Raw genomic sequence first — 55,925 nt, forward strand, 5'->3', positions numbered from 1 at the left:
TTGGGCGCCCGGCGGGGTGTCGCAGCGAATCTGCCAGTCGCCATGGACGGAGCGCACCGCGCCCTGCGCATGGGCGAGGCCCGGGAACGCCAGGACGACGACAGCAGCCAGCAAGGCAGCCAGCCTCGTGAGGCCGCTAGCCTGCCTTGTCGCCGGCCTTGCCATGCATCTCGAAAACCCCATCGGGTCGGTCCCTCTGCTCGCCTGGGTCGCTCGCACCTGGCGGACTGATACGGGAATGACGGCGTCTTGAAGGCGATTCGCAAGCAAATTCGACGCCGCCACGGCCGCCGTCGCCCGCACGAATCAGGTTCCGGTGCGGCTGTCTGCCAGTGCCTAACGCGGGCAATTCCGCTGTCAAGCCGCAGCATCCCGGGAAACGGTATTTTTGTCTGATGTTACTAGGAAATATCTTGCGGGCGATCGCTGACAGACCGGGCTTAAGACTGCATTGCGATAGATCAAGAATTATGGTTTGAGAGGCTTGATTTCGGCGTTCTAGCGATCCGGCCCCAATTCCTCTTAGAGGTATTCTTGCGCGGCGGTTTGTCAGACGAGCGGATCGAATAATGCGTTTCCCGAAAATTAGGGGAATGCACTTGGGGTGATTTCGTTAGGGGAGCGCGAACGGCATGAAGTTGTCGATGGGCCCGGTGGGCCGGCACTTGCTGGGATTGGCCGTGGCGGGTCTGACGCTGGCGACGAGCGGCGCGGCATTCGCCGAACTCGGGCAACCGGCGCCGTGGGAGTGGACGCTTCAGCGGTCCGCTTCCCCGGTGATGGACAATATTGTCTGGTTCCACAATTTCCTGTTCGTGCTGATCACTGTGATCACGCTGTTCGTTCTGGCGCTGCTCGTGATCGTAGTCGTCAAGTTCAACTCGAAGGCCAATCCGGTGCCGTCGCGGACCACGCACAACACGCTGATCGAGGTGGCGTGGACACTCGTTCCGGTGCTGATTCTGGTTGGTATCTCGGTGCCGTCGTTCCGCCTGCTGTTCCTGGAACTCGACGTGCCGAAGGCGGATATCACCATCAAGGCGACCGGCAAGCAGTGGTACTGGTCCTACGCCTATCCTGATAACGGCAAGTTCGAGTTCGACTCGCTGTTGGCCCAGGACAAGCAGCCCCGGCTGCTCGGTGTCGACAACGAGATGGTGGTGCCGGTCAACAAGGTGATTCGTGTCCAGGTCACCGGCGCCGACGTCATCCACGCCTTCGCGATGCCGGCTTTCGGCGTCAAGATCGACGCCATTCCGGGACGGCTGAACGAGACCTGGTTCAAGGCCACCAAGACCGGCATGTTCTACGGCCAGTGCTCGGAGCTGTGCGGCAAGGACCACGCCTTCATGCCGATCGCGATTCGCGTCGTCGAAGACCAGGAGTTCGCCTCCTGGGTTGAAACGGCGAAGAAGAAATATGCGAGCGGCGGCACCAGCACCTACGCCTCCACGGCCGGCCCGACGCAGTAAGCGCCGGGCGAGGGGCTCGAGGGGACTGAAAGCGACATAAAGGCGGGACCTCCAAAGGGTCCGATCGGGACGCAAGGCAGGATTTGAAAATGGCAACGAGCGCAGCGGCACACGGCGATCACGCGCAAGACCACGGACATGACGAGCACGCCCATCCGACTGGATGGCGGCGCTACGTCTATTCGACCAACCACAAGGACATCGGCACGATGTACCTGATCTTCGCGGTCATCGCCGGCATCATCGGCGCCGCGATGTCGATCGCGATCCGTGCCGAGCTGATGTATCCGGGCGTGCAGATCTTCCACGAGACGCACACCTACAATGTGTTCGTGACCTCTCACGGCCTGATCATGATCTTCTTCATGGTCATGCCCGCGATGATCGGCGGCTTCGGCAACTGGTTCGTGCCGCTGATGATCGGCGCGCCCGACATGGCGTTCCCGCGCATGAACAACATCTCGTTCTGGCTGCTGCCGGCCTCGTTCGCGCTGCTGCTGATGTCGACCTTCGTCGAGGGCGAGCCGGGTGCCAACGGCGTCGGCGCGGGCTGGACGATGTATGCGCCGCTGTCGACCTCGGGCCATCCGGGGCCGGCAGTGGATTTCGCGATCCTGTCGATCCATCTTGCCGGTGCCTCCTCGATCCTCGGTGCCATCAACTTCATCACCACCATCTTCAACATGCGCGCGCCGGGCATGACCCTGCACAAGATGCCGCTGTTCGTGTGGTCGATTCTGGTGACGGTGTTCCTGCTGCTGCTGTCGCTGCCGGTGCTCGCCGGTGCCATCACCATGCTGCTTACCGACCGCAATTTCGGCACGACGTTCTTCAACCCCGAAGGCGGCGGCGACCCCGTGCTGTTCCAGCATCTGTTCTGGTTCTTCGGCCACCCCGAAGTGTACATCCTGATCCTGCCGGCTTTCGGCATGGTCAGCCAGATCGTCTCGACCTTCTCGCGCAAGCCCGTGTTCGGCTATCTCGGCATGGCCTACGCCATGGTCGCGATCGGCGGCATCGGCTTCGTGGTGTGGGCGCACCACATGTACACGGTCGGCATGTCCTCGGCGACGCAGGCCTATTTCGTCGCTGCCACGATGGTCATCGCGGTTCCGACCGGCGTGAAGATCTTCTCGTGGATCGCCACGATGTGGGGCGGCTCGATCGAGTTCCGCGCCCCGATGATCTGGGCGGTGGGATTCATCTTCCTGTTCACCGTCGGCGGCGTCACCGGCGTCGTGCTGGCGAATGCCGGCGTCGACCGCGTGCTGCAGGAGACCTACTACGTCGTCGCGCATTTCCACTACGTGCTGTCGCTCGGCGCCGTGTTCGGGATCTTTGCCGGCTGGTACTACTGGTTCCCGAAGATGTCGGGCTACATGTACAACGAGACGCTGGCCAAGGCTCACTTCTGGGTCACCTTCATCGGCGTCAACCTGGTGTTCTTCCCGCAGCACTTCCTCGGCCTGTCGGGCATGCCGCGCCGCTACGTCGACTATCCCGACGCGTTCGCGGGCTGGAATCTGGTCTCGTCGCTCGGTTCCTACATCTCCGGCTTCGGTGTGCTGATCTTCCTCTATTGCGTGATCGACGCCTTCGCGAAAAAGGTGCCGGCTGGCGACAATCCATGGGGTGCCGGTGCGACCACGCTGGAATGGACGCTGCCCTCGCCGCCGCCGTTCCACCAGTTCGAAGTGCTGCCCCGCGTGCAGTAATCAATCTCCCGCGGCGCCCGTGACGGGCGCCGCGGCTCTACAACAAAGCGAGTCAAACTAAGTGTCCGTCCTCGACCACAACGCCGTCGACATCAATCCCCGCATCTCCGAAGCGGAGGTTGGCGACTACATCGCGCTCTTGAAGCCGCGCGTGATGTCGCTGGTGATCTTCACCGCGCTGGTCGGAATGGCGCTGGCGCCCGGGCATTTCCACCCGGTGCTGGCCTTCACCTCGCTGCTCTGCATCGCCGTCGGTGCCGGCGCCTCCGGCGCGCTCAACATGGCGCTGGAAGGCGACATCGACGCCAAGATGTCGCGCACGGCGAACCGGCCGATTCCGCGCGGCCGTATCACCCGTCCTGAGGCGATGACCTTCGGCATGACGCTCGCCTTCTTCTCGGTGATGACGCTCGGCATCCTGGTCAACTGGATCGCGGGCGCGCTGCTCGCCTTCACCATCTTCTTCTACGTCGTGATCTACACGATCGGCCTGAAGCGCCGGACCGCGCAGAACATCGTGATCGGCGGTGCCGCCGGCGCGCTGCCGCCGGTGGTGGCCTGGGCCGCGGTCACAGGCACGGTCGACGTCGAGCCGCTGCTGCTGTTCGCCATCATCTTCTTCTGGACGCCGCCGCACTTCTGGGCGCTGGCGCTGTTCCGCTCCGACGATTACGCGCGTGCCGGCATCCCGATGCTGCCCAATGTCGCCGGCCCCGACGCGACGCGGCTTCAGATCCTGCTCTACACCATCGTGCTGATCGCGGCCGCCGCTGCGCCGTGGGCGCTCGGCTATTTTGACGCCATTTACGGCATCGTCTCGCTGATCCTCGGCGCCGGCATGCTGGCGTTCGCCATCAACGTCTATATCCGCCGCGAGCGCAGCCAATCGTTGCGGGCGACGCGAAAGCTGTTTGCGTTCTCCATCCTTTATCTGTTCGCGCTGTTCGCGACTTTGCTGGCCGAGGTCGTGTTTCGGGCGCTTGCTCCGATGGTAGGGGGCGCATGATCGCAGGAATGGCCGACAAACCTGAAATCGATGGAATCGTCCTCACCGAGGCGCAGAAGAAGAGCCGTCGACAGCGCTCGATCGCGATCGCGCTCGCGCTCGGCGTGCTCGTGGTGCTGTTCTTCGCCGTGACCATGGTCAAGGGACCGGCCGTGCTCATCCGGCCGATGTAGGAAACATGGATCAGAAGCCGACCATATCGCCGGATCAGAGCCGGACGGCCACCAAGAGGCGTCGGCCTTTCATGGGTGTCGGCCGCGACGTGCTGGTCGCCTCGATCTGCGGCGGCGTGGTCGCGCTGATGGTCGGCGCCTCCTACGCGGCGGTGCCGTTCTACAATTGGTTCTGCCGTGCCACCGGCTTCAACGGCACGACCCAGGTCGCGACCTCGGCGCCGGCGAGCGGTCCGATCGCACGGAAGATCGCGGTGCGCTTCGATTCCAACGTCGCGCCCGGCCTGCCCTGGAAGTTCGAGCCGGAGCAGAGCGAGATCGAGGTCAATATCGGTCAGGTCGTGACAGTCTTTTACACGGTGACCAACCAGGCCGCGCGGACCACCGCAGGCCAGGCCGCCTACAATGTCGCGCCGCTGACGGTCGGATCCTATTTCCAGAAGATCAACTGCTTCTGCTTCACCGAGCAGACCATGGCGCCCGGCGAGAAGCGCGAGATGCCGGTCGTGTTCTACGTCGACCCGTCGATCGCGGACGACCACGACAACGACGGGCTGAACACGATCACGCTGTCCTACACGTTCTATCCGGTGCGCGATCCGGTGGTGAAGCCGGTCGCCTCTGGCGAGGGCGACAAACGCAAGGGAAATCTCTGATCGCCGGGCTCACGCTCAGGGGATTGGACACAAGGGGATAAGTGCCGGACAGGCACGGGATTGAGGAGCGAGACCGCAAATGGCAACGGCGCACACCAAGCATCACGACTACCATCTGGTCGATCCCTCGCCGTGGCCGGTCGTCGGCTCGATCTCGGCTTTCATCATGGCGGTCGGTGCGATCGCCTGGATGCACCACATGTTCTCGGCGGCGCCGATCATCTTCGGCGTCGGCACCGTCGGCGTGCTCTACACCATGGCGAGCTGGTGGGGCGACGTGATCAAGGAAGCCCAGTACAAGGGTGACCACACCCGCGTGGTGCAGCTGCATCATCGCTACGGAATGATCCTGTTCATCGCCTCCGAGGTGATGTTCTTCGTCGCCTGGTTCTGGGCCTATTTCAACGCAGCGCTGTTCCCGGCCGACGCCGTCCACGCCACCCGCGATGCGATATTCGGCTGCGGTCTCGGTACCGCGGCCGGCGCCTGCGCTGTGCCGGGCACCTGGCCGCCGCACGGCATCGAGACCTTCGATCCCTGGCATCTGCCGCTCCTGAACACGCTGATCCTGCTCACCTCCGGCACCACGGTGACCTGGGCCCATCACGCGCTGCTCGAGAACGACCGCCAGGGCCTGAAATACGGCCTGATCATCACCGTCGTGCTCGGCGCGCTCTTCACCTGCGTGCAGGCCTATGAGTACGGCCACGCGGCGTTCTCGTTCGCCGGCAACGTCTACGGCGCGACCTTCTTCATGGCGACCGGCTTCCACGGTTTCCACGTGCTGATCGGCACCATCTTCCTGCTGGTCTGCCTGTTCCGCGCCTATGCCGGCCACTTCACGCCGACGCAGCATCTCGGCTTCGAGTTTGCCGCCTGGTACTGGCACTTCGTCGACGTGGTCTGGCTGTTCCTGTTCCTCTGCATCTATGTGTGGGGACACGGCGCCGAGTCCATGGCCCACGGCGCGCACTGAGCAACCTTGGATTGGTCAGAAAGGGCGGCCGCAGGGCCGCCCTTTCGCTTTCGACGCGCCGGAGGTTTCGGCAGAACTGTGATAGACTCCTTCATCATGAACGAAGCCTCCAATACGTCCGAGCCACAAGCCACTGTCCTGCAAAGCGCGCTACGCGGGCTTGCCTGCAAATGCCCGCGCTGCGGCCAGGGCAAGCTCTATGCAGGCTTCCTGACGCTTGCGCCCGCCTGCGACCGTTGCGGCCTCGACTACGCCTTCATCGATTCCGGCGACGGTCCTGCGATCTTCATCATCATGCTGGCCGGCGCGATCGTGGTCGGTTGCGCGCTCGTCGTCGAGGTCAAGTATCAGCCGCCGTATTGGCTGCACGCGGTGCTGTGGCTGCCGCTGATCCTCGCGACCACGCTGCTGCCGTTGCGCGCGATGAAGTCGCTGCTGATCGCGCTGCAATTCCACCACAAGGCGGCGCCGGGCCAGCTGGTCGACCGCGCGAAATGAACGAGACCGCGCGCAAGCCTCGCGTGGCCGGCTTCGCGCTGTTCACGCTTTTCCTGGCCGCGGTCTGCGTCGCGCTCGGCCTCTGGCAATTGCAGCGCCGCCTCGCCAAGCACGAGCTGATCACAGCGCTCACCGAGCGTCTTGCGGAGGCACCGGTCGCGCTGCCGCCGCCAGCACGATGGACCGCGCTAAGTCCCGCGCGCGATGAATTCCGCCGTGTCAGCTTTACCGCGACGTATGCGCCGTTGCCCGATGCGATGGTCTATTCGCCCGGGTCCGCCGTGCGCAAGGATGCCGCAAGCCCCGGTACCTGGGCGTTCCTGCCGTCGCGGCTGCCAAGCGGCGAAACCGTCGTGATCGATGCCGGCTTCGTCGAAAACACCATGCAGGATCGCAGCGTCGAGGATCGTGCGGTCAAGAAGCTCGTCACGGGGCAGGTGGTCTCGTTCACCGGCTATCTTCGCTTTCCCGAGGCACCTGGCTGGCTGACCCCGGCGGAGAACCGCGACAAGCGGCTCTGGTTCGTGCGCGATCATGTGGCGATCGCGAGCACGCTGGGCTGGGGCGCGGTTGCGCCATTCTATATCGACCTCGAGCAGCCCGCACCCGAGAACGGCATTCCGCGGCCGGGGCCCCTCGACGTCCATCTCAAGGACGATCACCTGCAATACGCCATCACCTGGTTCACGCTCGCAGGCGCCGTGCTGATCGCCTTCGCCGTGTGGGCTAAAGGGCGGCGGCAGAGCTGAACTCCGCAGATAGCTCGAGGGAACCCGGTATCGCCCGGGGTTTACCATTCAGCGCACATTCACGAGTGTAGTCCTAAGCAACCAGTGATTTTCCGCGGCAGACAGGATTGCGGCGTGAGCGATTTCGACCAGATGGGAATTGTCGTCGACTGGGTGGATGCCTGCAGGAAGGGCGATCTCGCGACGCTGCTCGACCTCTATGCGGACGACGGCCAGGTCGAATGCACGTGTAACGGCACGCAGCGCTATCGCGGCCGCACCGAGCTCGAAGCCTATTGGCAGCCGCGGCTCAGCGCTTTCTCGTCGGCAGGTTTCGGGCTGGAGGAAATCCATCCCGCGCCCCACGGCGTCGATCTCGAATATTCCGTCGCCGGCGCGCTGCGCATCCGCGCCTCGTTTTGCTTCAGCCCGGACGGCAAGATACGCACCACGCTGTGCGAGCCGGCGCGACAGAACACGCACCTTGGCTGTGCGTGCTAATCGGTGACCGGTGCCTCGCCTGCCGGTTCGGCGGGAAGGCGGCAGCGCACATAGGTTCGTTCATCCGCGCGCAGCAGTGACAGCGATCCGCTGAGCGCGCGCACGCGCTCATGCATGCCGGTCAGGCCACGGCCGAACAAATCGCCTTCGGGAAAGCCGCCGCCGTCGTCGGAAATCTCGATGACGACCGTCTCGCCGGCGAAGGTCGCCTGCACATGGGCATTGCTGGCGCCGGCATGGCGCAGCACGTTGGTCAGCGCCTCCTGAATCACGCGATAGACGGTCTGAGCCAGCGGCCCGTCGATCCCGTTGAGATCCGGATCAATCGTGTCCGTCAGGCCGACATACGGGGCTTGCTTGCGAAAGTTGCGGAGCAGCGTCTGCACGCTGGTCTCCAGACCCAATTCCTCGATGTAGAGCGGTCGCAAGCGGTCGAGGATGCGGCGATTGGTCTGCTGGAGTGCCTCGACCGATTGCAACACCTCTTCCGCCGAATTGCCGAGATGTCCCGCCGTAGGCGAGGCCTCGACCAATGCGATCGTGCCGACGCGAATGCTGAACAGCAACGGGCCGAGTTCGTCGTGCAGTTCGCGCGCGAGATCGCGCCGCTCGTCGTCCTGGAGCGACACCAGGCGGTGCAGCAGGTCGCGATTGTCCTGGCTCAATTGCGCCAGCGTTGCGGCCAGCGCATTGGCCTCCTCGCAGCTTTGCCGGATTTCCGGCGGTCCTCCGACCGGGATCGGCGTTGCGTAGTCGCCGCGCCGTATCCGCGTGAGGCCTTCGCCGAGGTATTGCAGCGGGCGCAGGGCCGATCCGGCGAAAACATAGGCAATTGTGCCGGTGAGCACCCATCAGCACGGCGACGAGGGTGGTCAGCGCGAGAAAGCCGATCCACTTCTCGAACAGGTCGGCCGACAGGTCCGGCAGGAAGAGGAGATCGCCGACACGCTGGCCGCCGATCATCACCGGAGTTGCCGTGTCCATATCCGGAATGGTGAGCAGGTCGACAAACCATTGCGGCGCGCCATGCGGCTTGCGCAGACCGTCCTTCACTGAAGACGCGGGACCGGCGTCCACAGCACGGAATTGGATATCAGAGGAGATGTCCAGAGAATGGACAAAGGCGTCGAGGGTCTGCCGCGGAGTGTTCGAGGTGCGCAGGGTGTTGTTGAGCGCGGCGGCAACCGTCTGGGTCAAACGCCACCCCGGCTCGTTCTCGTCGGCCAGTTGCCCGGTCGCGAAGGTTTGAAGCAGCACGCCGCCCATGATCAGCGCGGCGAGGAAGCCCATGCCGAGCGGCAGGAACAGTTGGGTTCTGAACGAGAGGCGTTGCCACATTAGGTCAATTCTAACGCGCATCGGCCGGATTTGCTCTTTCCATTTGTTCCCGGGGGTCTATGAGTCGAAAAGCAAGAGAGCTGCGATGCAAGATTCCACCAAGCCGGCAACCCGAGTCCTGATCGTTGACGACCATCCCGTGGTGCTGTCCGGTTGCCGCACCCTGTTCGCCTCCGACCATTCGATCCGGATCGAAGAGGCGGCCGACGCCAAATCCGGGCATCGCGCCTATGTCAGCAAGCGGCCCGACGTCACCGTGATCGACATCAGCCTGCCGGATGTCTCCGGCTTCGAACTGATGCGGCGCATTCGCAAGGACGATCCGGACGCCAAGATCATCATGTTCAGCATGAATGACGATCCGGCCTTCGTGGTGCGGGCGGTCGAGCTTGGGGCGCAGGGCTATGTCTCCAAGGGCGACGATCCCCGGATCCTGCTCAAGGCGGTGCGCAAGGTGGTCGCCGGCGACAATTTCATCTCGCCGCAGCTCGCGGAAGCCGTGACGTTTTCCGGCGCGGCGATCAAGGCCAACCCGGCCTCGCAGATGACGCCGCGGGAGCTCGAGATTCTTCGCCTGCTGGGGCGAGGCGACAAGATCGTGGAGGTCGCCGAGGCGCTCGGCATTTCTTACAAGACCGTGGCCAACACCACGTCCCTGCTCAAGCAGAAACTCGGTGCCAAGAACCATTCCGATCTGATCCGGATCGCGGTGGAAATCGGGATGAGCTGACGCCCAGAGCGCCGAACCGGCTGCTCCAGGATGCTGCCGGTTCGGCGGGGCGGAGCGGTCTCGGCGCTGAGCCGGGCAATGCATGGATAGCGCCGATACCATCCGCCGACACAATGGACCGAGCCGGCAGTTCGTTCCGGAACTGTCCGGTCATTCGGGAAATAATGGCAATGTGCGCCAAGAAATCGCTCGCGAGCATTTGTCGACGCCGAGGCATTGCCGGGAAAAATAGGAACATCTTCTCTCACGCGCCGTTTTGGCTCTTGACGATGTCGTGACAGGCGACGAAAGCTTGCGCGAATAGTTTTAGCGGGTCAGCGACCCCAAGAGGCAAACTGGTCTGCACACATCAACGACAGACCTTCCAGGAGAGGGCTGCGGCATTGCCGCAGCCCTTTTTATTGGGCAGCCCTTTTTCGTTGGATCGGCAGGGACGCGAAGCGGTTTCCCGATGCCGCAAAACACTTTATGGTGGCCCAAGCCTCTGGCTGTTAACAAGTAGTTTCGTAAAATCAAAGGCTTGCGGATCGAGCTCAGGCTCGGCCGGCCTTTGGAGGGCAGTTTGACTCGTTATATCTCGACCCGGGGCGAGGCCCCCGAACTCGGCTTCTGCGACGTGATGCTGACCGGGCTTGCCCGCGACGGCGGCCTGTATGTGCCGGCCGTCTGGCCGCAACTCTCGACTGAGGCCATCGCCGGCTTCTTCGGTCGTCCCTATTGGGAGGTCGCGGTCGAGGTGATCCGTCCCTTCGTTGGCGGCGAGATATCGGATGCCGAACTCGGCCGCATGGCGAACGAGGCCTACGCCACCTTCCGCCATCCCGCGGTGGTGCCGCTGCGCCAGATGGCGGCGCACCAGTTCGTGCTGGAGCTGTTCCACGGTCCGACGCTCGCCTTCAAGGACGTGGCGATGCAGCTGATCTCGCGGCTGATGGACCATGTGCTTGCCAAGCGCGGCCAGCGCACCACCATCGTGGTCGCGACCTCCGGCGACACCGGCGGTGCTGCGGTCGACGCGTTCGCGGGGCTCGAGAATGTCGATCTCATCGTGCTGTTTCCGCACGGCCGCATTTCCGAGGTGCAGCGGCGGATGATGACCTCGACAGGTGCGGCCAATGTCCACGCGCTCGCCATCGATGGCAATTTCGACGATTGCCAGGCGCTCGTGAAGGGGATGTTCAACAACCATCGCTTCCGCGATGCGACCTCGCTGTCCGGCGTCAATTCCATCAATTGGGCGCGCATCGTCTCCCAGGTGGTCTACTATTTCACCTCCGCCGTTGCCGTCGGCGCACCGGCGCGCGTGGTGGACTTCGTCGTGCCGACCGGCAATTTCGGCGACATCTTTGCCGGCTATGTCGCCAAGCGCATGGGTCTTCCGGTGCGGACGCTAGGCATCGCCGCCAACGTCAACGACATCCTGGCGCGCACGCTGAAGACCGGGATCTACGAGGTGCGCGAGGTGCACGCTACGGCGTCGCCGTCGATGGACATCCAGATCTCCTCGAATTTCGAGCGGCTGCTGTTCGAGGCTGGCGGGCGCGATGCCGCCGGCGTGCGCCGGCTGATGGATTCGCTGAAACAGTCGGGGCGCTTCGTGCTGCCCGATGCGACGCTGGCCGCGATCCGCGAGGAATTCGACGCGGGCCGCGCCGACGAGACCGAGACCGCGGCCGCGATCCGCGCCGCCTGGCGCGAGGCGGGCGAGTTGGTCGATCCCCACACCGCGGTCGCGCTCGCGGTCGCCGATCGCGACACCACCGACACGACGGTTCCCAGCATCGTGCTGTCCACCGCCCATCCGGCCAAATTCCCCGACGCGGTCGAGGCGGCCTGCGGCCAGCGGCCGCAACTGCCGGCCTGGCTCGACGGTCTGATGACCAAATCCGAACACATGAAGGTGATGAAGAACGACCAGGCCGAGGTCGAGCGGTTCGTGCTGTCGGTCAGCCGCGCCGCGAAACAGGGAGTTGCCGGATGAGCGTCGAGATTTCCAAGCTTGCGTCCGGCCTGACCGTCGTCACCGACAAGATGCCGCATCTCGAAACGGCGGCGCTCGGCGTCTGGGCCGGCGTCGGCGGGCGCGACGAGAAGCCCAACGAGCACGGCATCTCGCATCTTCTCGAACACATGGCGTTCAAGGGCACGACGAAACGCTCCTCGCGCGAGATCGTGGAGGAGATCGAGGCGGTCGGCGGCGACCTCAATGCCGGCACCTCGACCGAGACCACGTCCTATTACGCGCGGGTGCTGAAGGCCGACGTGCCGCTCGCACTCGACGTGCTCGCCGACATCCTCGCCAATCCCGCCTTCGAGCCCGACGAGCTCGAGCGCGAGAAGAACGTCATCGTGCAGGAGATCGGCGCGGCGCAGGACACGCCCGACGACGTCGTGTTCGAGCATCTCAACGAGCTCTGCTATCCCGACCAGCCGATGGGCCGTTCGCTACTCGGCACCGCGAAGACCTTGCGTGCCTTCAGCCGCGACTCGCTGCGCGACTATCTGTCGACGCATTATCGCGGGCCCGACATGGTGGTGGCGGCGGCCGGCGCGGTCGATCACAAGCAGGTGGTCGCCGAAGTCGAGCACCGCTTTGCCAGTTTTGAGGGGACGCCGGGTCCCAAGCCGCAATCCGCACAGTTCGGCAAGGGCGGCACCAAGGTGGTGCATCGCGAGCTCGAGCAGGCGCATCTGACGCTGGCGCTGGAAGGCGTGCCGCAGGGCGATCTGTCGTTGTTCTCGCTCCAGGTCTTCACCAACATCCTCGGCGGCGGGATGTCGTCGCGGCTGTTCCAGGAGGTCCGCGAGAAGCGCGGCCTCTGTTACTCGATCTACTCGTTCCACGCGCCCTATACCGACACCGGATTCTTCGGCCTCTACACCGGCACCGATCCGGCCGATGCGCCCGAGATGATGGAAGTCGTGGTCGACATCATGAACGATTCGGTGGAGACCCTGACCGAGGTCGAGATCGCGCGGGCCAAGGCGCAGATGAAGGCGGGCCTGCTGATGGCGCTGGAGAGCTGCTCGTCGCGCGCCGAGCAGCTCGCCCGGCATGTGCTGGCCTATGGCCGGCCCCAGACGGCCGAGGAGCTGGTGGCCCGGATCGACGCCGTCAGCGTCGAATCGACCCGGGATGCGGCGCGTGCGCTGCTTTCGCGCAGCCGCCCTGCGGTTGTCGCATTGGGCAGCGGCAGGGGTCTGGACACGGCGGTGTCTTTTGCGGAAGGATTGACCCGGGCACGCGCCAAAGCGCGGCTGCATTAGGAGCCGCGCACGGGCTGATCTGCCCCGGGAAGCATCACCATGGCCCTCTTTCGCCTGCCATCCAGTGGACCTGCCGCGCTCGCGCCGCGCGGCAACGGCCTGTTGCTACGCGCGCCGCAGATGTCGGACTTCCTGCAGTGGGCGCATTTGCGCGAGTCCAGCCGCGATTATCTGACGCCCTGGGAGCCGATCTGGCCGTCGGACGATCTCACCCGCTCCGGCTTCCGTCGCCGCCTGCGTCGCTATTCCGAGGACATCGCCGCGGACCGTTCCTATCCCTTTCTGATCTTCCGCGAGCTCGACGGCGCCATGCTCGGCGGCATCACGCTCGCCAATGTCCGGCGCGGCATCGTCCAGGCCGGCACCATCGGCTATTGGGTCGGGAAGCCCAACGCCCAGCGCGGCTACATGACCGCCGCGCTGCGGGTGCTGCTTCCGACGCTGTTCGGCGAACTCAATCTGCACCGGGTCGAGGCCGCCTGCATTCCGACCAATGCGCCGTCGATCCGGGTGCTGGAAAAGTGCGGCTTCTCCCGCGAGGGGCTGGCGCGCCGCTATCTCTGCATCAACGGGGTCTGGCAGGACCATCTGCTGTTCGGCCTGCTGCACGAGGATTTCCGCGGCTGAGCCCGTTCATTCATGTGGCCAAAGTCTCCTTGTTTGCTGCCCTGTTGTGCTTGCCTTGGGTTCGCCGATTTTGACGATATAACGGCGCAAGGCCGGCCGGCGATCGGCCTGGATGTTGTCGTGGAGTATGGGCGTTGATGGTGCAGAAGTTTCGGTCGTCGCGGAATACGTTGCGGCGGGGGACAGCGGCCGCGTTGGCGTTGTCGGTTGCGCTCGTCTCCGTCTCGCCGGTCGCGGCGCAATCGCTGACCGATCGATTCAAGGGCCTGTTCGGCGGCAAGTCCGACGAGCCGGCACAGCCCAAGCCGGCGCCTGCGCCAGGCCAGCCGGCGGCCGATGACGACGTCGATTGTCCGCAGGTTACGGTGCGCGCGGGGGCCTCGACCTACGCGGTTGGCGCCACCGGCAAGCCGGCCGTCGGCAATGAGATCCGCTTCCAGGCTACGATCACCAAGATGGCGCGTGAATGTACCCGGAACGGTGCCGATATCACGGCCCGGATCGGCATTCAGGGCCGCGTCATCGCCGGTCCCGCCGGTGCGCCTGCGACCGTCGAGGTGCCCTTGCGCATCGCCGTGGTGCAGGGCGGCGTCGGCGAGAAGGTGATGGCCTCGAAGGCCTACCGAACCACCGTCGAGATGTCGGAGGGCGGCAGCGTGCCCTTCACGTTCGTCGCCGAGGATCTGGCCTATCCGATGCCTTCGGCCAAGGCCGCCGATTCCTACATCTTCTATGTCGGCTTCGACCCGCAAGCGCTCTCGCCCGAGCCGAGGGCGCGGGGGAAGAAGAAGTAACCACGAAAAGATTGTTGTCACGCCCCGCGAAGGCCGGGCATCCAGTACGCCGCGGCTTCTCGATTGATCAGGACAGTCTCTGGAATACTGGATCGCCCGCCTTCGCAGGCGATGACATCAGGTTTGCCGATGCAGTGCCCGACAAACAAAAAAGCCGGCACTCATCGCGCCGGCTTTCTGATTGGTGAAGCGAGACCCCTCAGTTCAGCTTCTGCCGAACCTCGGTGATGCCCTTGGCGAGCAGATCGTCGGCGACGTTGCCCTTGACCGACTGCGACAGGATCGTGGAGGCGGCCTGGACAGCGGCTTCCGCGGCTGCGGCGCGGACATCGGCCACCGCCTGGGCCTCGGCGAGCGCGATCTTGCCTTCCGCGGTCTTGGTTCTGCGGGCGACGAAGTCTTCCATCTTTGCCTTGGCCTCGGTCGCGATGCGCTCGGCTTCGGACTTGGCGTTGGCGATGATGTCGGCAGCCTCGCGCTCGGCCGTCGCGGTGCGCGCCTTGTAGTCGGCGAGCACCTTGGCCGCCTCCTGCTTGAGGCGCGTCGCGTCGTCGAGCTCGGCCTTGATGCGGGCTGCGCGATGATCGAGCGTCGTCAGCAGGGTCTTGTGGATGCCGAGATAGGCAAACACGAGCATCAGGATGACGAAGGCGACGGCGACCCAAAATTCAGGTTCGAAGAACATATCGACTAACCCTTCAAGGACGCATCGACCGCGGCATTGACCGACGCGGCGTCGGGAACGACACCGGTAAGCTGCTGCACGATCTGGCCGGCCGCATCGGCTGCGATGCCGCGGACGTTGCTCATGGCGGCGGTGCGGGTCGAGGCGATGGTCTTCTCCGCCCCGGCGAGCCTGGCCGCCAGCTGTTCTTCCAGCGTCTTGCGCTCGGCTTCCGCCTGCGCATTCGCCTTCTCGCGGGATTCGTTGCCGATCGCCTGTGCTCGCGTGCGCGCCGAGGCGAGCTCGCTTTCATAGGCCTTCAGCGCGGCGTCGGACTGGTCCTTCAGCTTCTGCGCTTCGGCGAGGTCACCCTCGATCTTGTTCTGACGCGCCTCGATCGCACCGCCGATACGCGGCAGAGCGAGCTTGGACACGATCACGTAAAGCAGGACGAAGAAGATCGCGAGCGACACCAGCTGTGAAGCGAAGCTGCTGCTCTCGAACGGCGGGAAGCCGCCACCGTGGTGACTACCGTCAGCCTCGGTGTGGGCGCCCGCCGCCGGACCTTTTGCGCCGCCATGACTTTCAGCCATGGAGTACTCCTGTTGCAGTCATGCGCGCCGCTTCGGTTGAAGCGGCGCGAAACACGTCCTCAGAGCGGAACGAACAGCAGCAGCAGCGCGATCAGCAGCGAGAAAATGCCGAGCGCTTCGGTCACGGCGAAGCCGAAGATCAAATTGCCGAACTGGCCCTGAGCAGCCGAAGGGTTGCGAACGGCTGCGGCGAGGTAGTTGCCGAAGATCACGCCGACGCCGACGCCCGCGCCGCCCATGCCGATGCATGCGATGCCCGCGCCGATAAGTTTTGCTGCTGCCGGATCCATTTTAGACTCCTTGGAAGAAAGATTGGGTTGTGGGTGGAAATTCCCCGGACCGCTCAGTGTCCCGGATGAATGGCGTCGTTGAGGTAGATGCAGGTCAGGATCGCAAACACATAGGCCTGCAGGAACGCGACCAGAATCTCGAGAGCGTACAGCGCGACCGTGAGCGCCAGCGGCAGCACGCCGCCGACCCAGCCGACGGCGCCGAGCGAGAAGCCGAGCATGGCGACGAAGCCCGCGAACACCTTCAGCGCGATGTGGCCGGCCAGCATGTTGGCGAAGAGACGGACACTGTGGGAGACCGGCCGCAGGAAGAACGACAGGATCTCGATGAACATGACCAGCGGCAGGATGTAGATAGGGACGCCCTGGGGAACGAAAATCTTGAAGAATTTCAGGCCGTTCTTGTAGAGGCCGTAGATCAGGACGGTGAAGAACACCAGCAGCGCGAGCGCTCCCGTCACGATCAGATGGCTCGCAATCGTGAAGGTATAGGGGATGATACCCACGAGGTTCGAGACGCAGAGGAACATGAACAGCGAGAAGATCAGCGGGAAGAACTTCATGCCTTCCGCGCCGGCCGTCGAACGGATGGTCGAGGCGACGAACTCGTAGGAGATTTCGGCGACCGACTGAAGGCGCCCGGGAACCAGTTGCGTGCCGCTGGCAAGCATCAGGATCGAGATGATCGCGACCGCCACCAGCATGTAGAGCGACGAATTGGTGAAGGCGATCGTGTGATTGCCGATATGGCCCAGGGTGAAGAGAGGCTCGATGTTGAACTGGTGGATCGGGTCGATTTTCATCAGCGCAGCATCTCTTGGTCTGCCGGGCAATGCCGGCGGGTCTCGGTCTGCCGGTCGGGCCGGCCCGTACCGGCGAAGCCGGCACGATCATTCCTCTCCTGGTGTGGACCGCTTAAGAACCACCGCGTCTGTTTTGACCCGCGCCTGCCGTTCTCACCACGTTCACCACGCCGGCCACGAAGCCCAGCAGCAGGAACACGATAAATCCGAAAGGCGATGTCGACAGCAAGCGGTCGAAACCCCAGCCAATCCCCGCTCCGACAACGACCCCGGCGACCAACTCGGAGGATAACCGGAAACCAAGCGCCATCGCCGAGGCTCTGGCCGCCCTGTCCTCACCGTCACCTGCGGGTTGCTCGGTCTTGACGTGGCGGCCGCGAAATTCGGACAACCGCTGATCAAGATTTCCGAGCCGTTCGGAAAGCGCAGCTTCCTCGGGCGATCTATCGCGATCTCCATTCTCGCCGTGTCCCGTGCCCTGTGTCATGCAACGAAGACCCGAAACGCCGCGGCTGAATGGAAATTACGCCCGCCACCCTCAAAAGCCGCGCGGACCATACTGATGGGCCATAATCAAGTCAAGCCAAGTCACGATTGTGTCCATTCCTGTTATGTATCTGATTTATTTTACAATATTGGCGCGCGCGGCAGCGCTGCACACAGCGTGACGCCGCACCGCAGCAGCTCTCCGCATGATCGGCGGATGCCGTCGCCATTTCGCCCCGCTGCCGGGATCAAAGAGGGCACTGCCCTCGTTGATATCAGGGGCGCGTTTTGGGCGGCGGATCGCCTCGCGGGGGTGTAGAATTTGCGAGAGTGCCACCTTTCGCGTCGTGGCGGAGAGCGCGATGAGACCAGCGAATTCATCCACAACATCATGGCTTGCGGCCGCGACGTTCGCCGCGGTGATGACCATCAGCGGCGGCTGCCTCGCCGCGCAATCGGCGCCCGACAGTGAAAACGGCCGCTACAGCATGACCCCCATCCCCGACGGCGTGCTGCGGCTCGACACCCGCACCGGCACGGTATCGACCTGTACCAGGAGCGGCGCCGGTTGGGCCTGCTACGCGGTGCCCGACGAGCGGACCGCGCTCGACGCCGAGATCGGCCGGCTCCAGGCTGAAGTCGAGACGCTGAAGGGACGGCTCGCGGCGGGGCCGACCGTATCAGGCAAGATCGACGAGGCGCTGCCGAAATCCGATCCGTTCAAGAAGGCGGAGCCGAAGGCCGCCGAGGGTGACCGCAGGATCGAGATCCCGCTGCCGAGCGACCAGGACGTCGACCGCGTGATGTCGTTCCTGGAAAAGGCCTGGCGCCGGCTGATCGACATGGCCAACCGCGTGCAGAAGGACGTGTCGGGGAAGATTTGAGAGTTTGAATGGCATCTGAGAAACGCTTCGCACGCTCTGCGCCGTCGACTGTGCAAGTCACCGCCATCGCATCGTCGCTGCTGACCGTGCAGACGCCGGGCCGCGGCTTCACCGATCTCACCGGCGAAGCTGCGAAATTCGTCGCCGAGGCGGGCCCGCGAGACGGCGCGTTGACATTGTTCATCCGTCACACCTCGGCGTCGCTGACGATCCAGGAGAACGCCGATCCCTCCGTGCTCGTCGATCTCACCACCGCGCTGTCCCAGCTCGCGCCGGAGAACGCCGGATGGACGCATGATACCGAGGGACCCGACGACATGCCGGCGCACGTGAAGACCATGCTGACGCAGACTTCGCTTCAGGTCCCGGTCCTGAACGGCAAGCTCATGCTCGGTACCTGGCAGGCGATCTATCTGATCGAGCACCGCAAGCGCCCGCACCGGCGCGAAATCGTGCTGCAATTCATCGGCGGCAATCAGTAGAGCCCAAAAGAAAACCGGCCGCGGAGCGATCCGCGGCCGGTTGGTGTTGATTTGGATCTGCCGCCGATCAGGTCGCCTTGATGTCGACGTCCTTGGTCTCGGGCAGGAAGAACAAGCCGATCACGACGGTAATCGATGCGAAGATGACCGGATACCAGAGGCCCGCATAGATATCGCCCGTCGAGGCCACGATGGCGAAGGCGGTCGCCGGCAAGAGGCCACCGAACCAGCCGTTGCCGATATGGTAGGGTAGCGACATCGAGGTGTAGCGGATGCGGGTCGGGAACAGTTCGACCAGCATCGCGGCGATCGGGCCGTACACCATGGTGACGAAGAGCACCAGGACGAACAGCAGTCCGACAACCGCGGCTACCTGCGGACGGAAGATGTCGAACGGATGCGCCATCTTCACGATGCCCGTATCGCCGGCCTTCGGATACCCGGCTGCCTGCGCGGCGGCGAGGAGCGCCGGATTACCGTCCTTGGCGTTGGCGTAGGCAACTTCCTTGCCGTTGACCATCACCTTCACGCCGGAGCCGGCCGCACCTGGCGTGGTCGTGTACTTGACCGACGACTGCGACAGGTAGGCACGTGCGGTGTCGCAAGGCGAAGTGAAGACGCGGGTGCCGACCGGGTTGAACAGGTCGCCGCAACCTGCGGGATCCGCCACCACCTCGACCTTGACCGACTCGATCGCCTTTTCCAGCGCAGGATTGGCGTTGGTGGTGATCATCTTGAAGATCGGGAAGAAAGTGAGCGCCGCGATCAGACAGCCGCCGAGGATGATCGGCTTGCGGCCGATCTTGTCGGAGAGCATGCCGAACACGATGAAGAAGCCGGTGCCGAGCAGCAGCGACCAGGCGATGAGCAGGTTGGCGGTGTAGCCGTCGACCTTGAGGATCGATTGCAGGAAGAACAGCGCGTAGAACTGGCCGGTGTACCAGACCACGCCTTGGCCCATCACGCCGCCAAGCAGCGCCAGCAGCACGAGCTTGCCGTTCTGCCAGTTGCCGAAGGCTTCCGTCAGCGGGGCCTTCGAGCTCTTCCCCTCGTCCTTCATCTTCTGGAAGATCGGGGATTCGTTGAGACGAAGCCGGATCCAGACCGAGACGCCAAGCAGCAGCACAGAGACCAGGAACGGAATGCGCCAGCCCCACGCCGCGAACTCGGGTTCGCCGAGCGCGGAGCGCGTGAACAGGATCACCAGCAGCGACAGGAACAGGCCGAGCGTCGCCGTGGTCTGGATGAAGGAGGTGTAGTAGCCGCGCTTGCCGTTCGGAGCATGCTCCGCGACGTAGGTTGCCGCACCGCCATATTCACCGCCGAGCGCCAGGCCCTGGGCGAGGCGCAGCGCGATCAGGATGATCGGGGCCGCGATGCCGATGGTCGCCGCGTTGGGCAGCAGGCCGACGATGAAGGTCGACAGACCCATGATCAGGATGGTGACGAGGAATGTGTATTTGCGGCCGACGATGTCGCCGATACGGCCGAACACGATCGCGCCGAACGGGCGCACCAGGAAGCCTGCCGCGAAGGCCAGCAGCGCGAAGATGTCGCGGGTTGCCGGGGGATAGGCCGAGAAGAACTGCGCGCCGATGATGCCGGCCAGCGACCCGTAAAGATAGAAGTCGTACCACTCGAAGACGGTACCGAGCGAGGAGGCGAGAATGACGAACCGTTCGTCTTTCGTCATCCCACCCTCGCGTGCTTGAGACACAGCCATTGTCGACATGTTGAGTCGCTCCCCGAAAAATCGTTTCCTCACGCCCTAGGTGTCCGGGCGGGCCGGATCAACCTAGGTCTTGCCCTCAAGGTAACATTGGCGTGAAACCCGCCCCAATACGACTTTTGGCCTTTCGCACTGACGCGCAGCTGACGGCGGATATCAGGCCGCCGCCTGTCCTCCGGATTAACCCCTTTGCTTTAAAGGAATAATGCGCCCTTGCATGCCACGGCCGCTCAGGGAAGAATTAGGGTGCTGCGGCGTTGACTCGCCGCCCGGCGCGAACGACAGCAAGAGAACGATGAACGCTCCTTCCACCCATCTCGTCATTGCCGATGACCATCCGCTGTTCCGCGACGCGTTGCGGCAGGCGGTGGCGGGCGTCCTGACCTCGGCCAGGATCGACGAGGCCGGATCGTTCGAGGATCTGACCAAGCTTTTGGAACAGGCCTCTGACGTCGACCTGATCCTGCTCGACCTCTCGATGCCCGGGATCTCCGGCTTTTCTGGTCTGATTTATCTGCGCGCCCAATATCCGGCGATCCCGGTGGTTATTGTCTCGGCCTCCGACGACAGCGCCACGATCCGCCGCTCGCTCGATTTCGGCGCCTCGGGTTTCATCCCGAAGCGGTTCGGCGTCGAGACCCTGCGCGATGCCATCCTCAAGGTGATGGAGGGCGACGTCTGGGTTCCCGCCGACACCGACCTGTCGGCCGCCGCCGACCCCGACATGACGAAGCTGCGCGACCGTCTGGTGACGCTGACGCCGCAACAGGTGCGGGTCCTGATGATGCTGTCGGAGGGGCTGCTCAACAAGCAGATCGCCTATGAGCTCGGCGTCTCCGAGGCCACCATCAAGGCGCATGTCTCGGCCATCCTGCAAAAGCTCGGCGTCGAAAGCCGCACCCAAGCCGTGATCGCCGCCGCGAAGATCGCCGGCGGCCAGTGGAGGCAGGGCACCCCGACGGGGTGAGCCTGTAGCGAGCTGCGCGACCGCGTCTGTGTCGCCCCCCTGTCAATCCGCCCGTGCGAAAATATTCCACTTTACCGAAATTCGGTTTTGGCGTATGTGTCGCCCATCCCGGCTCACCCTTGAGGGGCGACCATGCGTCGTGATGGTCGTAGAGCCGGGCTTGCGGTGGACGCGACAGCGTCGGGTGCGAAAGTGCGGGCAGGGCGGATTGCTCTCCGTGAGCCCAAAACTTCGTGCCGACGAGCGGCGCTGTCAGGTTCGTCTCGTCATCAGGTCGGCGGCAACGTGCACAACGTCGTCGAAACCGGTGGCGACAAGCGAGCCGTGCGTACGGCAAAACCGTGTGGTCCTGGCCGTCGTTGCTACGGTCAAGCCTTTGCGGAGGCGGCATTCGCGTCAACCGGCGCGGTGTCCGCGACTTTCGCTGGGGCGAGGGAGGCCAACAGGAACTCGGCTCCCGGGAGAGCACGGCATAAGCCGTAAAGCCACTGCGCAGGGAAGGCCGAGTGATTTGGCTACACCTGTATGCTGCTGTGCGGTTTCCTTGCGCTACACTTTCGCGCAGCGGACCGCGGGTGCCAGCCGGCACCCGGCCTTCCCTGCACCCTCCTGGACAAGAGAGTGGAGAGATCAAGCAAAGCTCGGGCGAAATGCGCCGCGAGGACGCGAAGGCGTGTCTGCGAGTTCAAATGTGCATTGGAGGATGGCGATGCCGCCCCTTGCTCGCAATGACGATGCGGTGCGCCCTATAATGTCTGCAGCAAAGCGTTGGCTATTTTGATATCCGCTGTCTCTGATCCCTCGATAAAACCTTCGAGCGCCGATTGAAGCAATCGTTTCGCTTCCTCGCGCCGGTCGCGTTCGGCAAGGAATCCGGCAAGATCGATCGCGGCCCGCAGCTCCCAGGCTTTGGCGCCTTTGCGACGACTCAATTCCAGTGATTGCACGAAGTGGGCTTCTGCCTGATCGGCCTCGGGCTGCGGGCGGGCCAGGAGAACCCTGCCCTTCATGCGCAGCAGCTCGGGCATGTACAGATGATCGCCGCTCTGATCGACGAGGCTGATCGCATCGTCGAGCAGGCGCGCACCTTGTTCGACTTGCTCGAGCGCCAGAAGACCGTTCACAAGCGCGATGTTGAACGTCGTGGTGAGCAGTTCGTAGCCGGCATCGTGGAGCTCGCGCAGACAGGCTCTGATCGTCACGATGCCATCAGAGTCGCCGCGCCGGATCGCCAGCTCGCCTTTGACGCCGCGGCCGACCGCAAGATAAGGGCCCATCGAGCGCGATTCGGCATGGGCGATGAAGCGGTCGATGTTCTCTTCCGCGCCATCGAGATCTCCGCTCCAGAGATCGATCGAGACCGCCCAGATCAACGCGATGCAGAGCGTGATCGGATGGTCCATCTGCGCGGCCTCGATGATCGTCTGCCGGGCCAGTTGCAACGCGTCCGCGGGGCGGCCCTGCAACCAAAACTCTCGCGCGAGCGAGATGCCGGCCCGGTTGCGGTGATCGAAGCCATAGACCGTGCTGATCCGTTCCGCGCCCGGCCCGTGCCAGGCGGCCTCCAGCATGGTCAACGCGTCGCGATGCTCGCCGGCCAGATGCAAGGAGACACCCAGCAGCGAATGGGCGAGGGCGAGCGAGGCGGCATCGCCGAGTGTCTCGGCGACCGTGAGGCTTTGCTGCGCATAGCCGAGCGCGGCGTCGAACTGTCCCATCCGCTCGTGGAAGATATGCACGCGACCGAGCAGCTGGAGCTGGTTCGGCGCGTCGCCGCGCGCCTCGGCGATCGCAAGGCTCCGGCTCAAGGCGGCACGCGCCGCTTCGCTGCCGCCGCGCGTGAACATCAAGGTCAGTCCGAGCGCGGCCTGGATGTGCATTTCCTCGGCACTGCCGCGCGAGGACGGATCGATTGCAAGCAGCGCCCGTTCAGACCAGCGCCGGCATTCGATCAGCAGCGACATGGCGAGAAAGATGGGAGCCGCCGCAGCAGCGAGTGTAACGCCGATGCCGGCATCGCCGTTCACGCCAAAACACCAGTCCAGCGCGGCGCGGTCGTTGTGAAGCGCGGAGAAATGGATCGCGCGCTCGTCGGCGCTCGGCACCGCGGCCCATGTCCTACCGGCCTGCTCCAGCCATCGCCGGTAGTAGGTTGCGTGGCGGGCGGCGAGCGATGCGTCATCAGGCCCGACATCGCGCAGATAGGCGCGCGTCGTGTCGAGCAGACGATAGCGCATCATGGCGCCGATCGGCCGCGGCGCGACCATCGACTTGGCCATGAGGCCGTCGATGGCGTCGAACAGGCGGGAGCGGTCGACCCGTTGGTCCGGCACGATCTCCAGTGCGGCGTCGATCGTGAAGTGACCGGCGAAGACCGCGAGCCGGCGCAGCACCAGGCGCTCGATGTCGGACAGGAGCCCGTAGCTCCAGGCCAGCGTCGCCTGCAATGTCTTCTGTCGTGGCGGCGCCGTGCGCTGGCCCTGCCAGAGCAGATTGAGGCGCTCGTCGAGCAGCATCGCGGTCTGCTCCAGGCCGTAGGCTTCGACCCGGCCGGCGGCGAGTTCGATCGCCAGCGCCATGCCGTCGAGCTTGCGGCAGATGCCGGCGACGATTGCGGCGTTGGCATCGTCGAGCGCAATCTGCGCGCCGCCGGCCGTGGCACGTTCGAGGAAGAGCTGAAGCGCGGGATAGGTCTGCGCCGCGGCCGCCGTCAGTCCGGGATTGTCGGGCGGAACGGCAAGCGGGGCCAATCGATAGACCTGCTCGCCCTCGACGCGCAGCGCTTCGCGGCTCGTCGCCAGGAGGTGGACATGCGGTGCGGCGTGGAAGATCTCGGCGGCCAGCGGCGCTGCGGCTGCGACGACGTGTTCGCAATTGTCGAGGATCAGCAGCATCCGCTTGTCCCGAAGATGGGCGAGCAGCGCGGGCAGGGGATCGTCGGTTTGCGCTGGCAGGCCGAGCATCAGCAGGATCGACGTGATCACGAGATCGGGATCGCTCAATGCGGCAAGATCTACAAAGTGCGCGGCGTCGGAGAATGTTTCGAGCAGGTCGTGAGCGATCGCAACTGCAACGGCAGTCTTGCCGACGCCGCCCGGGCCGACGATCGTCACGAAGCGCGAGCCGATCAGCCTGTCGGAGACGGCGGCGACTTCATCGTCGCGCCCGACCATCCGTTGCAGCCGGTTCGGCAGTTTGAGGGGCGGCAATTCCGTTCGCCGTGCGGCGCGCCGCTGTGCCGGGAGTTCCACCCGCGAGATCGGTGCCACGAAGCAATAGCCGCGGCCCGAGAGTGTGGCGATGTAGCGAGTGCCGTCCTTGCCGTCGCCAAGGACCTTGCGAAGCGCCGCGACGTGAAAGCGCAGATTGGCTTCCTCGACCGTGATGCCGGGCCACACCAGCGCCATGAGATCAAACTTGCTGACGACCTCGTTCGGCCGCGACATCAGCGCGATCAGCGTGTCGAAGGCCTTTGCACCGAGCGGCAGCGCGACGCCATCGCGCATCACGAGTCTTTCATGCGGCATCACGGTGAATGGTCCAAACGACAGGGTTCCCGTTGCGGTGCCGGCCGGCTCGGTCATGGCGGAATCCTGATCGTTTCGAAGGGACCGGATAGCCAGATGATCGCGATCCGGCAAGGCCGTCCCTGCATCGGCATCAGACCGCGGATGCAGGCCTTGCGAGGGGTGCGAGCCGAGACCTCACAACTTCTCACAAGTCCAAACGGGTGTCCCGAGGCCGCCGCTGCTAGTCAGTTGTGCGACGGCAAGGAGACCTCGATGACCCAAGCGGCAAAATTGCTCTACACGGCCCGGACCCACACCAGCGGCGGGCGACAGGACGGCATGTCGCGCAGTTCAGATGGCCGCCTGGACGTCAAGCTGTCGCCGCCGGGCGGCGCGGGTATCGGCACCAACCCCGAGCAATTGTTCGCGGCCGGCTGGTCGGCCTGCTTCGAGGGCGCGATGGAGATCGCGGCCCGCAAGCGGAAGATCCAGCTTCCAAGGAAATGCGCGATCGACGCGGAGATCGACCTCGTGCTCGACGAGGGCGCCTATTCGCTCAGGGCACGCCTCGATGTCAGCCTTCCCGGTCTCGATCGCGAGATCGCGCGCGGGCTCATCGATGAGGCGCACCAGACCTGCCCCTATTCCAAGGCCGTTCGCGGCAACATCGACGTCACGGTCGCGCTGATCTGACGCACCAACACCAACCAACCATCAACAAGGTAGCAACACCATGAAACAGATCATTGACCAGCACCGGCGTCAGTTTTTCGGCGTGGCGGCGGGAACCGTCGCCGCCGGCCTTGGCGTGATCGGCCTCGCCCGCGCCGAATCGGAAGCGCCGCGCTCCTCCGCGACGAATGCGTCGTTCGGCGCGATCAAGCAGATCGATGCCGGCGTCCTCAACGTCGGCTACGCGGAGGCCGGTCCTGCGAACGGTCCCGTCGCGATCCTGCTGCACGGCTGGCCTTACGACATTCACGCCTTCGTCGATGTCGCGCCGATCCTGGCAAAGGCCGGCTATCGCGTCATCATCCCTTATCTGCGCGGTTACGGCTCGACGCACTTCCTCTCTGGCGAGACGCCCCGCAACGGCGAGCCGGCCGCCATGGCCGTCGACATCATTGCGCTGATGGACAAGCTCGACATCAAGAAGGCGGTCGTCGCCGGTTTCGACTGGGGCGCGCGCACCGCCGATATCATCGCCGCGCTGTGGCCGGAGCGCTGCCGCGCGCTGGTGTCGGTCAGCGGCTATCTGATCTCCAGCCAGGCCGCGGGCAACGCGCCGCTGCCGCCGTCGGCCGAGCTGCAATGGTGGTACCAGTTCTATTTCGCGACGGAGCGCGGCCGCGCCGGATACGAGAAGTACACGCATGATTTCGCAAAACTGATCTGGAAGCTCGCTTCGCCGCAGTGGAAGTTCGACGACGCGACCTTCGACCGGAGCGCGGCGGCGCTGGACAACAAGGATCACGTCGCGATCACGATCCACAATTACCGCTGGCGGCTCGGGCTCGCCCAGGGCGAAGCGAAATACGAGCAACTCGAAAAGAAGCTCGCGGCGGCTCCGGTTATCGACGTGCCGACGATCACGATGGAAGGCGACGCCAACGGTGCACCGCATCCCGACCCAAGCGCCTATGCCAAGAAGTTCTCAGGCCGGTACGACTATCGCCTGATCACCGGTGGCGTCGGCCACAATCTGCCTCAGGAAGCACCGCAAGCCTTTGCCAAGGCCGTCATCGACGCCGACGGCGGCGCCTGAGGATTTTGCTCGACTCCTCGGTCCAGCGCGGCTGGGCCGAGGCCTCACACGTGATCCCAGCTTGATGAAGCGTCATGACGATGAAATCTGAAAAGACCAAATTTCCATCCTACACGACGATGATCGTGCTGGCTGCGCTCCTCCTCGTCGTTGTCCTGACATGCGTGCCGTATCTGGTCACGATCGCTTTCGCGCAGGGCGAGGCCGATGCCTCGCCGATCTTCGGCGTCACTGTCCCGGAAGGCTACAAGCAGTGGCAGCTGATCGCGCCGGCCGAAGAGGCGGCTCCCTTGGACGAGCTGCGTGCCGTCGTCGGCAACAGCACCGCGATCGATGCCTATCAAGGCGGCAAGCTTCCGTTTCCGGACGGCACAATTCTGGTCAAACGCGCCTGGAAGCGGAAGCAATCCCCCGAATTTGCGTCCGCGACGATTCCCGGTGAGGCCACCACCGTCCAGGTGATGGTCAAGGATTCCAGAAAATATGCCTCGACCGGCGGCTGGGGATTTGGTCGCTTCGTCAACGGCAGGCCGGTCGACGAGGCTCAGCATCGCACCTGCTTCGCCTGCCACGAAGCTCGTGTGAAGAGCCGCGACTACGTGTTTACGAGGCTTGCGCCCTGAGAGCGGAGGCTCACTCCGCCGCCACCATCTGCTGCGTGCGCCACTGGCCGAGCAGGGCGCGGAGCGAAGCCGGCTTGACCGGCTTGTTGAGCACCGCGACCTTTTCGTCGCGCGCAGCCATTTGCACGGCGGGGCTGCGGTCGGCGGTGATGAGGATCGCGGGAATGCCGCCGCCGAAGCGGCGGCGGATGTCGCGGATCGCGGCGATGCCGTTGCCGCGGTCGAGATGGTAGTCGACCAGCAGGCCCGTCACGCGGCGGCCGGCAGTTTCGATCGCGGCGATCGCGCCTTCGGGATCGGCGACCGCGATCACTTCGGCGTCCCAGGCCTTCAGCAGCGTGCGCATGCCGTCGAGGATCGCGGCGTCGTTCTCGATGCAGACGATCAGGGTACCCGAGATCGACGTGCGTGCGAGCGGCGTCGCGCTGGTCACGGCCGCGGTGTGGGTGATCGCCTTCGCCGTCGGTACCGTCACGGAAAACACCGAGCCGCCGCCGACATTGGAATCGATGGCGATGCCGTGGTCGAGCACGCGAGCCAAACGTTCGACGATCGACAGGCCAAGGCCGAGGCCGCGGGCGATCCGCGCGCCCTGCTCGAGGCGGTGGAATTCCTTGAAGATCTCGCCGCGCTTGACCGCCGGGATGCCGACGCCGGTGTCGTAGACGCAGATATTGAGCGAGGGGCCTTGGCGGCGGCAGCCGACCAGCACGCGGCCACGCGGTGTGTATTTGATCGCGTTGGAGATCAGGTTCTGAAGCAGGCGCCGCAGCAGCAAGCGGTCCGACTCGACCGGCAGCGAGCAGGGCACGAAGGCGAGCTCCAAATTCTTGGCGCGTGCGATCGGCGCAAACTCGATCTCCAGCGAACGCATCAGATCGGCCATCTTGAAGCTCGAGATCGAGGTCGTCATCGCGCCGGCGTCGAGCCGGGAGATGTCGAGCAGCGCGCCGAGGATCTCCTCGATCGCCTGCAGCGATTCGTCGATGTTCTCGACCAGCCGCGTCTCCTCGCCGCTGTGCTGGCGCTCGACCAGGCTCGTGACATAGAGCCGCGCCGCGTTCAGCGGCTGGAGAATGTCGTGGCTGGCGGCGGCAAGGAACCGCGTCTTGGAGATGCTGGCGTCTTCGGCCGCGCTCTTGGCCTGAGCCAGCTCGGAATTCAGCCGGGTCAGCTCCTCGGTACGGTCGCGCACCCGCTTTTCCAGCGTCGCATTGGCGCGCTCCAGCGCTGCGGCCGCCTCGAAGGTGGGGGTGACGTCGGTGAAGGTGATGACGAAGCCGCCGCCAGGCATGCGGTTGGTCAAAATCTCGATCACCATGTGGCGATCGGGCAGGCGCTCCAGATAAGGCTCGCTGTCGGTGGTGTAAGCTGCGAGCCGGCGTTCCAGCATGGCCTCGCGCTCGACCGGATCGTTCGGCTCGCTCACGCCCATGAATTCGAGGATTTCACGCAACGGGGTGCCGAACTGGATGAAATGCGGGGGAACGTTGAGGAGATCGCCGAACTGTCGGTTGGAACAGATCAATTGCAGATCGGCATCGAACACCGCGATGCCCTGACGCACATGGTTGAGCGCGGTCTGGAGGATCTCGCGATTGAAATGCAGCGCCGCATGGGAATCGTCGAGCAGCTTGAGCGCAGCCTTGGCGGAGACCGTCCGCTTGCGCAGCAGCAGCGACATCACGAGACGCGAGGAGGCCGCGCCGATCGAGGAGGCGATCAGGTGCTCGGCGTGCTGCAGCAGCTCGAAATCGGCGGGTGCCCCGTGCTCCAGCCGCACATTGCGCCGCGCGGTGAATGCCTCGAACGAATGCCGCGCGCGGTCCGGCCCGAGATATTGCGCCACCGTGGTCTGGATGTCCTGCACCGTGACGGTGGTGCGCCAGCGGCGGAAGTTCGGCGAGATCGGCGCCAGCGTATTGGGCACGAACAGATCGGCTTGCACCAGCTCGATCGAAGACGGCCGGCGCGCCAGCGACAGCAGCACATAGGTGAGGATATTGAGCGACAGCGACCAGATGACGCCGTGCATCAGCGGCGGCAGGTCCGCGCCGAACAGCGCCTGCGGCCGCAGCGCCTCGATCCCGAACGGGCCGTGCTGGAGCAGCAGGATGCCCGAAGTCGAGGAATCCATGAAGCTCGGGATGAACAGCGTGTAGAGCCACACCACGAAGCCGACCAGCATGCCGCCGATGGCGCCGCGCGCGGTCGCGCGCCGCCACAGCAGTCCGCCGAAGAAGCTTGGTGCAAGCTGGGCAATGGCGGCAAAAGACAGCAGGCCGATTGCCGCGAGCTGGGTGTTGCCGAGCGCGCGGTAGTAGAAGTAGGCCATCACCATGATGGCGAAGATCGCGAGCCGGCGCGAGCGCAACAGGAAGTCGCTGAAATCGGCGCCGCCGGTGCGTCCTTCCGGCCGTCGTTGCAGCACCAGCGGCATCACGAGGTCGTTCGAGACCATGATGGAGAGCGCGACGCATTCGACGATCACCATCGCGGTCGCCGCCGACAGGCCGCCGACGAAGACGGCGACGCTGAGCAGATTCGCGCCGCCTTCCATCGGCAGCGCCAGCACGTACATGTCAGGATCGGCGGTGCCGAACGGGAAGCTGATGAGGCCGGCGAGCGCGATCGGGATCACGAACAGATTGATGGCGACGAGGTAGAGCGGAAACAACCAGCGCGCGCGGCCGACCTCGGCATCCGAGGAATTTTCCACCACGCTGACGTGGAACTGGCGCGGCAGCAGCATGATCGCGCACAGCGACAGCAGCGTCATGGTCAGGAAGTTGCCGATCGACGGCGAATAGTTGATGGCGCGCACCGCCTCCGGGGTCTTCATGGCGCGCTCGATCAGTTCGTGCGGCGAGAACATCCAGAACGTGACGAAGATGCCGGCGGTGAGGAAGGCGACCAGCTTGATGATGGATTCGGTTGCGACCGCCAGCATCAGGCCGTGCTGATGCTCGGTGGCGTCGGTCTGCCGCGTGCCGAACAGCACCGCGAAGGCCGCCATCGCCAGCGTCACCATCAGCGCCATGTCGCCGACGATGGGGATGTGAGAGAAGGCCTGGTCTTCGCCCAGGATGGTTTCGAGCGAGGAGGCGACCGCCTTGAGCTGGAGCGCGATATAGGGCACCGAGCCGATGATCGCGATCAGCGCGACGGTCGCCGCCACCGCCTGGCTCTTGCCATAGCGCGCGCCGATGAAGTCGGCGATCGAGGTGATGTTGTGGGCTTTCGCGAGCTGGATCACGCGGCGGAGTACGCCGGCTCCGAGCCCGATCATCAGGATCGGGCCGACATAGATCGCGAGGAAGTCGGTGGACGTGCGGGTGGCGAAGCCGACCGAGCCGAAGAAGGTCCAGGAGGTGCAGTAGATCGCCAGCGACAGCGGATAGATCAGCCCGGAGGCGCGGCCGCGCCCGGCCGGCGAGCGGCGGTCGCCATGGCTCGCCACCAGGAACAGAAAGCCGATATAGCCGAAGGCGGCGGCGATCACGCCCCAGTCGTGCAGCATGGCGAGCGTGCTTCTCCCTGGGCGCGCTGGCAGCGCCCGATCTCATTTTCCCCGTAAATCTAGCGCGTTGGGCGGCGGCAGGCGACAGCCAAATGCCGTGCGGGCGCGGGAACTGGGGTTGTCGTTAAGGTGCAAACCCCAACGTCGTCCTGGCGAAAGCCCGGGACGCATAACAGCCGGACATGGTTATGGGCACCCCTATGATGGCCCCAGCGAGCGCAACAATTCACAGTCGGGGTAATGGGTCCAGGCTTTCGCCAGGACGACCCGGAGCTACTCCGCCGCCAGCGACTTCTCGCGCAGCGGCAGACCGAGGCGGTCCCATACCTGCAGCAGGGCTTCGGCGAGCTGATCCACCAGGCCGTCGTCGTGATAGGGCGAGGGCGTGATGCGCAGGCGCTCGGTGCCCTTGGCGACCGTCGGATAGTTGATCGGCTGGATGTAGATGCCGTGCTGTTCGAGCAAGAGGTCGGAAGCCTGCTTGCACTTCTCGGCATCGCCGATGAACAGCGGCACGATGTGGGTGTCGCTCGACATCACCGGCAGGCCGGCGGCGTTGAGGATCGCCTTGACCCGGGCGGCGCGGTCCTGGTGGCGCTCGCGCTCCCAGTTCGACGTCTTCAGATGCTTGATCGCAGCGGTGGCGGCCGAGCAGATCGCCGGCGGCAGCGCGGTGGTGAAGATGAAGCCCGGCGCATAAGAGCGCACGGCGTCGATGATCTGTCCGTTGGCGGCGATGTAACCGCCGAGGCAGCCGAACGCCTTGGCGAGCGTGCCTTCGAGAATGTCGATGCGATGCATCACGCCGTCGCGCTCGGCGATGCCGCCGCCCCGGGGGCCGTACATGCCGACGGCGTGGACTTCGTCGACATAGGTCATCGCGCCGTACTTCTCGGCGAGATCGCAGATTTTTGCGAGCGGGGCGATATCGCCGTCCATCGAATAAAGGCTCTCGCAGGCGATCAGCTTGGGCCGGCTCGGGCCCGCAGCCTTCAATAGCGCTTCGAGATCGGCGAGATCGTTGTGGCGGAACACGACCCGCTCGCAGCCGGACTGGCGGATGCCTTCGATCATCGAGTTGTGGTTGAGCTCGTCCGACAGAATGAGGCAGTTCGGAATGAGCTTCGCGATGGTCGCGATGCCGGTCTGGTTCGAGACGTAGCCGGACGTGAAGAGCAGCGAGGCGTCCTTGCCATGGAGATCGGCGAGCTCGGCCTCGAGCTGCACCAGCGGATGATGCGTGCCGGCGATGTTGCGGGTGCCGCCGGCGCCGGTGCCGACGCGCGTCGCGGTCTCGACCATCGCGCCGATCACCTTCGGGTGCTGGCCCATGCCGAGATAATCGTTGGAGCACCAGATCACGACGTCGCGCTTGCCCTTGGGCGAGTGCCAGAGCGCATGCGGGAACCGGCCGGCGATGCGCTCGAGATCGGCGAACACGCGGTAGCGCCGCTCAGTGTGGAGGCGATCAAGGGCGGAATTGAAAAACTGGCTGTAATCCATCGTCAAACCTGCAACGGAACTGACCAAAGGGCGGCATCTTCTTAGAGCTATTCCAGCTCTAATGTCTATGCGCTATCCCACATTTGGACCTGCGGGGCATTTGGGCAAAATGCCCTATCGTGCGATTTGAAACTTGATCCGATCAAGTTCGCGCGAGATGCAATGTTGCTCTGCACCATCAGTTGAATTGAAGTCAGTGCTCAACTCGTTCTGAATTGAAGCACGCCGTCTTTCGTCTCCGCCGTCAGCCGGCCCTCGACGATCATGTAGTTGACATGGGCGACCAACTCGCCGGCGGCAAAACCCATCTGGTGTTCGTCGAGCACGTGCTTGTTGAACACGACGGGCACCAAGGCGCGCGAGGTCTGTGGCACTTCGCGGCAGGCTTCCGCGATCAGGCGGCAGCGCTCCTCGTGGTGATCGGCCAGCTGCTTGATGCGGGGCTTCAGCCCGTAGAACGGCACGCCATGGCCCGGCAGCACCAGCACATCATAGGGCAGCGTCGTGGTGAGGCTGGCGAGCGAGGCCAGATATTCGCCGAGCGAGTTCTGGTCGGGTTCGACCGCCCACACGCTGACGTTCGGCGAGATTTTGCTCAGCACCTGGTCGGCCGAAAGGAACAACTTGTCGTCGGCGCAATACAGCATCACCTGGTCGAGCGCGTGACCGCCGCCGGTGATCACTTTGAAGCGGCGCGTGCCGATCACGACGTCGTCGCCATGCGAGATGCGGCGGTAGGACGGCGGCAGCACCGAGACACGCTTGAGATAATCCTGGCCGCGGCCGAGCAGTTTTTCGGTGAGCGACTCGTCCATGCCGTGGCGGCGGAAGAACAGCCGTTGCGCCTGCTGGCGCTCCTCCGTGCCGCGGTTCTGGTGATAGACCGATTGCAGATATTCGACCTGCGACATCACCAGCGGGCAGTTGAATCGCTCGACGATCCACCCGGCCAGACCGACATGATCGGGATGGGAATGGGTCACGATCAGGCGCGTGATGTTGACGCCCTTCAGCGGCCCGTCGAACAGCTTGGTCCAGGCCTCGATCGTCTCCTCGTTGCCGAAGCCGGTGTCGACGATGGCATAGCCGTCGCCGTCGGCGAGCAGGTAGATGTTCACGTGGTTGAGGCGGAACGGCAGTTTCAGCCGCGCCCACAATACGCCCGGCTTCACCTCGACGACCTCTTCGGGGCCGGGATGCTGTTCCCATGGATAGCGCAGGGCCTCGGCGGAGGACTGCACGGTGTCGGTTTTTGCGTTCATTCTACCGGCTTAAACCCACTGGCTGCGGCGCGCCAGCCGAAAAAAGCCGCGCGGCGGCCGTCGCATGGCCGTCATACCGCAAGGGGTTTTTCCGTGACCCGGATGGAGCCACGACAGGCCGGCGGCGGCTTACGCCGCCCGTATGTTGTTGAGGAACGCGTCGATCTCTCCGCGCAGCATGTCGGCTTCGCGGCGGAGCGCGTCGGAGGCGCCCAGCACTTCGTTCGCTGCTGCGCCGGCTTCCGCCGAAGCCGTGGAGACGCCGACGATGTTGCTGGAGACCTCGCTGGTGCCGCCGGCCGCATGCTGGATGTTGCGGGCGATCTCGCGGGTCGCCGCGCCCTGCTCCTCGACCGCGGCGGCGATCGTCGTGGTGACGTCGTTGATCTCTCCGATGATCCGGCCGATGCCCTGGATCGCGCCGACTGCCGAGGTGGTGACCTGCTGCATGCTGGCGATCTGGGTGCGGATCTCTTCCGTTGCCTTGGCAGTCTGGCTCGCGAGGCTCTTCACCTCGGAGGCGACCACCGCGAAGCCGCGGCCGGCCTCGCCCGCGCGCGCCGCCTCGATGGTGGCGTTGAGGGCGAGCAGATTGGTCTGCGAGGCGATGGTCTGGATCAAATCGACCACGACGTTGATGCGGCTCGCGCTGTCGGCAAGGCTCTGCACCGTGGCGTCCGTCGAGCCGGCTTCGTCGACGGCCTTCCTGGCGATCTCGGCGGAGGTGATCACCTGCTTGCTGATCTCCTGGATCGAGGACGACAGCTGTTCGGTGCCTGATGACACGGTCTGCACGTTGACCGAGGTTTCCTCCGCGGCCGACGCCACTGCGTTCACCAGCGCGTTGGACTGGTCGGCGGTGTTCGACATGCTCTGCGCGGTCGTCTGCATCGAATTGGCCGACTGCGCGAGATTGTCGAGCGCGGAGCGCACCGTGCCCTCGAACTCGGCGATCTTCGCCTCCATGCGCGCGGCGCGCTCGGCCTTGGCGAGCCGATCCTTGTCCTGCTCGCCGGCGAGGGTCCGGGCTTCGATCATGCTGTCGCGGAACACCTGAAGCGTATCCGTCATCGTGCCGATCTCGTCATTCTGCTTCGCGCGCGCGATCTCGGTGTCGAGATCGCCGGCCGAGAGCAGTTGCATGGCGCGCTGGAGGCCTGTGATCCGGCGCAGGATGTTGCGGCCGACATAGAGCCAGACGAACAACGCCGAGCCGACCAGCATCAGCGCGCCGAGCGCCAGCATCGCGGTCGTCGCCAGCGAGATCTCCTGCCGCGCCTGGAAGGTCGACGCGTTGGTCTCCTTCTGCACGCCCTCGACGAGCTGCTGCACGCTGATGCCGAGGCCGACATTGAGCTTGCGGGTCTCGTCCAGAATGGTCTGGCCGTAGTCGATGGCGTCGAGCTCCTTCTGGCGGATCTTGAACACGCCGGTCTTGCCCTCGCCGAAGGCGAACAGCTTTTGCACGGTGTCGCGCACCGCCTGCATCGAGGTCATGTTCGGCAGGTCCTCGAGGTTCGACTTGACGCGGTCGCGCGTCGCCTTGAACTCCTTCTCGATCGCCTCCAGCGTGTCGCTGTTGTTGGCCGACAGCGCCGCCATCATGTCGGCGGCCATCAGATTCCCGTTCGCGGAGATGGTCGCGACCTGGGAGACGGTGCGGGCGGCTTCGGTGGCATCATCGGCGGAAACTTCCGCCGCGCCGAGAATCGCGTTCAGGCGCGTTTGCGCATCCAGCATGGCAGGACCGGCCGCACCGACGAAGGTGAGCTGCGCCTTGCGCAGCGCTTCATACTGCTTGTCGTGCAGCGCGCCGGTATCGAGCCGCTCGCGCGCGGCCGACACCAGGCTCTGGGTCGCCTCGTCGATGCTCTTGGCGGTGTCGCGCAGTGCGGTCGCGATCTGCTTGTCGGCGCCGAGCTCGATGATCTCGCCAAGCTTGGCCATGGCGAGCTGCTGAATCTCCTGCACCTTCTTGGTGCGTTCGTTCAGCGCCTCGTCGGACGGTGATGCCAGGAGGCCGGGCCCTTGCGCCGCAAGCGTTGCGCTTTGCGATGCGAGTTGAAGGCTCGCGGAGAGGCGCGGAATGTCGCGGCCGCTCAGGTCCATCATGGTGCTGCCGAGATGGTTGAAGACGAAGCCGGCGCCTGCGGCGATCAGGAGGCCCATGCCTGCGATCACTGCGAAGGCCGAGAACAGGCTGCCGCGCACGCCCCATTTCGGCATCTTGAAGCGAGGCTTGAAACGGCCAAGGACAGGGCCAAGAATGCCACCAAGACGGATCGCCATCGAAATTCCCCCACCCATGATCTTATGTTTTCGCCGCGGAGTATCCTTGGAGCGGGTTAAAAATTCGCAAGTTGCTCAATTGGTTGCGCGCGTTCCGCACAGCGAAAAAAGAAGGGCCGGCAACAATGCCGGCCCTTCATCACGATAAGGTCTTGGTAACCGTTCAGTAGCGCGCGACCGCCGAGTTGGCCCAGTTGAAGCGGTAATTGACGCCTGCCTTGATGGTGTGGTCGTCGGTGGTGAAGTTGCCGGAGCCCGCCAGCGGACCTCCGATGAAGTGCGCGTCGCCGAAATTGTAGTACTGGTACTCGGCCTTGGCCGACCAGTTCGGGGCGAACATGTATTCGAGGCCGGCGCCGACGGTGTAGCCGTTGCGGTGATCGCCAGCGATGACGAAGGCGGCCGGCACGCCGCCAACAGTGACCTTCTCGTTGTTGTCGGAGTAAGCGTAGCCGCCCTTCACGTAGAGGAGGCCCGGACCCCAGGTGTAGCCGACGCGGCCGGTGATCGAGCCGAGGCCGCGCTGGTCGTTGGTGTAGGCGACGCCGCCCGGGAACACCGCGCCGACGCTACCGGAGAGCCAGGAATACTGGCCTTCGACACCGACCAGGAAATTCGGGTGGAACTGCCAGTCCGCACCGGCCTGCAAGCCGCCGAGGAAACGGCCGTTACCGTTGTTGCCGGTGGAGAGGCCGTTGAAATTGTTGTCGCTGGAGAATGCGCCACCGAGATGCGCACCGATGTAGAAACCGGTCCAGTTGTAGATCGGCGCGGCATAGGCCGGCGCGGGCGCCTTGTAATAATTGCGGTTACCGAGATCGGCACCGATCGCCGGCGCAGCAGCGCCCACCATGAGCAGCGCAACGGTCGCAAACAGAATCTTCTTCATAGTCCAAACTCCAACACTTTGGTCCCCGGCAGGCGCGCTTTCCGCGCCGTCGTTGGTTTTGCAGATAGCTCGCTTTTGACGAAAATGCTGTCACATGCATGGCACAGCGGCAGCCAACCTAACTTATTGGCCTGTAAATGATTTTCGTGCTTAATGCCGGCTTAAGAAGTGGTGAAGGAAGACTTAATCCAGCGCTGTTCCGGTACCTTGCGCGCGTGTCTCATTAACCAAGACGGCGCCGCGCCTCATCGCGCATCTGTTCGCGGAATGCAGCGCGCTTTGCGGGCCGGTCTTGCTCGCGCACGTCATGGCGATCGAAGACGTCGAACTTCTCCAGAATCGGATGGCGCTCGCTCGCCATCGCGAGCACGCGCAGCACCTTGGTTGCCGATGGTGTCGGGCCGCTCACCTCCCAGCGTCGGATGGTGTCGACGCCGCCCTGCTCCGGCAATCCGCAAAGCCGGGCCATGTCGGCCGCGGTGAGCTTGCGCTCAAGCGCCTCGGAGAGGTCGTTGCGGAGTTGCTTCAGTTCGGGGCCGGTCATGTCACCTCAATGCGCGAAGTCGTTGAGGTCAATGCACTAGCGCTGATTCGGGTCCATCCGAAGGCGAGGCAGTCCGCCCCTGATGTCATCCATGTGACCTCGCCAGCGGGGATCCGGCGTGCAATAGACATTGCACTTCCTCTTCCTCTTCGCGTTCGGCAGCGGTGCTGGCACCGAAATCCGCTAGCAGGCGAATCTTCTGCCGTCCATGCCTGGACTGGAGCGAGCTTGCGCAGGACGTTCGGCATTGATCTGAGCGGAAACGGCAGTCGCGCTCCGGCACCTTCGCCCGCGCACGGAGTTATGAACGGGAGCCTATGGAAATCGTCCATTGAGTGAACAAATGGCACAAGGGGCCGGCAGCGTATGAAGGGATCAGCCATGACAAGCATCAAACCCGCCCTTGCGGCACTCGTCGCGATCGGGCTGCTTGCCGCGCCGCTTGCGGCTGAAGCCAAAAAGCACCGGTCGAGCCGATCTTACAGTACCGGCGTGGTGGCTCCGACCTATGGGAGCGCCGGATCGCCGGCGGCACAGCCCAGGACCTATGGGTCGACCGGGCAGTCGGTCGGGACGGTCACGGCGCCGTCAATCGGCACGTATAATACGCCATCGGTCGGCGTCACCAACACGGTCCCGACCTGGAACAACACCAACCCGCCCCTCAGATAGGGAACGTCCAATACCGGTCACCGTGTGCCGGTCGCGAGGCCAGAGAGAAGATAGAGCGCGACCAGCAATGTCGCGACCGACAGCATCGTTGTGACCGAGACCGTGGCAGCGACCAGCTTTTCCTCGACCTTGTGTTCGTGCGCCAGCACATACACGGTCTTCGCCGTCGGTACTGCCGCGCAGATGACGGCGGCGACCGTGTCGAGCGGGCTGAGGCTCAAAACCACACAGAGTCCGTAGACGATCAGCGGCATCACCACCAGTTTCACGGCGGCGAGCGCGAACGATGCCTTCAGGTTCGACCGCAGTCCCTCGACCGACAGACCTAGTCCGATGGCAAACAGCGCGCAGGGCGTGAGCGCGGCGGCAATCATGTTCAGATAGGCGACGGCCGGCGCTGGAATTGGCAGGCCGGTGATCGCCCATGCGAGACCAATGAGGGTCGACAGGACCATCGGATTGAGCAGGATTTGCTTCACCAGTCCGGCGGAATGTGCCGGGCCGCGCGCGTCCCTCTCCAGCAGGACGACGGTGAGCGGAAACATCACGCCGGCCACGAACACCGTCGCCACCGCTGCGGGCAGGACGGCGGGCTGGCCGTAGATCGCGTGCAGGATCGGCAGGGCCACGAAGCCGGTATTGGTCATCGCCGCGGCCATGCCATGGATGGTGCTGCTGGCGAGATCGCGCTTGCCACCCGTGCGGACCACCAGGAACACCAGCGCAAAGCAGATCAGGGACCCGCCGCCGAACGCGAGCAGGAAGCGCCATTCCAGCAGATTGCGTGCCGGCTCCTGGGCGATCGTCACGATCAGTAGCGCCGGCATCGCGACGTTGTAGGCGAAATGCACCAGGGCATCGGCAAGCGAGCGGGAGAGATAGCCGAGCTCTCCGGCGAGCCAGCCGGTGACGATGATCGCGAAAACAGGAAGAACGAGGCTGGCGACCTCCATCCGGCTTCCCCTTGGCCAGGCAGATAAATGCCATCCTAGCTTGGAGATGCGCCGCCGTCACGGTTCAACCGGACCGCGGAGTTCGATCTGGTCCCTGCGATCTCAGGCGCCTCTGCGGCCCTGTTGGCCGATCACGCAGCGCCATCCGGCGAGGCGCTCGGCCGGATGCTGGTTCATCCATTCGGCGAGCTGCGGTGCGCCCATCAGGCAGGACTGCATCGAGACCTCGGCGAAATCGGACGTGGTGACGGTTTGCTCATGACAATTCGCCGGAGAGGCGAGGTTGCAGAGCACGGCGATGATCTTGATCACGCGAAATTGCCTCCGTCGCTGCGACGCGCAGTACCTCCGCTCGACTGGTCGCTGACCGGATCAGCCGGCGGGAAGATGCTGTCGTAGATCGCGCGCGCTTCCCGAATGAGGCGCTCTCGCTCGCGCTCCGATTTCGAGACAAACTGAATGACTTCGCCCATGATCGCTCCAAAACTTGGTCGGTACGTCATCATTAGATGACGTGTGTCATGTCATGCATGTAGGACGCCGCTTGCCGCTTTGAAGCCGGAGCAACGCTGATGGAGCAATAACAAGCGCGTGACTGCCCTGTTCCTAGGACGATCCGGCCGAGTATCGGCGCCAGAGCGGAATACCGCTCGTCTCACGCCGCCGGCGTGCGCTCCTTGCGTCCCGGTACCGCGGCCAGCAGCTCGCGCGTATAGGCATGCTCGGGCGCGGCGAACAGCTGCGCGGTCGGTTTCAACTCGACGATGGCGCCGCGCTGCATCACCGCGATCCGGTCACAGATTTGGGCTGCGACGCGCAGATCGTGGGTGATGAACAGCATCGAGAGGCCGAGGCGTGCCTTGAGGTCTTCGAGCAACTTCAAGACCTGCGCCTGCACGGAGACGTCGAGCGCGGAGACGGCTTCGTCGGCGACGATGATCTCAGGCTCGAGCGCGAGCGCGCGCGCAATGCCGATGCGCTGGCGCTGGCCGCCGGAGAATTCATGCGGATAGCGCTCGAGCGCGCCGGCATCGAGGCCGACCATCCTGAGCAGATCGCGGGCGCGGTCGAATGCCACTTTCGGATCGGTGCCCGCCGCGATAGGACCGTCGGCGATGATGTGACCGACCTTGCGGCGCGGATTGAGCGAGGCGAACGGATCCTGAAAGATCATCTGGATGCGATGTCGCTCGGCGCGCAGCGCTTTGCCCGAGAGTGAGGTGAGATCGGTCTCGCCGATCCGCACCGTGCCGCGGTCGGCTTCGATCAGCCGCATCACGAGCCGCGCCACCGACGATTTGCCGGAGCCAGATTCGCCGACGAGACCGAGCGTCTCGCCCTTGAGGATGTTGAAATTGACCGCGCGCGCGGCATCGACGCGGCAGTCTTCGCGAAACCAGCCGCCCGAGGTGACGTAAGTCTTGTCCAATCCGATCACCTCGACGGCCCTGGCCTGATCGTCCCGCGGCGCGCGCGCCGGCGGATCCATCGACGGCACCGCGGCGAGCAGCGCCTTGGTGTAGTCGTGCTGCGGCGCGTTGAAGACGGTTGCAGCGGGACCCTCCTCCACGACCTTGCCGTGGCGGAGCACCACGACCTGATCGGCGATGTCGGAGACCACGCCGAAATCATGGGTGATGAACATCACCGCCATGTTGCGGTTGCGCTGGAGGTTGCGGATCAGCTTCAGGATCTGTGCCTGCGTCGTGACGTCGAGCGCCGTGGTCGGCTCGTCTGCGACCAGCACCGCCGGTTCGAGCGCCAGCGCCATCGCGATCATGGCGCGCTGGCGCTGGCCGCCGGAGAGCTGGTGCGGATAGGCGCGCACGATGCGCTCGGGGTCGGGCAGGCCGACCTCCCGCGCCAGCGCCAGTGCCCTTGCGCGCCGCTCCCTCGGCGTGAGCAGGCCGTGTGCCTCGAACATCTCCGCCATCTGGTCGCCGATCCGCATCAACGGGTTGAGCGCGGTCATCGGCTCCTGAAAAATCATCGCAAGCCGGCGGCCGCGCAGGTCGCGCCAACCGTCATCGTCGAGCTTGAGCAGGTCGCGGCCTTCGAACCGGATCTCGCCGGCGGTGACAGCGACTGTATCAGGCAACAGGCCCATCAGCGCATGCGCGCACATCGATTTGCCGGAGCCGGACTCGCCGACGACGCAGACGATCTTGCCGGGCCGCAGGTCGAGCGAAACGCCGTCGACGGCGAAGGGACGCTCGGCGCCCTTGGGCAGCGCGATCCGCAGATTCTTGATGGAGACCGCGGGCGGTGCGGTCATCTCTTAGCGTCCCTCCCGCGACAGGCGGGGATTGAGCGCGTCGTTGAGGCCTTCGCCGATCAAATTGAGGCCGAGCACCGAGATCAGGATCGCGATGCCGGGAAACACGGTGATCCACCAGGCCTGGCGGATCACGGTGCGGCCGGCACCGACCATGTAGCCCCAGGAGATCAGATTGGGATCGCCAAGGCCGAGGAACGACAGCGAGGATTCCAGGAGGATCGCGGTCGCCACCATCAGCGAGGCCAGCACAATCACCGGCGACAGCGTGTTCGGCAGGATTTCGCGCAGGATGATCCAGGTGTTGCTCTGGCCAGTCACCACGGCGGCCTGGACGTACTCCCGCGTGCGCAGCGACAGCACCTCGCCGCGGACGAGACGCGCGACCGGCGGCCAGCTCACCAATGCGATCGAGGCGACGATCGAATAGATCGAGGGCTGCAGGATCGCGACCAGCACGATCGCGAGCGCAAAGCTCGGAATGGTCTGGAAGAATTCGGTGAAGCGCATCAAGGCGTCGTCGACCTTGCCGCCGAAATAGCCGGCCATGGCGCCGATCGGCAGGCCGACGACCAGAGCCACCAGTGTGGAGACAAGGCCCACAAGCAGCGAGACGCGAGCGCCAAAGATCATGCCGGCGAACACGTCGCGGCCGAGCGCGTCGGTGCCGAGCGGCACGGTCGAGAGCGTGAACGGCGGCAGGAACGGCCGCTGCACCATGCGCCAGGGCGAGTTCGGGAACAGCATCGGACCGAACACCGCGAGTGCGATCGCAAGAAGCAGGATGATGAGCCCGATGACGCCGCTCGGGCTCCTCAGCATCGATTTCCAGAACTGTTTCATGCGGTGAATTCGATGCGCGGGTCGACCAGGCGATAGACCAGGTCGGTGATGAGATTGAATGTCAGGACCATGGCGGAGCAGATCACGAAGACACCAAGCAGTAGATTGTAGTCCCGCTGCAGCAGGGCGTCGTACATCAGCCGTCCGATGCCCGGCCAGGCGAACACGGTCTCGGTGATGACGGCGCCGCCGATCAGCGTGCCGGAATGGACGCCGGCGAGCGTCACGACGGGCAGCAGCGCGTTGCGGAGCACGTGGCGGCGCTGGATCACGGCATCGGACAGGCCTTTCGCACGCGCGGTCTTGACGAAGTCGAGCCGCTTCACCTCCAGCATCGAGGCGCGCGTCATGCGGGTGTAGGTCGCCATGAAGAACAGGCCGAGCGTCATCGCCGGCATGATCAGGTGCCTTGCGACATCGACCACATGGGCAAGACCGGTGAAATTGGCGCCGACCGTCTCGTAGCCGAAGCTCGGCAGCCAATCGACGGCGACCGAGAACAACAGGATGCCCATTAGCGCCACCCAGAAAAGCGGCATGGCGTAGAAGATCAGCGCGAAGATCGTGATGGCGGTGTCGAGCCACGTCCCCGCGAAGCGCGCCGCGAAGGCGCCGAACAGGATGCCGAGCATCAGCGAGATCGCGAACGCGGTCAGCGTCAGCAACAGCGTCGCCGGCAGCCGCTCCAGGATCAGCTTCGACACTGGTGCCTGCTGGCGGAAGGAGAAGCCGAGGTCGAGCGTCACGACGCCCTTGACGTAGACGAAGAGCTGCTCGGGCAGCGGCTTGTCGAGGCCGAACTTCTGCCTGAGCTGCTGGACGAAGATCTGGTCACTTGCACCGGCCTCGCCCGCCATCACGACCGCGGGGTCGCCGGGCGCAAGCCGGATCAGGAAGAAATTGAGGACGACGATCGCGAGCAGGACGATCACGCCCTTCAGGGCACGCTGAGCGATGAAGGAGAGCATTGTTAGATGGCGATCAGATCAGGTTGAACGCAGCGGCAACAGCGGTGCGCCCCCTCTCCCGCTCGCGGGAGAGGGAGAGGGTATTTCCGCAGAGGGATTGCCAAGTGGAGAGAACCCTCACCCGCTACGCTCTTCGAGCGTAGCGACCTCTCCCGCAAGCGGGAGAGGTAAGGGGAGTTCGGAGCGCGTCTCCTCACTTGTCGAGCCACGCGTCCTTGAAGCCATCATTGACCCCGACGCCCGTGGTGATCAGGTTCTTGACCTTGCAGCGCATGATGGTCGGGAATTGCAGCTCGAGCATCCAGGCCACCGGCACGTCCTCGACCAGGATCTTCTGCGCCTTCTCGTAGATCTCCTTGCGCTTGGAGTCGGGCGTCGCCACCGCGCCGTCGGCGAACAGCTTGTCGATTTCCGGGTTGGAGTAGCCCTCGACGTTGTTGAACACCTGGCCCTTGGCGATGGCGCTGGAGACGTAGTTGCGGCCGACGCCGAGTGCAGGATCGCCGTATTGGTAGAGATAGGTGAAGGCGATGTCGTAGTCCCAGTCGCCGATCTTCTGGTTGCCGCCGGCAACGTCGGTGGCGATAGTCTCGATGTTCATGCCGACGTCCTGAAGGTTCTGCTTCACGGCTTCACCCCAGCGCTGCCAGGTCTCGCCATAGGCGAGCGGCAGAAGGCGGATCTTCTCGCCCTTGTAGCCGGCTTCCTTCAGCAGCGCCTTGGCCTTGGCGGGATCGTAGGGGTACTTCGGCACGTCGTCGGTGTAATATTTGATGGTCGAGGCCGATGGGCCGGTCGCAACCTTGCCGAGCCCGTTCCAGATCACGTCCTTGGCGAACTCGCGGTCGATCGCATACATAATCGCCTGCCGCACCCGCTTGTCCGCGAGCGGACCCTGGCGGTTGTTGAGCCACAGCCAGGCCAGCGGCGAGAAGAACTCCCAGCCGGCGCCGGTGACGCAGGTGTCCTTCAGCTTGGAGAGACGGGGCACGTCGAAATTCTCGACCGAGCCGCCGGGCAGTACGTCGACCTTGCCGGTCTCGTACGCCACGGAGCGCGCCGCGGCATCGGGAATGATCTGCCAGTAGATATCGTCGAGATAGGGTTTGCCCTTCTCGTAATAGTTCGGGTTCTTGACCAGGCGGATGAAAGAGCCCTTCTGCCATTCCTTGAACATGAAGGGGCCGGTGCCGACAGGGGCGTTGTTGTAGGGATTGGTCTTCCAGTCGGTGCCTTCATAGAGATGCTTCGGTACCATCGGCATCGAGCCGACCTCGAAGATGCCGAGGAACGGACCGAACGGCTGCTTCAGTGTGAACACCACCGTGGTGTCGTCGGGTGCCTCGACCTTGTCGACCTGCGCGAGGTTGTTGCGGGCGCGCGCATGAGTCTGCTTCAGCATCTCGACCGAGAACAGCACGTCGGCGGCGGTGAAGGGCTTGCCGTCATGCCAGGTCACGCCCTTCCTCAGCTTGAAGGTGTAGGTTTTTGCGTCTTCGCTGACGCTCCAGCTCTCGGCGAGCTCCGGCTGCGGTTCGAGCTTGGGGCTGTAGCGAAGCAGGCCTTCGAAAATGTTGCCCGCCACCATCTGCACCGGGCCGTTCTGGACCATCGCCATCATCAGGCCGGGCGGCTCGGGCTGGATCACGACATTGATCGCGCCCCCTGTTTTCGGCTCTTGCGCCAGCGCCGGGGCCGTGAGGCCGCAGGCCAGGAGGAGTCCAAGCAACACTCGTTTCGACATGTCGTATCTTTCTCAAGCGAGACCAGCCGCGAACGCTTCGCACGTCGTGGCGCGCTAAGCTGCGGCCGGCCCATCCCAGTCCCCATCCGCTATCGAGGCTCACATAGTCCCATTCGGCGCCGCAAGATGAAAGTCTCGACAGTGTTCGCACAAAAAATGTACAGCGCGTCCCGTGATGGCCTTTGGCGGCCAAGCCGGCGCCGCAGCGCCGCCCGATCCGGGCGGGACCCGGCTGGTCGAGGACGGCCGCGCCCGCATCCGGCTCGAGCGCTGCGGGCCGTCGCGCGAGCGCATCTGCGCCTCAGGCCAGGGCCAGACCTTCACCAAAATGCCCGAGGCGCTCCCGGGCCACGAGATTGCGCGGCTCTCGACGTCGTCGTCCATCTGCGCCGGAAGCCCGACGTAGACCCGGCATGCGGATCGTCTAACGCAAGCCCGCTCGCCGGAATCCCTCCATATAGTGCTCGCGATCGGCCTCGTTGGCCCACGGCAATTGCGTCGCGATCCAATGCAGCGAGATGCCGGGCTGGGTGCGGCGGAGCTCGCTCAGCGCCATCTCCGCAAGCACGCCGTCGCCGGTCATGCCGGCAGAAACCGCGAGCACGCGGTAGGCGCCGGTGAGGTCGCCGCGGTGGCGGATCGCCTCGCGCGCGAGCGCGATGGCCTCGCCATAGCGCCGCTCCGTGAAGCGGGCATAGCCGGCGATGCCGTGATAGATCGCCAGGGACGGATCACGCGGCGAGAGCCGCATTGCCCTCTGCGCTGCCTCGAACGATTCCTTCGGCCGCCCGGCATAGGACAGCGCCAGCGCGTAATAGCTCTGCGCCAGCGAGAAGTTCGGATTGAGCGCGAGCGCCTGCTCGAACTCGGGCAGTGCGTCCGCAAGTCTTCGTGTCGAGAAGCAGACACTGCCGAGCGCGGCATGCGCCCAGGCATCCTCATGGTCGCAGCGCACCGCGGCGAGCGCGGCGGCCTCCGCCGCCGGCGCCACCACGGCAAGCTCGGTCCAGCCGAGATGCACGCCGAACATGTGGTTCGCCGCGAGCACCGACAGCGCCTGGCCGTAGTTCGGGTCGATCTCGACCGCACGCTCCAGCAGCGTCCGCGCGGTCTCGTGATCCCGCCGCGTCACGCGCCAGTAATGCGACAGCGCCCGCATCAGCAGGTCCCAGGCGTCCAGGCTCGCAGGGGGCTTGCGATGGGCGCGAAAACTTTCCGCTGCATGAATCTGCGGCTCGATCGCCGCGGCGATCGCGTTGGTGATCTCGTCTTGCACGGCGAACACATCGACCAGCTCGCGATCGTAGCGCTCGGCCCAGAGATGGCTGCCGGTTGTGGCGTCGTTGAGCTGCGCGGTGATGCGCACCCGGTTGTCCGCCTTGCGCACGCTGCCTTCGACGATGTAGCGGACGCCGAGCTCCTGGGCGATCTGCCGGATGTGGACCGCGCGTCCCTTGTAGGTGAAGGACGAGTTGCGGGCGATCACCAGGAACCAGCGTTGCTTCGACAACGCGGTGAGGATGTCCTCGCTGATCCCGTCGCCGAAATAGTCCTGTGCGGGATCGCCGCTCATGTTCTCGAAAGCGAGCACTGCAATCGCCGGACGCTCCGTCTGGGCACGCGGCAGGGCAGCGACGGGCTCAGCGGACGGCGGGGCGAATGCCAATTCTTCCCGGACTTCGCCGACGAAACGAAAGCCCTTGCGCGGAATGGTCTTGATCAGCCGCTGGCTCGCACCGTCGTCACCGAGCGCCTTGCGCGCGGCGTTGATCCGGCTGTTCAGGGCGGAGTCCGAAATGATCCGATCGCTCCAGATCTGGCTGATCAGGTCATCCTTGCTGACCACACGGGTGCGCTGCGCCACCAGATAGAGCAGGAGATCGAACACCTGCGGCTGCAACGGAACGGCGGCTCCGCTGCAGGTCAGTTCCCGCAGGTCGCCGTCGAGCAGGTTGTTTTCAAAGCGAAATCGCACGTTTCTGTCGTCTCAAGCAAAAATCAAAGTCGTCTCAGGCGAAAATCAACCGTCCGCAAAAGTCTTCGGCACTCCGATGCGGCATGGTGCAGCGACCAATGAAGTGCCGGCGTTTTGGCACAACGGAGCTGTTTATGACCCAAATTGATCATCAGGTTCATCCCGTCGGCCCGGTTGCGGGCTCACGCATTTTCAGGTTCATCGCCTTTCTGTACGGAATTGCGGCGTATCTCGTTTTTTTTGTCACCATTCTCTACGCCATCGGCTTCGTCATGGGGCTGGTGGTGCCGAAGACTATCGACACCGGGACCGACACGCCCGCGGCCGAGGCCGTCATCATCAATCTGCTCCTGATGGCCCTGTTTGCGGTCCAGCACAGCGTGATGGCGCGGCAGCAATTCAAGGCATGGTGGACGCAGTACGTCCCCAAGCCGGTCGAGCGCAGCACCTATGTGCTGTTTGCGAGCCTGTCATTGCTCCTCCTGTTCTGGCAGTGGCGTCCGCTGCCCACGGTCATATGGGACGTCGCGAACCCGGATCTTGCTGTGACGATCGTCACGCTGTCGCTGGCGGGCTGGGTCCTGGTGTTCACCTCGACCTTCATCATCAATCACTTCGAGTTGTTCGGATTGCATCAGGTGACCAATCATCTCGTCGGCAGGGAGGCGTCGCCGGCGCGCTTCAAGACGCCGCTGCTCTACAAGTTCGTTCGCCATCCGATCTATCTCGGCTTCATCATCGCGTTCTGGGCGGCGCCGGTCATGACCTCGGGCCATCTGCTGTTCGCCGCCGTGACCACGCTCTACATCTTCGTCGGCATTGCGCTGGAGGAGCACGACCTCGTCGATCTCTTCGGCGACGAGTATCGGCAGTACAAACAACGTGTGTCGATGCTTATTCCCTGGCGCAAGTCACTATAGTTGGCGCGCATTTCCGCCGCGTCGGCCGAACGGAGGATGCGCGGCGGCGCCGAGGCGCGTAACGGAGCTTGCCGACCCGGCCTTCAACGTTTCTCGGGGTGAATCCCCCCGACCCCGACGCTATCAGTGCGAGCAAAGCTCGTCGCGGCCCCGCATCCGTTCTGCCGAGTTACCGGCAAACAGGAGCGGGGAGAGGAATTTAAACCTTCATCAACGGAGACGACCAAATGAAACATGTCGGAAGCTGCTTCTGCGGCGCGGTCACAATCGAGGTCACGGACGCGCCGGAGGCGATGGGTTATTGCCATTGCCGCTCCTGCCGCTCGTGGTCGGGCGGACCGGTGAACGCCTTCAGCCTGTGGAAGCCCGAAGCCGTGCGCATCACCGAAGGCGCACAGAACGTCGAGACCTTTACCAAGACACCGCTCAGCCAGCGCAAATATTGCCGGAAGTGCGGCGGCCATCTCATGACCAACCATCCGCCGCTCGGCCTGGTCGATGTCTTCACCGCCACCATCCCTACGCTGGCATTCGCGCCCGGCGTTCACGTCAATTACGCCGAGACAGTGCTGCCAATGCGCGACGGCCTGCCCAAGCTGAAGGATTTTCCGGCCGAGTTCGGCGGCAGCGGCGAGATGATGCAGGAGTAGCGGTGCCCTTCTCCTCTCCTCTCCTCGCGAGCGGGAGAGGAGAGGTTAGCTACCTCATCCCTGCGCGCCGCAATCCCTCGAGGTAATGCTCGCGATCCTCTTCCCGCAGCATCGGCAGCTCGCGCGTGACCCAGGCGAGCGAGATGCCGGGTTGGGCGCGGCGCAGGCCTTCCAGTGCGGAAGCCGCGAGCGCGGGATCCCCTGACATTCCGGCGGCGGCCGTCAGCACGCGATGCGCGCCGACGAAATCGGCGCGCTGCCGCATCGATTCGCGCGCCATCTGCGTGGCGCCTTCGTAGTCGTGGCCGATGAAACGGGCATAGGCGGCAACGCCGCAATAGATCGCCGCGAGCGGATCGCGCGGGCTGAGCCGCAGCGCGCGGCGCGCGGCGGCATCGCCGTCCTGCCATCGTCCCGCGTAGCACAGCGTCACGCCGTGGAAGGCGTGCGCCATCGCAAAGTTCGGATTGAGCTCCAGCGTCAGCTCGAATTCCGCCAGCGCGTCGTCGAAACGGCGGCGGAATAGATAAGTATAAGCGAGGCCGTGATGGGCCCAGGCATCCTCACGATCGGCCTCCACCGCCGCGAGCGCCGCGCGCTCGGCGACCGGCACGGTCGCGGCCATGCCGGCCCAGCCCATATGCGCGCCGAAGATGTGGCTGGTCGCGAGCAGGCCGAGCGCCTTGCCATAGGCGGGATCGAGCGCGACGGCCTTTTCGAGCAGTTCTTGCGAGGCGGCATTGTCCTCGCGGGTGATGCGCCAGTAATGCGACAAGGCGCGCATCACGAGGTCCCAGGCATCCAGGCTTCCCGGCGGCTTCTGCTGGGCGCGAAAACTTTCGGCGGTATAGAGCTGCGGCTCGATCGCGGCGACGATCGCCTCGGTGATCTCGTCCTGCACGGCGAAGATGTCGGCAAGCTCGCGGTCGTACCGTTCGGCCCAGAGATGGCTGCCGGTCGAGACGTCGTTGAGCTGCGCGGAGATACGCACGCGATCGCCGCTCCGCCGCACGCTGCCTTCCAGCACGTAGCGCACGCCGAGATCTCGCGCGACCTCGTGCATGTGGACGGCGCGCCCCTTGTAGACGAAGGAGGAGTTGCGCGCGACGACGAAGAACCAGCGCAGCTTCGACAGCGCTGTGATGATGTCCTCGCTGATCCCGTCGGAGAAATAATCCTGCTCGCGGTCGCCGCTCATGTTGGTGAAGGGCAGCACCGCGATCGCCGGCCGGTCCGGTAGTGCGAGCGGGGCCTGCAAAACCTTCGCGCCGAAACCGGGTTCCGGAGCGGTCGCCCCACGCTTGGTCTCGACATCGCCGACGAAACGAAAACCCTTGCGTGAGATGGTACGGATCAGTGCCTGGCTCGCGCCGCTGTCGCCGACCGCCTTGCGTGCCGCATTGATCCGGCTGGTCAGAGTGGATTCGGAGACGCTGCGCCCGTGCCAGATCTTGTCGATAAGCTCGTCCTTGCTGACCACCCGGTCGCGGTTCTCCATGAGGTGGACGACGAGATCGAAGACCTGCGGCTCCACGGCAACTGGAACCTGCTCGCGGCTCAGTTCGCGCAAGTCGGTATCGAGCAGATGATCCCGGAACAGAAACTGCACGTCGAAGGCTCAGACCTTACAATGACATCGGCAATAATAAAATCAAAACGGATTTCGACTGAAGTCTGTGAGTCCGCCGAGGGGCCTGCCCGGTTCACCACGATCGCGTGATGGCTGCCATGCGGTTTATGAGGAGGAATGCAACTTCAACGAGAATGTGGCGATTGAAGCCGGATGGTCGCGACCGGATGCACCGGGCTACGCCCGCCCCAGAATGACGGGAGTAGGGGGCTTTGTCCATTGCCGAACAGCTCCGTCTGCGTAAGCTGCCTCACACAGAACACAAACCACGAAGAAACGCTCATGCCCGCTTTTCCCGCCTCGACCACCGTGCTCGATTCCATCTTGTTCCGCGATGCCTTCGGTACGCCGCAGATGCGGGAGGTGTTTTCCGACGTTGCGACGGTCGCGCGCTATGCCGAGGTCGAAGTGGCGCTGGCGAAGGCGGAAGCGAAGTGCGGGGTGATCCCGCAGGATGCTGCCGATCAGATCGCGGCGCGGACCGATGTTGCCGCACTCGATTTCGACCTGTTGCGGCAGGAGACCGATGTCGTCGGCTATCCGATCTTGCCCTTGGTGCATCAGATGGTGAAGCAATGTGGCGAGGCCGGCCGCTATGTGCATTGGGGTGCGACCACGCAGGACATCATGGACACCGCCGTGGTGCTGCAACTGCGCGCCGGGCTTGAGATCGTCGGACAGGACATCGCCGCCCTGCGCCAGATCCTCGCTGACATCTCGAAGCGCTACCGCGACACGCCGATGGCGGGCCGCACCCATCTCCAGCAAGCACTGCCGGTCACCTTCGGCTACAAGACCGCGATCTGGCTTGCGATGTTCGACCGCCACGCCGAACGTCTGGCACAATTGAAGCCGCGCGTCCTGGTCGGCCAGTTCGCCGGCGCGGCCGGCACGCTGGCCTCGCTCGGCGCCAAGGGCTTTGAGGTGCAGGAAGCGCTCTGCGCCGAGCTGAAGCTCGGCGTTCCCGCCTCGACCTGGCACGTCGCACGCGACGGCTTTGCCGAGACCGTGAACTTTCTCGCACTCGTCACCGGCTCGCTCGGCAAGATCGCGCTCGACATCATGATCATGGCCTCGACGGAATTCGGCGAGGTCTACGAGCCCTTCGTCAAGGGGCGCGGCGCTTCTTCGACCATGCCGCAGAAGCGCAACCCGATCTCCTCGGAGCTGATGCTCGCTGCGTCCAAGGCGGTGCGCCAGCACGCCGGCCTCATGCTGGATGCCATGGTGCAGGATTTCGAGCGCGCCACCGGGCCCTGGCACGCCGAATGGATGGCGATCCCGGAAAGCTTCGTGCTGACCGCCGGCGCCTTGTACCAGGCGAAGTTCGCGCTCGCCGGCCTCATCGTGGACGAAAGCAAGATGAACGAGAATCTCGGCGTCAGCCGCGGTCTGATCGTGGCCGAAGCGGTCATGATGGGGCTCGCGCCGCAGATCGGGCGGCAGGAGGCGCATGACGTGGTCTATGACGCCTGCCGGCTCGCCAATGAGAACGGCCTGACGCTGGCGGACGCGCTCTCGTCCGACGCCCGTGTCTCTGCCAGAATCGACCGTGCCACGATCGAGGCGCTCACATCACCGAAAAATTACCTCGGCCTTGCTCCCGCCATGGTCGACCGGGTGCTGAAATCGGCAACGCGTTGAAAACCAAAATGCATGAAACTGCGTATCTTTGGCGTGTCGCAAGGCACTCGCACACTTGTGTCTCGCAATGCTAGACTTAGATTGAGTGAGAGACGTTCGGCAGAGGATCTGGCATGACTGATCAACGCATCACCTCCCCTCCCATCGATCCCGTGAAGCTCGACCGGCTGGCCGAGGTGGCGGTGAAGGTGGGCCTGGGCTTGCGGCCGGGCCAGGATGTGCTCTTGACGGCGCCCGCGATCGCGTTGCCGCTGGTGCGGCGGATCGCCGTGCATGCCTACAAAGCCGGCGCCGGCATCGTGACGCCGATACTCTCCGACGAAGAGATGACGCTGGCGCGCTACCGCCACGGCCACGACAACAGCTTCGATCGCGCCGCCAACTGGCTCTATGACGGCATGGCGAAGGCATTCTCCAATAACACGGCGCGGCTCGCCATCGTCGGGGACAATCCGATGCTGCTGTCGGACGAAGATCCGTCCAAGGTGGCACGCGCCAGCAAGGCCAATTCGATGGCCTATCAGCCGGCGCTGGAGAAAATCGTCAATTTCGACACCAACTGGAACATCATCGCCTATCCCAGCCCGTCCTGGGCGAAGCAGGTGTTTCCGAACGATCCGGAAGACGTTGCGATCGGCAAGCTGGCCGATGCGATCTTTGCCGCTTCGCGCGTCGACCGCGAGGACGCGATGGGCAATTGGGCGAGCCACAATGCGGTGCTGCGTGAGCGCACCAACTGGCTCAACGGCCAGCATTTTCGCGCGCTGCAATATTCAGGTCCCGGCACCGACCTCACCATCGGGCTTGCCGACGGACACGAGTGGGAGGGCGGGGCCTCGCTGTCCAAGAACGGAATCGGCTGCAACGCCAACATTCCGACTGAAGAGGTTTTCACCACGCCGCATTGCCGGCGGGTCTACGGCCATGTCGTGAGCTCGAAGCCGCTGTCCTACCAGGGCACGCTGATCGACAACATCGCGGTGCGCTTCGAGGACGGCAGGATCGTCGACGCAAAAGCCTCGCGCGGCGCGGAGGTGCTGAACAAGGTGCTGGACACCGACGAGGGCGCGCGCCGTCTCGGCGAAGTCGCGCTGGTGCCGCATTCGTCGCCGATCTCGCAGAGCGGGCTGTTGTTCTACAACACGCTGTTCGACGAGAATGCGGCCTCGCACATCGCGCTCGGCCAGTGCTATTCGAAGTGCTTCGTCAACGGCGCGCAGCTCACGCCGCAGCAAATCGCCGCGCAAGGCGGCAACCAGAGCCTGATCCATATCGACTGGATGATCGGCTCGGCCGAGACCGATATCGACGGCATTCTCGCCGACGGAAGCAAGGTGCCGGTGTTTCGCAAGGGTGAGTGGGCGAAGTAACGCGTCTTGCGGCCCATCCTTCGAGACGCCCGCCATTGGCGGGCTCCTCAGGATGAGGTCTTGCTTCGTTGCGACATCTTAGACCCTCATGGTGAGGAGCGCCGCGTTACGGCGCGTCTCGAACCATGCAGGCCGGACAAGTACCCTCAAGCCCCTCTCACGCCGCCGCGTTGCGCAGCATCGGGCTGTTGTCGATACTGAAGCGGTTGAACAGCGTCGTGAACGGGCTGCCGTCGGTGGCCCGGACGATGGCGTCGGAAGCCGCCACCGCGTCGTAGAGCGCACCGACCGGATCGCTCGTGTCGGGCAAGTCGAGGCCCCTGCGGATTTCCTCGCGGGCCTCGTTGACGTCGTCCTCGTCGTCGAGCGTCGCCTCCAGCTCATCGGCCGCATGCCGCATCTCCGGGAGGTCGCCGCCGGCGGAAAATTTGAGGATGTCGAGCCAATAGGGGCGCGCGATGACGAGCTGCACGAAAGCCTCGAAACTCTCCGCGATAATTCCCGCGCGGCCTTCCGATGAGACGTAGAGCACATTCTGCGACGGCAGCAGCACGAACGCGCCGCCGGAGCCGTCACTGCCGATCTGCCGGGGGCTGTCGATGCCGTCGACGATGAACCAGGGCTCCTCGTCGGTTGTGAAGGAGACGTCGAGGCTGCCGAGCCAGGCGACGGATTCGTCTTGGGCTATCAGGACCTCCGGGGTGAGGGGCATCGGCATGGCTCCTTCGATTGTCACGTTCGCGCACTTTGTCGCACCCCGGAAAAGGTGGGTTCATGTGCACGAAAATGCAGGGGAATCGCGACGTTAACCGCTTCGGGTCTGCAACTTGCGGCTGATTGTCGAGGCCCGCGTAAGAAAGAATTAAAAGCAGGCTATTAGCGTTCCAACATCTTTTGAAACAATCCGGGCCGAGCCCGGCCGGTCATATTTTATTCCCAGGGGAAAAAGATGTCGCGCTCATTGATTGAAATCGGTAGTTGCAGTGTGGACCTCGAGCTGCGGCCGATCGAGCCGTCCTGGATCATCGAGGGCAATCCGGTGTCGCGCTCGCGCGTCCTGTCCACCAGCTCCGATGGTACCGCTTCGACCATCATCTGGGCTTGCACCGAAGGGCGCTTCAACTGGTATTACGATATCGACGAGACGATCATGATCATGGAAGGATCGATCGTGCTCGAGAGCGACGGCATGCCGCCGAAGCGCTACGGCCCAGGCGGGGGACGTCATTTTCTTCCGCGACGGCGCGCATGCCAAGTGGCACGTCGAAGGCCACGTCAAGAAGATCGCCTTCTGCCGCAAGACCAATCCCGCGATGATCGGTTTCCTGATCCGCGTCGTCAACAGGCTCAAGCGGATGTTCGTCTCCGCCGGCGAGCGCCGCCCCGCCTCGCTGATGGGTGCCGGTTAGAGTTCAAACAGTTTCAAGGACGCTTCCCAGCGGCTACGACGGAAGAGGGGTCGGGATCAACATCCCGGCCCCTCTTTCCGTCATGACGCAACCCTTTTCATGGCAAATCGAGCCGGTAGAAGTCGCTCGCGGTCTGCGAGAACAGCGCCGTCTTCTCGGTCTCGCTCAAGGGCGCGGCGATGCGCTTGAAGGCGTTGAAGATCACCTGGTAGCTGCACTGGCCTTTGTCCGGCGGGAAATTGCTCTCGAACATTGCGCGCTTCACCCCGAATGACTCGATGCAAGTCTCGACATAGGGCCGCCATGCCGCGGCAAGCTCCTCGGACGACGGTGGCTTGTCGCGTAAATGGAAGTCGTGGCCGAGCAAACACATTGCGAGCCCGCCGAGCTTCACCACCACGTTCTCGCATTTCGCGATCTCCCGGATCGAGGCGCGCCACTGCGGAAACACCTCCTCGCGCCGCCCGCCAAAGCGGCCGATTCCGGCCGGACCGCCGCAATGGTCGAGCACGATCCTGGTGCCGGGGAAGGCGCGGGCAAGTTCGGTCAGCTCGCCGATCTGCGGATGAAACAGCCAGGCATCGAAGCTGAGGTTCAGCGGCGCGAGGCAGGCAAAGCCTTTGCGGAACGTCGGATCCTGCAACAATCCCTTCGGCCGGTTCGCATACATGCCGGCGACGGCGGGGTCTTCGTCCCAGGCCGAGGAATGCCGGATGCCGCGGAAGCGACCGTTGCCCGCGGCGATCTCGGCCTCCAGCACCGGCTTTGCGGCGTCGCCGAGCAGAAGATTGGCGTGACTGACGATGCCGGCGCAGATCGCGGCCTTGCCGTAAGCGCCGCTCGCGCTCATCGCGGCCACGCCGTTGGCGAACTCGACCTCGCCGACGGGCCGGAATGCTTCGGGCCCGTGCGCGCGATACATCGAGCGGCAGTCGACATAGACGGTGGCGATGATGTTGTGGCCGGAGGCGACATCGGCTGCCATCTCCTCGATCAGATAGCGGTGTCCGCGATTCCAGAGATGGTGATGGGGATCGACGATCGGCCGTAAGGGATCGATGATCTCCTCCCGATGCAGCGCGAGCCAGTCCTCGCGCGGCTCGACGAATAGCCCGCTCGTGTTGGCGGGCAGACTGCTTGCAGCCATCGGCGTTCGCTCCCCTTATGTATGCTTCTTGTTCTGGGAGCCTAGCACCTTGTCCTCGCACGCAGCAGCGCGCGTTGCGCAACCGCACCCGTCATCGCGGGCACAGCGGCGCTGTCGTCAGCCCTTGCGCCGCTTCGCCCTCACATTGACTACCAGTCGCCAATCGGTTGCGGTGGCCGGCCTGACCTCGCCGAGCCAGTGGAAGAAATCGGCGGTGATCTCCGTAAAACTCCAGCGCGTCAGGTCGCCGGCTTCGGTCGTGCCTTCCTGCACGATGTCCTCGCCGCGCGGACGGCCGATCTGTTGGCGGAACACGCTACGGCCGGGATCGAACCAGGAAATCCGCCATGCGTCGATGGTCGGATCGTAGACCCGCAGCGTGGTGCCGTACCAATTGCCGGCGATCGGCAAGGCCGGGCTGCCTGTCGGGCGCGGGATGATC

At 64.4% G+C, this 55,925-nt stretch carries 53 protein-coding genes and 2 pseudogenes (2 of these 55 cut by a window edge); 27 read left to right on the plus strand and 28 right to left on the minus strand.

From position 1 onward, the window contains the following. Positions 1-183, minus strand: the start of a protein-coding gene (locus tag ACVWYI_RS05605) for an invasion associated locus B family protein (protein ID WP_456661452.1). It extends 363 nt beyond the left edge of the window; 183 of the gene's 546 nt are visible here — the first part of the coding sequence; the start codon lies at positions 181-183; its stop codon lies off the left edge, out of view. 449 nt (positions 184-632) lie between these two features. Here ACVWYI_RS05605 and coxB point away from each other — a divergent pair, with 449 nt between their 5' ends. The 9 genes from coxB (at position 633) to ACVWYI_RS05650 (ending at position 7,725) form a co-directional block, all read left to right on the plus strand. Next, positions 633-1,472: a cytochrome c oxidase subunit II gene (gene coxB / locus ACVWYI_RS05610; protein WP_456661453.1), complete on the plus strand. Its 840-nt coding sequence runs from the start codon at positions 633-635 to the stop codon at positions 1,470-1,472. An 89-nt stretch (positions 1,473-1,561) separates the two neighbouring features. Continuing rightward, positions 1,562-3,187 carry a cytochrome c oxidase subunit I gene (ctaD, locus tag ACVWYI_RS05615; RefSeq protein ID WP_247448404.1) on the plus strand — a complete coding sequence of 542 codons (1,626 nt, stop codon included), beginning with the start codon at positions 1,562-1,564 and terminating at the stop codon, positions 3,185-3,187. A gap of 61 nt (positions 3,188-3,248) precedes the next feature. Next, positions 3,249-4,193, plus strand: coding sequence for a heme o synthase (locus ACVWYI_RS05620; RefSeq protein ID WP_456661454.1), 945 nt, complete (start codon positions 3,249-3,251; stop codon positions 4,191-4,193). Further along, positions 4,190-4,366 carry a CoxF protein gene (locus ACVWYI_RS05625; RefSeq protein WP_247352347.1) on the plus strand — a complete coding sequence of 59 codons (177 nt, stop codon included), beginning with the start codon at positions 4,190-4,192 and terminating at the stop codon, positions 4,364-4,366. The genes ACVWYI_RS05620 and ACVWYI_RS05625 overlap by 4 nt, the downstream gene beginning before the upstream one ends. 5 nt (positions 4,367-4,371) lie before the next feature. Then, positions 4,372-5,022, plus strand: coding sequence for a cytochrome c oxidase assembly protein (locus tag ACVWYI_RS05630; RefSeq protein ID WP_456661455.1), 651 nt, complete (start codon positions 4,372-4,374; stop codon positions 5,020-5,022). Positions 5,023-5,101: 79 nt separating this feature from the next. After that, on the plus strand, positions 5,102-5,998 hold the full coding sequence (locus ACVWYI_RS05635) for a cytochrome c oxidase subunit 3 (RefSeq protein WP_247352351.1): 897 nt from the start codon (positions 5,102-5,104) through the stop codon (positions 5,996-5,998). A 96-nt stretch (positions 5,999-6,094) separates the two neighbouring features. After that, positions 6,095-6,496, plus strand: a complete 402-nt coding sequence (locus tag ACVWYI_RS05640) for a DUF983 domain-containing protein (RefSeq protein ID WP_456661456.1) — start codon at positions 6,095-6,097, stop codon at positions 6,494-6,496. Next, entirely contained in the window at positions 6,493-7,245 is a 753-nt protein-coding gene (locus ACVWYI_RS05645; RefSeq protein WP_456661457.1) for an SURF1 family protein, read from the plus strand. Before ACVWYI_RS05640 ends, ACVWYI_RS05645 begins: the two co-directional genes overlap by 4 nt. Positions 7,246-7,359: 114 nt before the next feature. Continuing rightward, positions 7,360-7,725: a nuclear transport factor 2 family protein gene (locus tag ACVWYI_RS05650; protein ID WP_247352356.1), complete on the plus strand. Its 366-nt coding sequence runs from the start codon at positions 7,360-7,362 to the stop codon at positions 7,723-7,725. Here ACVWYI_RS05650 and ACVWYI_RS05655 read toward each other — a convergent pair. Next, positions 7,722-9,063: pseudogene (locus ACVWYI_RS05655) on the minus strand (histidine kinase). The gene ACVWYI_RS05650 and the pseudogene ACVWYI_RS05655 overlap by 4 nt on opposite strands. Positions 9,064-9,148: 85 nt before the next feature. On the opposite strand from ACVWYI_RS05655, the gene ACVWYI_RS05660 reads away from it, so the two are divergent. From ACVWYI_RS05660 to ACVWYI_RS05680, 5 genes are all read left to right on the plus strand, one after another. Continuing rightward, positions 9,149-9,793 carry a response regulator transcription factor gene (locus ACVWYI_RS05660; protein ID WP_247352361.1) on the plus strand — a complete coding sequence of 215 codons (645 nt, stop codon included), beginning with the start codon at positions 9,149-9,151 and terminating at the stop codon, positions 9,791-9,793. Positions 9,794-10,355: 562 nt separating this feature from the next. Continuing rightward, positions 10,356-11,774 carry a threonine synthase gene (thrC, locus tag ACVWYI_RS05665; protein ID WP_456661458.1) on the plus strand — a complete coding sequence of 473 codons (1,419 nt, stop codon included), beginning with the start codon at positions 10,356-10,358 and terminating at the stop codon, positions 11,772-11,774. After that, positions 11,771-13,060 carry a M16 family metallopeptidase gene (locus tag ACVWYI_RS05670; protein WP_247352364.1) on the plus strand — a complete coding sequence of 430 codons (1,290 nt, stop codon included), beginning with the start codon at positions 11,771-11,773 and terminating at the stop codon, positions 13,058-13,060. Before thrC ends, ACVWYI_RS05670 begins: the two co-directional genes overlap by 4 nt. 39 nt (positions 13,061-13,099) lie before the next feature. After that, positions 13,100-13,687: a GNAT family N-acetyltransferase gene (locus ACVWYI_RS05675; protein ID WP_247448411.1), complete on the plus strand. Its 588-nt coding sequence runs from the start codon at positions 13,100-13,102 to the stop codon at positions 13,685-13,687. A 137-nt stretch (positions 13,688-13,824) separates the two neighbouring features. Next, entirely contained in the window at positions 13,825-14,481 is a 657-nt protein-coding gene (locus tag ACVWYI_RS05680; protein WP_456661459.1) for a hypothetical protein, read from the plus strand. A gap of 199 nt (positions 14,482-14,680) precedes the next feature. Here the strand turns inward: ACVWYI_RS05680 and ACVWYI_RS05685 are convergent, their stop codons facing one another. The 6 genes from ACVWYI_RS05685 to ACVWYI_RS05710 all read right to left on the minus strand — a co-directional run bounded on the left by ACVWYI_RS05685 (position 14,681) and on the right by ACVWYI_RS05710 (position 17,747). Next, a complete protein-coding gene (locus ACVWYI_RS05685; RefSeq protein ID WP_247352370.1) occupies positions 14,681-15,166 on the minus strand; it encodes a F0F1 ATP synthase subunit B family protein in 486 nt (161 codons plus the stop codon). A 5-nt stretch (positions 15,167-15,171) separates the two neighbouring features. Beyond that, positions 15,172-15,738 (minus strand): F0F1 ATP synthase subunit B family protein, encoded by a 567-nt coding sequence (locus tag ACVWYI_RS05690; protein WP_247352371.1) that lies wholly within the window; start codon positions 15,736-15,738, stop codon positions 15,172-15,174. 59 nt (positions 15,739-15,797) lie between these two features. Beyond that, positions 15,798-16,028, minus strand: coding sequence for a F0F1 ATP synthase subunit C (locus ACVWYI_RS05695; RefSeq protein ID WP_007599451.1), 231 nt, complete (start codon positions 16,026-16,028; stop codon positions 15,798-15,800). 53 nt (positions 16,029-16,081) lie between these two features. After that, complete coding sequence (locus ACVWYI_RS05700; RefSeq protein WP_247448414.1) at positions 16,082-16,831, minus strand: F0F1 ATP synthase subunit A; 750 nt, start codon at positions 16,829-16,831, stop codon at positions 16,082-16,084. A 112-nt stretch (positions 16,832-16,943) separates the two neighbouring features. After that, entirely contained in the window at positions 16,944-17,318 is a 375-nt protein-coding gene (locus ACVWYI_RS05705; RefSeq protein ID WP_018459992.1) for an AtpZ/AtpI family protein, read from the minus strand. 135 nt (positions 17,319-17,453) lie between these two features. Continuing rightward, a complete protein-coding gene (locus ACVWYI_RS05710) occupies positions 17,454-17,747 on the minus strand; it encodes a hypothetical protein (RefSeq protein WP_456664623.1) in 294 nt (97 codons plus the stop codon). Between ACVWYI_RS05710 and ACVWYI_RS05715 the strand changes: the two genes are divergently transcribed. Beyond that, entirely contained in the window at positions 17,680-18,201 is a 522-nt protein-coding gene (locus tag ACVWYI_RS05715) for a hypothetical protein (protein WP_456661460.1), read from the plus strand. The two genes, ACVWYI_RS05710 and ACVWYI_RS05715, sit on opposite strands and share 68 nt — an antisense overlap. Positions 18,202-18,209: 8 nt before the next feature. Further along, positions 18,210-18,683, plus strand: coding sequence for a secondary thiamine-phosphate synthase enzyme YjbQ (locus ACVWYI_RS05720; protein WP_456661461.1), 474 nt, complete (start codon positions 18,210-18,212; stop codon positions 18,681-18,683). Between the two features lie 67 nt (positions 18,684-18,750). Here ACVWYI_RS05720 and ACVWYI_RS05725 read toward each other — a convergent pair whose 3' ends face one another. Continuing rightward, positions 18,751-20,376 (minus strand): MFS transporter, encoded by a 1,626-nt coding sequence (locus tag ACVWYI_RS05725; protein ID WP_247352379.1) that lies wholly within the window; start codon positions 20,374-20,376, stop codon positions 18,751-18,753. Positions 20,377-20,707: 331 nt separating this feature from the next. On the opposite strand from ACVWYI_RS05725, the gene ACVWYI_RS05730 reads away from it, so the two are divergent. Next, entirely contained in the window at positions 20,708-21,379 is a 672-nt protein-coding gene (locus ACVWYI_RS05730; protein WP_247352380.1) for a response regulator, read from the plus strand. A gap of 746 nt (positions 21,380-22,125) precedes the next feature. On the opposite strand, the gene ACVWYI_RS05735 is transcribed toward ACVWYI_RS05730, so the two are convergent. After that, positions 22,126-24,963, minus strand: a complete 2,838-nt coding sequence (locus ACVWYI_RS05735; RefSeq protein ID WP_456661462.1) for an ATP-binding protein — start codon at positions 24,961-24,963, stop codon at positions 22,126-22,128. Positions 24,964-25,161: 198 nt separating this feature from the next. On the opposite strand from ACVWYI_RS05735, the gene ACVWYI_RS05740 reads away from it, so the two are divergent. The 3 genes from ACVWYI_RS05740 (at position 25,162) to ACVWYI_RS05750 (ending at position 27,276) form a co-directional block, all read left to right on the plus strand. After that, positions 25,162-25,581 carry an organic hydroperoxide resistance protein gene (locus ACVWYI_RS05740; protein WP_456651737.1) on the plus strand — a complete coding sequence of 140 codons (420 nt, stop codon included), beginning with the start codon at positions 25,162-25,164 and terminating at the stop codon, positions 25,579-25,581. Between the two features lie 40 nt (positions 25,582-25,621). Continuing rightward, on the plus strand, positions 25,622-26,653 hold the full coding sequence (locus tag ACVWYI_RS05745) for an alpha/beta fold hydrolase (RefSeq protein WP_456661463.1): 1,032 nt from the start codon (positions 25,622-25,624) through the stop codon (positions 26,651-26,653). A 119-nt stretch (positions 26,654-26,772) separates the two neighbouring features. Beyond that, a complete protein-coding gene (locus ACVWYI_RS05750; RefSeq protein ID WP_456664481.1) occupies positions 26,773-27,276 on the plus strand; it encodes a cytochrome P460 family protein in 504 nt (167 codons plus the stop codon). A gap of 10 nt (positions 27,277-27,286) precedes the next feature. On the opposite strand, the gene ACVWYI_RS05755 is transcribed toward ACVWYI_RS05750, so the two are convergent. The 6 genes from ACVWYI_RS05755 to ACVWYI_RS05780 all read right to left on the minus strand — a co-directional run bounded on the left by ACVWYI_RS05755 (position 27,287) and on the right by ACVWYI_RS05780 (position 37,283). Beyond that, positions 27,287-30,796, minus strand: coding sequence for a PAS domain-containing hybrid sensor histidine kinase/response regulator (locus tag ACVWYI_RS05755; RefSeq protein WP_456661464.1), 3,510 nt, complete (start codon positions 30,794-30,796; stop codon positions 27,287-27,289). Between the two features lie 273 nt (positions 30,797-31,069). Further along, positions 31,070-32,299: a 5-aminolevulinate synthase gene (gene hemA, locus ACVWYI_RS05760; protein ID WP_456661465.1), complete on the minus strand. Its 1,230-nt coding sequence runs from the start codon at positions 32,297-32,299 to the stop codon at positions 31,070-31,072. 200 nt (positions 32,300-32,499) lie between these two features. Further along, complete coding sequence (locus tag ACVWYI_RS05765) at positions 32,500-33,561, minus strand: MBL fold metallo-hydrolase (protein WP_247344308.1); 1,062 nt, start codon at positions 33,559-33,561, stop codon at positions 32,500-32,502. 129 nt (positions 33,562-33,690) lie between these two features. Beyond that, on the minus strand, positions 33,691-35,850 hold the full coding sequence (locus ACVWYI_RS05770; protein ID WP_456661466.1) for a methyl-accepting chemotaxis protein: 2,160 nt from the start codon (positions 35,848-35,850) through the stop codon (positions 33,691-33,693). A 163-nt stretch (positions 35,851-36,013) separates the two neighbouring features. Further along, positions 36,014-36,739 (minus strand): outer membrane protein, encoded by a 726-nt coding sequence (locus ACVWYI_RS05775; protein ID WP_456661467.1) that lies wholly within the window; start codon positions 36,737-36,739, stop codon positions 36,014-36,016. A gap of 223 nt (positions 36,740-36,962) precedes the next feature. Next, on the minus strand, positions 36,963-37,283 hold the full coding sequence (locus ACVWYI_RS05780) for a hypothetical protein (RefSeq protein WP_247344301.1): 321 nt from the start codon (positions 37,281-37,283) through the stop codon (positions 36,963-36,965). A gap of 381 nt (positions 37,284-37,664) precedes the next feature. Between ACVWYI_RS05780 and ACVWYI_RS05785 the strand changes: the two genes are divergently transcribed. Then, positions 37,665-37,955, plus strand: coding sequence for a hypothetical protein (locus ACVWYI_RS05785; RefSeq protein ID WP_247344298.1), 291 nt, complete (start codon positions 37,665-37,667; stop codon positions 37,953-37,955). Between the two features lie 17 nt (positions 37,956-37,972). On the opposite strand, the gene ACVWYI_RS05790 is transcribed toward ACVWYI_RS05785, so the two are convergent. From ACVWYI_RS05790 to ACVWYI_RS05820, 7 genes are all read right to left on the minus strand, one after another. Continuing rightward, entirely contained in the window at positions 37,973-38,908 is a 936-nt protein-coding gene (locus tag ACVWYI_RS05790; RefSeq protein WP_456661468.1) for an AEC family transporter, read from the minus strand. 102 nt (positions 38,909-39,010) lie between these two features. Then, positions 39,011-39,220 carry a hypothetical protein gene (locus ACVWYI_RS05795; protein ID WP_247344293.1) on the minus strand — a complete coding sequence of 70 codons (210 nt, stop codon included), beginning with the start codon at positions 39,218-39,220 and terminating at the stop codon, positions 39,011-39,013. After that, on the minus strand, positions 39,217-39,381 hold the full coding sequence (locus tag ACVWYI_RS05800; protein WP_247344290.1) for a hypothetical protein: 165 nt from the start codon (positions 39,379-39,381) through the stop codon (positions 39,217-39,219). The genes ACVWYI_RS05795 and ACVWYI_RS05800 overlap by 4 nt, the downstream gene beginning before the upstream one ends. 182 nt (positions 39,382-39,563) lie before the next feature. Continuing rightward, positions 39,564-41,183 carry an ABC transporter ATP-binding protein gene (locus ACVWYI_RS05805; RefSeq protein ID WP_456661469.1) on the minus strand — a complete coding sequence of 540 codons (1,620 nt, stop codon included), beginning with the start codon at positions 41,181-41,183 and terminating at the stop codon, positions 39,564-39,566. Between the two features lie 3 nt (positions 41,184-41,186). Beyond that, the gene (locus ACVWYI_RS05810; RefSeq protein ID WP_456661470.1) at positions 41,187-42,026 is read right to left on the minus strand and encodes an ABC transporter permease; all 840 of its coding nucleotides are present in this window, start codon (positions 42,024-42,026) and stop codon (positions 41,187-41,189) included. Beyond that, positions 42,023-42,994: an ABC transporter permease gene (locus ACVWYI_RS05815; protein WP_456661471.1), complete on the minus strand. Its 972-nt coding sequence runs from the start codon at positions 42,992-42,994 to the stop codon at positions 42,023-42,025. Before ACVWYI_RS05815 ends, ACVWYI_RS05810 begins: the two co-directional genes overlap by 4 nt. A 193-nt stretch (positions 42,995-43,187) precedes the next feature. Continuing rightward, the gene (locus tag ACVWYI_RS05820) at positions 43,188-44,738 is read right to left on the minus strand and encodes an ABC transporter substrate-binding protein (RefSeq protein ID WP_456661472.1); all 1,551 of its coding nucleotides are present in this window, start codon (positions 44,736-44,738) and stop codon (positions 43,188-43,190) included. A 172-nt stretch (positions 44,739-44,910) separates the two neighbouring features. Between ACVWYI_RS05820 and ACVWYI_RS05825 the strand changes: the two genes are divergently transcribed. Continuing rightward, positions 44,911-45,144 carry a hypothetical protein gene (locus tag ACVWYI_RS05825; protein WP_456661473.1) on the plus strand — a complete coding sequence of 78 codons (234 nt, stop codon included), beginning with the start codon at positions 44,911-44,913 and terminating at the stop codon, positions 45,142-45,144. A gap of 18 nt (positions 45,145-45,162) precedes the next feature. Here the strand turns inward: ACVWYI_RS05825 and ACVWYI_RS05830 are convergent, their stop codons facing one another. Continuing rightward, a complete protein-coding gene (locus ACVWYI_RS05830; RefSeq protein ID WP_456661474.1) occupies positions 45,163-46,713 on the minus strand; it encodes a winged helix-turn-helix domain-containing protein in 1,551 nt (516 codons plus the stop codon). A 134-nt stretch (positions 46,714-46,847) separates the two neighbouring features. On the opposite strand from ACVWYI_RS05830, the gene mddA reads away from it, so the two are divergent. Together mddA and ACVWYI_RS05840 are read left to right on the plus strand one after the other, a co-directional pair. Beyond that, the gene (gene mddA, locus ACVWYI_RS05835) at positions 46,848-47,633 is read left to right on the plus strand and encodes a methanethiol S-methyltransferase (protein WP_456661475.1); all 786 of its coding nucleotides are present in this window, start codon (positions 46,848-46,850) and stop codon (positions 47,631-47,633) included. Positions 47,634-47,860: 227 nt separating this feature from the next. Further along, positions 47,861-48,283 (plus strand): GFA family protein, encoded by a 423-nt coding sequence (locus tag ACVWYI_RS05840; RefSeq protein WP_247344269.1) that lies wholly within the window; start codon positions 47,861-47,863, stop codon positions 48,281-48,283. A gap of 49 nt (positions 48,284-48,332) precedes the next feature. On the opposite strand, the gene ACVWYI_RS05845 is transcribed toward ACVWYI_RS05840, so the two are convergent. Beyond that, a complete protein-coding gene (locus ACVWYI_RS05845) occupies positions 48,333-49,892 on the minus strand; it encodes a winged helix-turn-helix domain-containing protein (protein ID WP_456661476.1) in 1,560 nt (519 codons plus the stop codon). 303 nt (positions 49,893-50,195) lie between these two features. Between ACVWYI_RS05845 and pcaB the strand changes: the two genes are divergently transcribed. Both pcaB and ACVWYI_RS05855 read left to right on the plus strand, forming a co-directional pair. Then, positions 50,196-51,557, plus strand: a complete 1,362-nt coding sequence (gene pcaB / locus ACVWYI_RS05850; protein ID WP_456661477.1) for a 3-carboxy-cis,cis-muconate cycloisomerase — start codon at positions 50,196-50,198, stop codon at positions 51,555-51,557. Positions 51,558-51,670: 113 nt separating this feature from the next. Beyond that, positions 51,671-52,927, plus strand: coding sequence for an aminopeptidase (locus ACVWYI_RS05855; RefSeq protein WP_456661478.1), 1,257 nt, complete (start codon positions 51,671-51,673; stop codon positions 52,925-52,927). A gap of 157 nt (positions 52,928-53,084) precedes the next feature. Here ACVWYI_RS05855 and ACVWYI_RS05860 read toward each other — a convergent pair whose 3' ends face one another. Continuing rightward, positions 53,085-53,639, minus strand: coding sequence for a hypothetical protein (locus ACVWYI_RS05860; RefSeq protein WP_456661479.1), 555 nt, complete (start codon positions 53,637-53,639; stop codon positions 53,085-53,087). A 237-nt stretch (positions 53,640-53,876) separates the two neighbouring features. On the opposite strand from ACVWYI_RS05860, the pseudogene ACVWYI_RS05865 reads away from it, so the two are divergent. After that, positions 53,877-54,336 (plus strand): annotated as a pseudogene (locus ACVWYI_RS05865) (cupin domain-containing protein). Positions 54,337-54,433: 97 nt separating this feature from the next. On the opposite strand, the gene ACVWYI_RS05870 reads toward ACVWYI_RS05865, so the two are convergent. Continuing rightward, a complete protein-coding gene (locus ACVWYI_RS05870) occupies positions 54,434-55,483 on the minus strand; it encodes an amidohydrolase family protein (protein ID WP_354051365.1) in 1,050 nt (349 codons plus the stop codon). 117 nt (positions 55,484-55,600) lie between these two features. Beyond that, positions 55,601-55,925 carry the 3' portion of a hypothetical protein gene (locus ACVWYI_RS05875; RefSeq protein ID WP_456661480.1) on the minus strand. Its footprint extends 197 nt past the window's final position, so 325 of the gene's 522 nt are visible here — the last part of the coding sequence; the start codon falls outside the window, past its right edge; its stop codon occupies positions 55,601-55,603.

The sequence above is a fragment of the Bradyrhizobium sp. LB13.1 genome (assembly GCF_054056815.1).

What these genes read in the sequence shown, in the direction of transcription:
- ACVWYI_RS05640 (WP_456661456.1), top strand. Translation starts at nt 6,095, where the DNA reads ATGAACGAAGCCTCCAATACGTCCGAGCCACAAGCCACTGTCCTGCAA.
- ACVWYI_RS05820 (WP_456661472.1), bottom strand. Translation starts at nt 44,738, where the DNA reads ATGTCGAAACGAGTGTTGCTTGGACTCCTCCTGGCCTGCGGCCTCACG.
- ACVWYI_RS05675 (WP_247448411.1), top strand. Translation starts at nt 13,100, where the DNA reads ATGGCCCTCTTTCGCCTGCCATCCAGTGGACCTGCCGCGCTCGCGCCG.
- ACVWYI_RS05630 (WP_456661455.1), top strand. Translation starts at nt 4,372, where the DNA reads ATGGATCAGAAGCCGACCATATCGCCGGATCAGAGCCGGACGGCCACC.
- ACVWYI_RS05735 (WP_456661462.1), bottom strand. Translation starts at nt 24,963, where the DNA reads ATGACCGAGCCGGCCGGCACCGCAACGGGAACCCTGTCGTTTGGACCA.
- ACVWYI_RS05685 (WP_247352370.1), bottom strand. Translation starts at nt 15,166, where the DNA reads ATGTTCTTCGAACCTGAATTTTGGGTCGCCGTCGCCTTCGTCATCCTG.
- ACVWYI_RS05740 (WP_456651737.1), top strand. Translation starts at nt 25,162, where the DNA reads ATGACCCAAGCGGCAAAATTGCTCTACACGGCCCGGACCCACACCAGC.
- ACVWYI_RS05625 (WP_247352347.1), top strand. Translation starts at nt 4,190, where the DNA reads ATGATCGCAGGAATGGCCGACAAACCTGAAATCGATGGAATCGTCCTC.
- ACVWYI_RS05700 (WP_247448414.1), bottom strand. Translation starts at nt 16,831, where the DNA reads ATGAAAATCGACCCGATCCACCAGTTCAACATCGAGCCTCTCTTCACC.
- ACVWYI_RS05695 (WP_007599451.1), bottom strand. Translation starts at nt 16,028, where the DNA reads ATGGATCCGGCAGCAGCAAAACTTATCGGCGCGGGCATCGCATGCATC.
- ACVWYI_RS05785 (WP_247344298.1), top strand. Translation starts at nt 37,665, where the DNA reads ATGACAAGCATCAAACCCGCCCTTGCGGCACTCGTCGCGATCGGGCTG.
- ctaD (WP_247448404.1), top strand. Translation starts at nt 1,562, where the DNA reads ATGGCAACGAGCGCAGCGGCACACGGCGATCACGCGCAAGACCACGGA.
- ACVWYI_RS05860 (WP_456661479.1), bottom strand. Translation starts at nt 53,639, where the DNA reads ATGCCCCTCACCCCGGAGGTCCTGATAGCCCAAGACGAATCCGTCGCC.
- ACVWYI_RS05635 (WP_247352351.1), top strand. Translation starts at nt 5,102, where the DNA reads ATGGCAACGGCGCACACCAAGCATCACGACTACCATCTGGTCGATCCC.
- ACVWYI_RS05870 (WP_354051365.1), bottom strand. Translation starts at nt 55,483, where the DNA reads ATGGCTGCAAGCAGTCTGCCCGCCAACACGAGCGGGCTATTCGTCGAG.
- coxB (WP_456661453.1), top strand. Translation starts at nt 633, where the DNA reads ATGAAGTTGTCGATGGGCCCGGTGGGCCGGCACTTGCTGGGATTGGCC.
- ACVWYI_RS05755 (WP_456661464.1), bottom strand. Translation starts at nt 30,796, where the DNA reads ATGCTGCACGACTGGGGCGTGATCGCCGCCGCCTTCGGCTATATCGGC.
- ACVWYI_RS05770 (WP_456661466.1), bottom strand. Translation starts at nt 35,850, where the DNA reads ATGGCGATCCGTCTTGGTGGCATTCTTGGCCCTGTCCTTGGCCGTTTC.
- ACVWYI_RS05670 (WP_247352364.1), top strand. Translation starts at nt 11,771, where the DNA reads ATGAGCGTCGAGATTTCCAAGCTTGCGTCCGGCCTGACCGTCGTCACC.
- ACVWYI_RS05730 (WP_247352380.1), top strand. Translation starts at nt 20,708, where the DNA reads ATGAACGCTCCTTCCACCCATCTCGTCATTGCCGATGACCATCCGCTG.
- ACVWYI_RS05660 (WP_247352361.1), top strand. Translation starts at nt 9,149, where the DNA reads ATGCAAGATTCCACCAAGCCGGCAACCCGAGTCCTGATCGTTGACGAC.
- ACVWYI_RS05780 (WP_247344301.1), bottom strand. Translation starts at nt 37,283, where the DNA reads ATGACCGGCCCCGAACTGAAGCAACTCCGCAACGACCTCTCCGAGGCG.
- ACVWYI_RS05775 (WP_456661467.1), bottom strand. Translation starts at nt 36,739, where the DNA reads ATGAAGAAGATTCTGTTTGCGACCGTTGCGCTGCTCATGGTGGGCGCT.
- ACVWYI_RS05810 (WP_456661470.1), bottom strand. Translation starts at nt 42,026, where the DNA reads ATGAAACAGTTCTGGAAATCGATGCTGAGGAGCCCGAGCGGCGTCATC.
- ACVWYI_RS05765 (WP_247344308.1), bottom strand. Translation starts at nt 33,561, where the DNA reads ATGAACGCAAAAACCGACACCGTGCAGTCCTCCGCCGAGGCCCTGCGC.
- ACVWYI_RS05840 (WP_247344269.1), top strand. Translation starts at nt 47,861, where the DNA reads ATGAAACATGTCGGAAGCTGCTTCTGCGGCGCGGTCACAATCGAGGTC.
- ACVWYI_RS05715 (WP_456661460.1), top strand. Translation starts at nt 17,680, where the DNA reads ATGAGACCAGCGAATTCATCCACAACATCATGGCTTGCGGCCGCGACG.
- ACVWYI_RS05705 (WP_018459992.1), bottom strand. Translation starts at nt 17,318, where the DNA reads ATGACACAGGGCACGGGACACGGCGAGAATGGAGATCGCGATAGATCG.
- ACVWYI_RS05680 (WP_456661459.1), top strand. Translation starts at nt 13,825, where the DNA reads ATGGTGCAGAAGTTTCGGTCGTCGCGGAATACGTTGCGGCGGGGGACA.
- ACVWYI_RS05710 (WP_456664623.1), bottom strand. Translation starts at nt 17,747, where the DNA reads ATGGTCATCACCGCGGCGAACGTCGCGGCCGCAAGCCATGATGTTGTG.
- ACVWYI_RS05790 (WP_456661468.1), bottom strand. Translation starts at nt 38,908, where the DNA reads ATGGAGGTCGCCAGCCTCGTTCTTCCTGTTTTCGCGATCATCGTCACC.
- ACVWYI_RS05815 (WP_456661471.1), bottom strand. Translation starts at nt 42,994, where the DNA reads ATGCTCTCCTTCATCGCTCAGCGTGCCCTGAAGGGCGTGATCGTCCTG.
- ACVWYI_RS05800 (WP_247344290.1), bottom strand. Translation starts at nt 39,381, where the DNA reads ATGGGCGAAGTCATTCAGTTTGTCTCGAAATCGGAGCGCGAGCGAGAG.
- ACVWYI_RS05750 (WP_456664481.1), top strand. Translation starts at nt 26,773, where the DNA reads ATGATCGTGCTGGCTGCGCTCCTCCTCGTCGTTGTCCTGACATGCGTG.
- pcaB (WP_456661477.1), top strand. Translation starts at nt 50,196, where the DNA reads ATGCCCGCTTTTCCCGCCTCGACCACCGTGCTCGATTCCATCTTGTTC.
- ACVWYI_RS05855 (WP_456661478.1), top strand. Translation starts at nt 51,671, where the DNA reads ATGACTGATCAACGCATCACCTCCCCTCCCATCGATCCCGTGAAGCTC.
- hemA (WP_456661465.1), bottom strand. Translation starts at nt 32,299, where the DNA reads ATGGATTACAGCCAGTTTTTCAATTCCGCCCTTGATCGCCTCCACACT.
- ACVWYI_RS05745 (WP_456661463.1), top strand. Translation starts at nt 25,622, where the DNA reads ATGAAACAGATCATTGACCAGCACCGGCGTCAGTTTTTCGGCGTGGCG.
- ACVWYI_RS05725 (WP_247352379.1), bottom strand. Translation starts at nt 20,376, where the DNA reads ATGACGAAAGACGAACGGTTCGTCATTCTCGCCTCCTCGCTCGGTACC.
- ACVWYI_RS05690 (WP_247352371.1), bottom strand. Translation starts at nt 15,738, where the DNA reads ATGGCTGAAAGTCATGGCGGCGCAAAAGGTCCGGCGGCGGGCGCCCAC.
- ACVWYI_RS05645 (WP_456661457.1), top strand. Translation starts at nt 6,493, where the DNA reads ATGAACGAGACCGCGCGCAAGCCTCGCGTGGCCGGCTTCGCGCTGTTC.
- mddA (WP_456661475.1), top strand. Translation starts at nt 46,848, where the DNA reads ATGACCCAAATTGATCATCAGGTTCATCCCGTCGGCCCGGTTGCGGGC.
- ACVWYI_RS05720 (WP_456661461.1), top strand. Translation starts at nt 18,210, where the DNA reads ATGGCATCTGAGAAACGCTTCGCACGCTCTGCGCCGTCGACTGTGCAA.
- ACVWYI_RS05805 (WP_456661469.1), bottom strand. Translation starts at nt 41,183, where the DNA reads ATGACCGCACCGCCCGCGGTCTCCATCAAGAATCTGCGGATCGCGCTG.